The organism is Mycolicibacterium canariasense, assembly GCF_002101555.1.
In the GTDB taxonomy this organism is placed as follows: Bacteria; Actinomycetota; Actinomycetes; order Mycobacteriales; family Mycobacteriaceae; genus Mycobacterium; species Mycobacterium canariasense.
Window position 1 is genome coordinate 1 of sequence record NZ_LQOL01000097.1, and the last position, 49,500, is coordinate 49,500.

A 49,500-nucleotide genomic window follows, 5' to 3' on the forward strand; every position below is an offset into this window, starting at 1 on the left:
GGTAGGGCGGGGGGTACTGGGGTGGGTACTGCGCTCCCCCGGGCGGAGGCGGCGGGATGTTGCCCGGATCGACGCCGTAGGGCGGCTGTTGGGTCATGGATTCAGGATGCCAGAACTCGGCTGCGAAAGGGTCGAAGTGCGCGGGTGGGTGATCATTGCCCGCCTTCGAGCGACTTTTCAGCGACAACCGGAGCGGGTACCGATGGCCGGATTCACGCGTCGGCGGGCTTCACCGCCAGCACCGGCTTGCGGCATTCCAGCAGCAACTGCTGAGACACACTGCCCAGCAACAACTTTCCCACGGGATTGCGATGCCGGATGCCGATCACCAACAGCTCGGCCTCCGGGCGATCCATCGCGTCGAGCAGCTCGTCGACGGGATCCACCCCCACCGGCTGCGACACCTGGTAGCGCACACCGGAGGCATCGAGTTGCGCCTCCAGGCTGTGCAGCGCGCCGGATTGGGCGAACGCGGGATCGGCCAGCGCCTCCCCCTTGGTCGCGTTGATGACCAGCACATCCGTGTCGCGCAACCGCGCCTCGCGGATACCGTGCTGCAGCGCGGTATGGCCGAATTGGTCGGCGGTGTAACCGATGACGATCATGCGTTGGCCTTCTCTTCCAGGTCGTGATCCGCGGAACCGGCCGACTTGCGGCGGACCAGGCGCAGGATCAACGGCAGTGCGATCAACAGCACCATGCACACGTACACCACGATGGCCACCGGTTCGGTGAACAGGTTGCCCCAGTCACCACCGCCGAGCTGCAGGCTCTGGCGCAGCTGCCGTTCGATACGTGGGCCCAGGATGACCCCGATGATCAGCGGCAGCACCGGCAGCCCGAACCGACGCATCATCAGCCCGAGCAGACCGAACACCAGCAGCAGGGCCAGATCCAGTGGTTGCACGTTGACCGCCAACGCGCCGAGTGTGGCGAAGAACAGGATGCCGGCGTACAGGTAGGGCCGCGGCGTGCGCAGCAGCTTCGCCCACAGCGGGGCCAACGGCAGGTTCAGCACCAGCAGCAGGAAGTTGCCGATGAACAGGCTGGCGATCAGCGTCCAGATCAGCAGCGGTTCCTTTTCGAACAGCGTGGGGCCGGGCTGGATGCCGTAGGACACGAACGCCGTCAGCATCACCGCCGCGGTGGCGTTGGTGGGCAGCCCGAGCGACAGCATGGGTACCAAGGTGCCCGCGGCCGACGCGTTGTTCGCGGCCTCCGGTCCGGCGACACCTTCGATGGCGCCCTTGCCGAACTCCTCGGGATGCTTGGTCAGCTTCTTCTCGGTGATATAGGACAGGAACGTCGGCAGCTCCGCACCGCCGGCGGGCAGCGCACCGAACGGGAAACCGTAGGCGGTGCCGCGCAGCCACGGCTTCCAGGACCGCTTCCAGTCCGACCGGCTCATCCACGGCCGGCCCACCGGGATCACGTCGGCGGGCCGGCGGCGCAGATGCGCGGACACCCACAACGCCTCGCCGAGCGCGAAGATGGCCACCGCGACGACCACGATGTCGATACCGTCGGACAACAGCGGCAACCCGAAGGTGGCGCGCGGCTGCCCTGTCATGAAGTCGATGCCGATGACACCGATGGCGAGCCCGAGCAGCAGCGAGATGGCCCCGCGCAGTTTCGATTCCCCCAGCACCGCGGTCACCGCGACCAGGGCGAACAGCATGATCGCCAGGTACGACGGGGCACCGAGGGTCACTGCGAAGCGGGACACCGCCGGGGCGAACGCGGCCAGCAGGATGGTGCCGATGGTGCCCGCGACGAACGAACCGATGGCGGCGGTGGCCAGTGCCTGCGCCGCCCGCCCGGCCTTGGCCATCTTGTTGCCCTCGATCGCGGTGACCACCGACGACGACTCACCCGGGGTGTTGAGCAGGATGGAGGTCGTCGAGCCGCCGTACATACCGCCGTAGAAGATGCCGGCGAACATGATGAACGCCGCGCTGGGGCTGACGTTGTAGGTGATGGGCAGCAGCAGCGCCACCGTCATGGCCGGGCCGATACCGGGCAGCACACCCACCGCCGTACCCAGCAGCACGCCGATCACCGCGTACAGCAGATTCATCGGGGTGGCCGCCTCGGCGAACCCCTGCAGTAGCCAGCTGAAATTTTCCATCTACAGAATCCCGTCCAAAATGCCTGCGGGCAGCGGGATTCCGAGCCCGGAGTAGAACGCGTAGAAACTGCCGACCGACAGCACCGTGCCGATCACCACGTTGCGTACCCAATGCCGGCTGCCCAAAATCGTTGCCGCACCGGCGAACAGCAGGGCGCCGGTGATCGCCCAGCCCAGCGGTTGGACCGCGACGATGACGCCCACGAACAGCGCCACCAGCAGGCCGACGGTGCGCCAGTCGGCGGGGCTGTCCGGGTCGACGTCCTCGCCACCCTCCATCTGCCCGACCGACCCGCGCTCGATCGCGATCGCCAGCGCGACGGCCAACAGGATCAGTCCGATGCCGATGACGATCGGAAAGAACTTCGGCCCCACCGGATCCACCTTGGCGAAACCGGCGGTCAGTCGTAGCGCGTCGACGATCAGGAACCCGCCGACGGCCACCATCACGACGCAGATCAGATACTGCGAGCGGTCGACGGTCTTCACAGCAGACCCAGATCGGTCAGCGTCGTCGACACCCGGTGATCCTGGTCGGCGAGAAACTGTTCGAACGCCGGGCCGGTGAGGAACGCGTCACTCCAGCCATTGCGCACCAGCGCCTCCTTCCATTGGTCGGTGCCATGCAGATCGGTCAGTGCCCGCACCATCGCGTCGCGGGCGTCGTCGGAAATCCCGGGCGGGGCCAGCACGCCTCGCCAGTTGGTGAAGGTCAGGTCGATCCCGGCCTCGGTGAGAGTGGGGGCGTCGACACCCTCGACGCGTTCGGTGCCCGACACCGCGAGCACGCGGACCTGGCCGGCCTCGATCTGATCGACGTACTCGCCCAAACCCGAAGTGCCGACCGCGATCTTGCCGCCCAGCAGCGCCGTCAACAGGTCACCGCCGCCGTCGTAGGTGATGTAGTTGACCCGTTTCGGGTCGACACCGACCGCACGCGCGGTCTCCATCGGGAACAGGTGATCCGGTCCGCCGGGCGAGGATCCACCGCCGACGGTCATCCGGGCCGGGTCGGCCTTCCAGGCGGCCACGAAGTCGGCCATCGTCCGGTACGGCGAATTGGCCGGGACCAGGATGCCTTCCTGCTCCTCGACCATCTTGGCCAGTGCGGTGGCATCCGAGGCGCGCGCGGTGGAGCCGTTGGTGTAGGTCGCGCCGACCACACCGAGCCCCATCATCATCATGAGGTCGCCGTTGCCCTTCTCGTTCATCAGGCGGGCCATGGCCACCGTGCCGCCCGCGCCGATGACGTTGAAAACCTCCACCCGGCCGGTGATATCGGTGTCTTCCATGATCTTCACCGCGGTCCGCGCGGTGAGGTCGTAACCGCCGCCGGGGCTGTTGGGCACCATCATCCGCAGCCGGTGCAGCCCGGTGGTCTGCTCGCCGCGGGTCACCCCGCACGCCGTCAACAGCAGCGCCGCCACCAGCAGCACGGCCAGTCCCGCTCTGGAACGCACGGTCATCCCCCATCGTCGATGTGATGTTCGGCAATACTGGACCCACCAGGTGACGTGGGTCACGCATGAGTTCGCAAAGGAAGTTGTGGTCGTTAAGTTCACGAAACCGCCGTTCAAGGGCAGAAGCCTGGCCGGCCAATTCCTGCTGTTCCAGCTGCTGGTGGTGGCGGTGGTGCTGACCGCGGTGGCCGCGGTGTCGGTGGCGCAGTCCATCCGGGAGTTCCGCGACGTCCGGGGCCAGCGGATGATCGCGGTGGCCGAGAACGTGGCGTCCACCCCGATCGTCCGGGACCGCGTCGAAAAGCACTGGACCGACCCGTTCATCGGTCGGGTCCTGGCGCCCGACGTGGACCGTGCGGTGGCGCTGTCCGGGGCCGGTCTGGCCGAGATCCTCGACCCGGCCGGTGTGGTGCTGGTGTCCTCGGACCCCGGCCGGATCGGCGCCCACGTGGACCTGGGCGCCAGCCGCGCCGACGAGGGCCGGGCCTGGTTCGGCGACGGCGATATCGCCGGTGTGCGAAACCTGATCGGCCAGGTGCCCATCCTGGCGGCCAGCGGCGCGGTGCTGGGCATCGTGTCGGTCAGCGAGCGCTACCCCACCGTGTGGGAGCTGCTCGGCGGCGCCGGTGAACGTCTGCTGCTCTATCTGGGACTCGGCGCGGTGCTGGGGCTGGCCGCCTCGTGGCTGCTGTCCCGCCGGATCAAACGGCACACCCGCGGGCTGGAGGTCACCGAGATCGCGGGCCTGGCCGACCATCGGGAAGCATTGCTGCACAGCATCCGTGAAGGCGTGGTGGCGGTCAATCCGGACGGTGTGGTCACCGTGCTCAACGACAGCGCCCAGGAACTGCTCGGGCTGGACGCCGGCGCGGTGGGCCGGCGCGTCGACGAACTGGGACTGGAGCGCGCCGTCGTCGACTTCCTGATGTCCGGCGAGGAGGGCCACGACGTCATCATCGCCACCGGCAGCCATGTGCTGGCGCTGAACCGGCGGGCCGCCAGCAGCCAGGGCAGGCGTATCGGTACCGTCACCACCATGCGCGACAGCACCGAATTGGCGGCGCTGCAGGCCCAGTTGTCGTCGCACCGCAGCGTCACCGACACCCTCCGCGCGCAGACCCACGAGTTCGCCAATCAGCTGCACACCATCTCGGGGCTGGTGCAGCTCGGCGAGTACGACGCCGTACACGAACTCGTCGGCACCCTGACCCGCCGTCGCGCCGAGATCAACGATGCTGTCACGCAACGGGTTTCCGATCCGGCGGTGGCCGCGCTGCTGATCGCCAAGACGTCACTGGCCGCCGAGAACGGGGTCACCCTGGTGCTGGACCCGGACAGTCGGCTGCGGGCGCTGTCGCCGGCCCTGTCCACCGACGTGATCACGTTGCTGGGCAACCTGATCGACAACGCCGTGGACGCCTCGGTGGGCGCGCCGCGGGCCGAGGTGCACGTCACCGTGCGCGACGACGACGGCCTGACCATCGCCGTCACCGATTCCGGCCCAGGCGTGCCACCGCATCTGCGCGAATCGCTGTTCGCACGCGGGGTGACCTCCAAACCGGCCGGTGCGGGTGGCCCCGAGAAACAGCGCGGTATCGGGCTGGCACTGGTCCGGCTGGTCACCACCCAGCACGGCGGACACGTCGAGATCGAGGACGCGCCCGGCGGTGGCGCGTCGTTCGTGGTGCGGCTGGCCCATGCGTGACGTGCTGATCGTCGACGACGATTTCATGGTCGCCGAAATCCATCGTCGTTTCGTCGAACGGATCGACGGTTTCCGGCCCGTCGGGGTGGCGCGCACCGGCGCCGAGGCGCTGGATGCCGCCACGCAGCTGCGGCCCGATCTGATCCTGTTGGACGTGTACCTGCCCGACATGTCGGGCCTGGCGGTGCTGCACCGGCTGCGCGCTGAGGGCAACCGCGTCGGCGTCATCATGATCACCGCGGCCCGCGAGCTGGACACGGTGCGCGGCGCGCTGGACGGCGGCGCGGCCGACTACCTGATCAAGCCATTCGAATTCGAGCAGCTACGCGCCAAACTCGGGGCGTTCGCCGCCCGGGCCGACGCGCTGGCCGCCGACGGCGGGGCCGATCAATCGATGATCGACGCATTGTTCAGCGGCGCCGCCCCGGCCCCGACGACGGGGCTGCCCAAAGGCCTCGGCGCCGAGACCGGGCAGCTGGTGCTCGACGCCGTGCGCACCGCCGACGAGGTGTCCGCCGCCGAGTGCGCCGATCTGGTGGGCATCTCCCGGGTCAGCGCCCGCCGTTATCTGGAGCACTATCTGAGCACCGGCCTGCTGGAACTGCGCCTGCAATACGGCGCGGGCCGCCCCGAACGCCGTTACCGCATCGCACAGTGAGTCACGGGACCGGCCCCGAGGATGCGCCACCGGGGCCGCCGGCGAAATAATGGCCCGGTGGCGCCCAAGGTTCTCTTCCTCTGCAACGAACACCTGGCTTCGGAGGCCCTGCTCGGTGAGGCGTTCACCGAGCAGGGGTTCGACGTGCACACCTTCGAAGTGGTGCCCGCGGAGCGGGTCGACGACCCGGCCGGGGAGGTGACCTTCCCCGGCGCGGCTGACTATGACGTGATCGTGCCGCTGGGGGCCCGGTGGCCGGTGTACGACGAGGCGTTGCGCCGCACGTGGGTGGGCGCGGAGACCCGGCTGCTGCACGACGCCGCCGATGCCGGGGTGGGTGTGCTCGGGGTGTGCTTCGGTGGTCAGCTGATCGCGCAGGCCTTCGGCGGCTCGGTGTCGCGGGCGCCGGTGGCCGAGATCGGCTGGACCGATATCAGCACCGACCGGCCCGATCTGGTGCCGGGTGGCCCGTGGTTCGAATGGCATTTCGACCGGTGGACCCTGCCCCCAGGCGCGGTCGAGATCGCCAGGACCGCCCGCGCGTCACAGGCGTTCGTGTTGGGTCGGGCCCTGGCGTTGCAGTTCCACCCCGAGATCGATCACCGGCTGCTGGCCCTGTGGCTGGCCGGCGACCGCGACGGCGAGGTGATCGGCCACGGCCTCGACCATGACGAAATACTGGTCCGCACAGCCGAATTGAAGGACGACACCGCACGTCGGGTGCGCGGCCTGGTCGACGGGTTCCTCACCCAGGTGGCCCGTCAGCCATGCCCCAGTTCGTGAGCCAGCGCCGCCTCGATACCGGGGCGCCGGAACCGGTGCCCCAGCCCGAGCAGCGCGGCGGGGTGCACCCGCTGGTCGGCCTCGGCCAGTTCACGCACGCCCTGTTCGCCCAGTAGCAGCCGGGGGCCGAATGACGGCACCGGCAGCAGCGTGGGGCGGTGCAGCACCCGGCCCAGCGCGGCGGTGTATTCGGCGTTGGTCACCGGTTCGGGCGCCACGGCGTTCACCGGTCCCCTCAGCCGCTCGTCGTAGAGCGCGCGGTGGTAGACGTCGAGCAGGTCGTCCAGGCCGATCCACGACAACCACTGCGCGCCAGTGCCCAACCGGCCGCCGAGCCCCGCCGCGAACAGCGGCCGCAGCAGCCGCAGGGTGCCGCCGGCGCCCGATTGCACCACTCCGGTACGGACATTGACCACGCGCAGTCCGGCGGCCGCCGCCGGCTCGGTCGCGGCCTCCCAGTCGGCCACCACGTCGGCCAGGAAACCGGCGCCGCGGCCGCTGGTCTCGTCGAGCGGCTCGTCCCCACGGTCGTAGCCGTAGAAGCCGACCGCCGAGGCGGCGACGAACACCTTAGGGCCACCATCGCGGGTCCGGCTTGCCAGTTCGGCCAACGCGCGCGTCGGTTCGATCCGGCTGTCCCGGATGGCGTTTCGATGTTCGGCGGTGAACCGCCCCGCGATGGAGGCGCCCGCCAGATGAACCACCGCATCGACGCCGTCAAGCAGGCCGGGGTCCGGATCCGACGGATTCCATTGGCGCTCTTGAGGTCCGGTCGCACGGTGACGCACCAGCCGGATCACCCGGTGGCCACCGGTGGACAGGAACGCCGTCAGCGCCGACCCGACCAGGCCGCCGGCGCCGGTGACGGCGACGGTCAGCGAGCCCAGACCCGCGGCGGCGGCGTCACGGTGGGCCGCCAGGTCGTCGGCGAGTTGGGTGTGCCGGTAGACGAACATCGGCCGCAGCACCGCCGCGGGTACCACGGTGTCGACCCGGTCGGACACCGTGGTCGAACCCGGTCCGGCAGAGGCGAACTCGTGCGTATGCCGCCACTGCCCGACCACCCGGGCCGGCCAGGACCGCGGCCCGTCGGAGTCCAGTGCGTCGACGAAGCGGTGCGGCGGGTCGTACTCGGCCGGGTCGTGGCGCGCCACCCAGCGCAGTCCGCCCGGCAGGCCGAGCACCGCCCGCCCGTCGGCCAGCGACGACGTCTCGGACACCACCGTCATGGGTTGCCACGGCGGCACCAGCCGCCGCATGGCACCCGGGCGAGTATGCCAGTCGAAGACGACATCGAGCGGATGATCGACCACGCTGCGGTATTCGATGCCCATCGTGATTGCGCCCTTCGATGTCCGGGTATCTCGTCCTACGCTGGTGATGTCCCTATCGAAACTACCGCGATGAAGAGAGTTCTCCGCCGGACCGGATCGGTCAGGTTCGCCGACCGCAGCGATGCGGGCCGGGTCCTGGCCGGACACCTTGCGCCCTACCGGGGACGCGCCGATCTGCTGGTGCTGGGCCTGGCCCGCGGCGGGATTCCGGTGGGCTGGGAGGTGGCCGCCGCCCTGCACGCCCCGTTCGACGCGTTCCTGGTGCGCAAACTGGGTGTGCCGGACTGGCCCGAGCTCGCGATGGGCGCGCTGGCCACCGGCGGTGGGCTGGTGCTCAACAGTGATGTGATGCGCAGCCTCGACATCGGCGAGGCGCAACTGCAGGCGACGATCCGGGCCGAGACCGCCGAGCTGCATCGCCGGGAGCGTGTCTACCGCGGCGACCGGCCGCCTCCGGACCTGGCGGGCCGCACGGTGATCCTGGTGGACGACGGGGTCGCGACCGGTGCCAGCATGTTCGCCGCCGTGCGTGCGGTGCGGGCGGCCGGATGCGGGTCGGTGGTGGTGGCCGTGCCGGTGGGCTCGGAATCGACCCGCCGCGCGCTGCGGGCCGAGGCGGACGCGGTGGTCTGCGCCTGCACACCGTCGGATTTCAGCGCGGTCGGCCAGGTGTACGACGACTTCCGGCAGACCGGCGACGACGAGGTGCGCCGGCTGCTGGCGACCCCGACCTAGCTCTTGGGCTCGGCGTCCTTGTGCTCGGCGTCGGCATCGGCCTCGGCACCGGACTCGGTGGTTTCCGGCAGCTCGGTGGTCGGCTCCGCATCCGCGGCCTGCACGTCGGCGGCTTCGGCCGTGTCAGACGCCTCGGAGGGTTCGGCCGCATCGGGCGCCCCGGAAGCCTCGGCGATGTCCTCGTCGGGGTAATCCTGCACCGCGGTCTCGGGTTCTGCCGCCTCGTCCGCGGTCTCGTCGGGCTCTCCGGTGGCCGACTCGTCGGCGTTACGGTGCGACCGGTCGCGCAGCGCATCGACGATGAGCAGCAGCACACCGATCACGCTGGCACCGATACAGACCCAGGCGATGAGCTCGTTGCTGGTGACGACGGCGGCCACCAGTGAAGCCAGGCCGATGACGGCGAGGACGAGCGCAATGATCAGCATTGATCGAATTTAGCCGGTTGTGGACCTGGTCAGTTGTTTCCGCGGTTGAACTGGTTGAAGCCGCCGGAGTCGTTGGTCGCGCCGGTGTCCACCGGTGCGGCCGAACCGCGCTGGCCGAGCTCCTCGAGCTGTGATTCCAGGTAGGTCTTCAGGCGGGTGCGGTACTCGCGCTCGAAGGTGCGTAGCTGCTCGAGGCGACCTTCCAGGACCGTGCGCTGCTGGTTGATGGTGCCCATGATCTCGGAGTGCTTGCGCTCGGCATCGGCCTGCAGGGCGTCCGCCTTCTCCTGGGCCTGGCGCAGCTGCGCCTCGGACCGGGTCTGGGCGTCCGACAACAACGCATCGGCGCGCTGGCGGGCGTCGGCGACGGTGGTCTCCGCGGTGTGACGTGCCTCGCTGACCAGGGCGTCGGCCTGGGCGCGCGCATCGGAGAGCAGCTTCTCGGACTCCGCCTTGGCCGAGCTGGTGAGCCGGTCGGCGGTGTCCTGGGCCAGGCTGAGCACCTTGGCGGCCCGGACGTGGTGGTCTTCGGAGACGGGAGCGGCCGGCGCCTGGACGACGGGCTGCGGCGCCTCGTAGACCGGCTGCACAACAGGCTCCGGCTCGGGCTCGGGCTGGTATGCGGGGATGGACTGGGTGGGCTGAGCGCCGCCGGAGCGGGCGCCGGCCAACTCCTGGTCGAGCTCGGCCACGCGCTGACGCAGGTCGGCGTTCTCCTCGATGAGCCTGGTGAGCTCGTTCTCCACCAGGTCGAGGAACGCGTCGACCTCGTCCTCGTTGTAGCCGCGTTTACCGATAGGCGGCTTACTGAATGCGACGTTGTGAACGTCGGCTGGTGTGAGCGGCATCGTCTGCCCCCTTGAAGTCTGGACCGTCAACCGGTTTCAAAGTGTAGAGCGTCGGTACGAGTAACTGGCGTCCATCCTGTCACAGCAGACCCGGCGGTTGCAGAGGAGGTCGATAATTAAGAGCTAATTTCAATCTTCTCCGCTGGTAGCGGGCCTGGCCCGGGCTCGCGCAGCGGCGTCAGCCGGCCGAACCGGCCGCGGCCCCGAAGGCCAGCTGCATGCCGATGAATGCGACCAGCAACAGCACCATGATGGACAGGTCGAAGCGCACCGCGCCGATGGTCAGTTGCGGGATCAGTCGGCGCAGCAGCTTCACCGGCGGGTCCGTCACGGACAGGATCAGCTCGAGGATCACCACCGTCAGTCCCTTGGGGTGCCAGTCCCGGCTGAACGACCGGATGAACTCCACGACCACGCGCGCGATCAGCAGGAGCCAGAACACGAACAGCGCGAAACCCAGGATCTCGAAGAACAGCGCCAACTGAAGCCGACCTCACTACGGCGGAAACACGATTGCGAACCGGTGGGACCAGCGAGGTCCCTTGGAAATCAGCCTACCCGGCGTCGCCCGGGCGCCCGCTGCTACTGGTAGGAGTAGAAGCCGGCCTCGGCGATACGGCGCCGCTCCTCGGCCGTGACGTCGACATCGGCCGGCGAGAGCAGGAAGACCTTGGTGGCCACCTTGTCGAACGAGCCACGCAGGGCGAATGCCAGCCCGGCGGCGAAATCGACGAGACGCTTGGCGTCGGCATTGTCCATCGAGACCAGGTCCATGATCACCGGCGTGCCGTCGCGGAACCGCTCACCGATGGTGCGGGCCTCGCTGTAATCCTTGGGGCGCAGCGTGGTGATCTTGGCCAGCGGGCTGCCGGCCTCGAACAGCTCGGCCATCCGGCGCGGCTCCATCGCCAGCGCACCGCGGGTGGCGGCGGCGGCGAACCGCGGCGCGGGGCGGTCGAACTCACGCGGCGCGCGCAGCCGGCCTTCGAATCGCGGTGAGTCGTATCCGCCGCGGTATCCCCCCGGCGCCATGTCCATATCGCGCTCGTACTCGCGCGGGCCGCGATCATCGAAGCCGCGACCGTCGCGCGGCTCCCGGCCGTACCCCTCGTCCTCGAAGCGGTCCTCGACGGCCCGGCGGGCATAGCTGCGCGCCGGCCGCTCGTCGTCGTAGTAGTCATCCTCGTAGTCGTCCATCGGCGCCATACCGAAGTAGGCCTTGACCTTGTGCAGTGTGCTCATCGCCTGCCCCTTCTGCTGCTGATGTCTTTGTTATCTGTGATGAAGATGTGACTGGAGTGACTACTCAGGGTGACGTTAGCGGGCGTTGCCCCATGAGCGCGGTACCGACACGCACACACGTCGATCCGTGTCGCACAGCTATCTCCATATCGCCGGACATGCCAGCCGACAGGCCCAGCCGGTGAGCGAACGACCGCTGCACGCGGTCGCGCTCCGCGGCCAGTTGGGCAAAGGCGTCTTCGGCGTCCCAGCCCAACGGCGGAATCCCCATCAGCCCAGCGAATTCCAGAGCGTCGATGGCATGGGCGGCGGCGCACAGCTCAAGAATCTGGTCCGGCGCGCTGACCGGCACCCCGCCCCGGGCGGGATCACCGTCCAGGCTGATCTGCAGGTAGATCCGCAGCGGCTCGGTGCGCCGGCCCTCGGCCATCTCCTGTTCGGCGGCACCGCCGAGTGCGGCGATCAGCCGGGCACTGTCCACCGAATGGGCCGCATAAGCCCAGCGGGCCACCGCGCGCGCCTTGTTGCGCTGGATGCTGCCGACCATGTGCCAGCGGATCCGCTCGCCGGGGAACTGCGCGGCGACGGTGTCGACCTTCTTGGCCGCCTCCTGCTCGCGGGATTCGCCGAAGTCGGTGCAGCCCAGCCGGTGCAGGATGACCACGTCGGAGGCCGGGAAGAACTTGGTGACCGGGAGCAGTTCGATATCGCGGACATCGCGGCCGGCCGCCTCGGCGGCAGCGGCCAGCCGCGACCGGACCGCGGCCAGCGATCCGGCCAACTCCGCGTCGCGGTGCGTCTGGCCGGTCATTGCATCCACACCAATGACGCCAGCCGGCCGGTGGGCGCCCCGCGCCGATGGCTGAACAGCTGAGGGTCCTCGACGGTGCACCGCGGGTCGACGTCGATCGCGGTGACGCCCAAGGTGGTGAGTTGCCTGACGACTCCGGCCCGGATGTCCAAACCGGGAGTGCCCTTGGCGGTGGTGGTGCGGCTACCGGGCAGCGCGGCCTCGACCTCGTCGGCCATCGCGGCGGGCACCTCGTAGTTGCGGCCGCTGACCGCCGGGCCGAGCAGCACCGAGATATCGCCGACCGAGGCACCCAGGCCCACCATGGTGTCCACCGTGCGCGCGACGATGCCCAATTGCGCACCGACCCGGCCGGCATGCGCGGCACCGATGACGCCGGCGCGCGCGTCGGCCAGTAGCACCGGGACACAATCGGCGGACAGTACCGCCAGCGCCAGCCGCGGCGTGGTGGTCACCAGCGCGTCGGTGTCGTCGACCGTGGTCCCGGGATCGCCGTCGACCACCACGACGTGGTCGGAATGGACCTGATTCATCCAGACGACGGCGTCGGCGCTGATGGCATCGGCCAGCCGCGTGCGGTTGGCCGCCACCGCCGCCGGATCGTCGCCGACGTGATCGCCGAGATTGAAGGAGTCATACGGCGGCCGCGAGACACCGCCCCCGCGGGTGGTGGTGACCCGCCGAACCCGTACGGGCACGGCGTCTAGTGGCGCATGAAGGGCGGCACGTCGACGTCGTCATCAGAGATGCCGCCGTCATCCGGACCGCCGATTCGGACGGTGGCGCCGTTGGTGTGCCCGGCGGGCACACTGACCGCGTCGGCCGGTTCGAACACCGAGGACCGGACGTTGCCCGCCGCACCGGACGCAATGGTCTGCGCGCCACCGGTCACCGGCTTGCGGCTCGGGGTGACGCTGTCGAAGCCCGCGGCGATGACGGTGACGCGCACCTCGTCGCCCAGCGAGTCGTCGATGACGGTGCCGAAGATGATGTTGGCGTCGGCGTGGGCGGCCTCCTGCACCAGCGAGGCGGCCTCGTTGATCTCGAACAGGCCCAGGTCGCTGCCACCGGCCACCGACAGCAGCACGCCCTGCGCGCCCTCCATCGAGGCTTCCAGCAGCGGCGAGTTGATGGCGATCTCGGCGGCCTTGAGCGCGCGGCCGTCACCGCGGGCCGACCCGATGCCCATCAGCGCGGTGCCCGCGCCGCTCATCACGCCCTTGACGTCGGCGAAGTCGACGTTGATCAGGCCGGGGGTGGTGATCAGGTCGGTGATGCCCTGCACGCCGTTGAGCAGCACCTCGTCGGCACTGCGGAAGGCGTCCATCAGCGAGACGGCGGCGTCGCCCATCTGCAGCAGCCGGTCGTTGGGGATGACGATCAGGGTGTCGCAGCTTTCGCGCAGCGACTGGATTCCGGATTCGGCCTGGTTGGAGCGACGCTTGCCCTCGAAGGAGAACGGCCGGGTGACCACGCCGACGGTCAGCGCGCCGAGCTTGCGGGCGATGGATGCGACGACCGGCGCGCCGCCGGTGCCGGTACCGCCACCCTCACCGGCGGTGACGAACACCATGTCGGCGCCGCGCAGCAGTTCCTCGATATCGTCCTTGGCGTCCTCGGCGGCCTTGCGGCCCACCTCCGGGTCCGCACCGGCACCCAGACCACGGGTGGAGTCGCGGCCGACGTCGAGCTTGACGTCCGCATCGCTCATCAGCAGCGCCTGCGCGTCGGTGTTGATGGCGATGAACTCCACGCCTTTGAGGCCGTGCTCGATCATCCGGTTGACGGCATTGACGCCGCCGCCGCCGATGCCGACCACCTTGATGACGGCGAGGTAGTTATGCGGGGGGGTCATCGGTTGCCTTCCTCCCAGAATGTCCGTGGGTCCTGTGCGAAAAACCCTCAACCTCAACCATAGGTTTAAAGTTATGTCAAGTAGTTCCGCGCAAACAGAACGGTAGGGCGACGACGCCGTATCGCGCGTCAGGCGCGCCGGGGTGTCGCTCGGGTTTTATTTCACCGTCGGCAGGTCCGGGCTGGACACGTCGTACGTGCGGCCCGGCTGGGTGAGCAGCGCGGCGAGCTTGAGGGCCTTCTCCTGGGTGCGATCGTTGGTGCCCCACACCACCGTCCGGCCGTCGATCAGGGTCAGGGTGATCGACGCGACCGACGGTGCGGCGATCCGGCTGACCTGTCCGGCCACCTCCGGCGGCAGCGAGGTGAGCACCTGCAGCGCCGCCTTGGTGGCGGGATCCTTCGGGCCGGGGGTGTCGGTGTCCAGGTAGGCCAGTCCGGGCGGCGGCGGGCCGGTGAAGAAATCGACGCCGTCCTTGTCATAGAGGTGCGGCCCGTCCGGAAAGTCCTTGACCACCAGCGGTACCCGTTCCACCACGGTGATGCGCAGGGTCGACGGGTACTCACGCTGCACCCGCGCGCTGGCCACCCGGCGCAGCGTGGCCACCCGTTCGGCCACCGCATCGGTGTCCACCTGAAGCAGCGGGGTGCCCGTCGGAACAGCCGCCGCAGCGCTGACCTCATCTTCGGTCAGCACGCTCAGTCCGGTGATGACCGTCGCCCGCACCGACATGACGGGTGTGAAGTACAGCACCAGGCCCAACCCCACCACGACCACCGACAGCAACGCCGTCCACATCAGCAGCTTCAGACCCCGGATGACCCGGCGGGCCGGCGCCGGCCGTTGCGGCTCGGCCCGGCCGTCGACCTTGCGTTTGGCCTCCCGGCGCGCCTGTTCGATCGCCATGGCGCGGGCCTGCGCCGCCCGGCGCTCCTCCCGCTCCCGTCGGGCCCGCCGCCGCGGGCCCTCGAAATCCTGCGGCGAATCCTGCGCCGAGTCCGTTGCGGCCTCGGCCTTTTCGGTGGTCTGCGGATCATCCGGGGCGGCGCCCGGCTGACCGGCCGCGGGCTCGGCGGTATCGATCTCGTGTTCCGGCTCGGACATCACCACACCGGCCTGCGCTGCAACGCCTCGAGAATCTCGCGCCCCAGGAGCGTGACGTCACCGGCACCCATGGTGACCACCACATCACCGGGTGCGGCCACCTGCGCCACCCGGTCGGCGACCGCCGAGAAGTCCGGCACGTAGTGCACCGGCGAGCTGACATGCTCGACGATGCTGCGTCCACTGACCCCCGCGATCGGCTGCTCGCGTGCGGCGTACACGTCCAAGACGATCACCTCGTCGGCGGCGCTCAGCGCGGTACCGAACTCACGCGCGAAAGTCTGTGTCCGCGAATACAGGTGGGGCTGGAACACCACGATGGCACGGCCCTTCGATTCCCGGGCCAGGGTGCACACCGCCGACAGCGCGGCCGCCACCTTCGTCGGGTGGTGGGCGTAATCGTCGAAAACCCGGACCCCGGCCGCCGTCCCGACCAGTTCGAAGCGCCGCCGCACCCCCTCGAACCCGGCCAGGGCTTCGAGCACGACATCCGGTTGCGCGCCGGCTTCGATCGCCGCCAACAGCGCCGCCAGTGCGTTGAGCGCCATATGCCGTCCCGGCACGGCAAGGCGCATGGTGCGTGGGTTGGTCTCCCCCGCCAACTGCACGGTGGCCACCGCCGTGGTGCCGTGCTGTTCCCAGTCCAGCATTTCGCCGGCCAGCGCCGGCCGCTGCGCCCCGTCGACCCGGCTGCCGTAGCGCAACACCCGGATACCCAGCGCCGCAGTGCGTTCGGCGAAGGCCGCCGCACCCGGATCGTCGACGCAGACCACGACGGCGCCGCCCGGTTGCAGGCGCTCCATGAACGCGTCGAACACGTCGACATAGGCCTGTTCGCTGCCGAAGAAATCCAGGTGGTCGGCCTCGATGTTGGTCACCACCGCGATATCCGGCCGGTACTCGACCAGCGAGCCGTCGCTCTCGTCGGCCTCGGCGACGAAGAAGGGGCCGCTGCCGTGATGAGCGTTGGTGCCCGCCGCGCCCAGGTCACCCCCGACCGCGAACGACGGGTCGAATCCGCTGTGCTGCAACGCGACGATGAGCATCGACGTGGTGGTGGTCTTGCCGGCCGTCCCGGTGACCATCAGCGTCGTGTCCCCCGCCATCAGCTTGGCCAGCACCACCGGCCGCAGGATGACCGGGATCCCCCGACGGCGGGCCTCGACCAGTTCGGGATTGGTTTTCGGGATGGCCGCATGCGTGGTCACCACCGCGGTGGGCCCGCCCTCGAGCATGTCCAGCGCCGCCGCGTCGTGGCCGATCCGGATCTCGGCGCCCCGGGCGCGCAAGGCCGCGACACCCCTGGATTCTTTGGCATCCGACCCCGACACCTGGCCGCCGCGGTCCAGCAGGATTCTGGCGATCCCGGACATGCCGGCGCCCCCGATGCCGACCATGTGCACCCGGGCCAACTCGGGCGGAAGACCTTTCATCGCACGGCCTTCCGGCCGGCACGGCCCTGCCGGGCCACCTCCAGCGCCACCTCGGCCACGCTTCGGGCGGCATCGCGATGCCCGGCCAGCGCCGCGGCGGCCGTCATCCGGCCCAGCCGCTCGGCGTCGGTGAGCAGGGGGACGACCCGCTCGGCGATGAATCCGCCGGACAGGTCGGCGTCGTCGACGAGCAGGCCGCCACCGGCCGACACCACCGGCAGCACGTTGAGGCGCTGCTCGCCGTTGCCGATGGGCAGGGGGACGTAGACGGCCGGCAACCCGACCGCGGTGACCTCGGCCACCGTCATCGCACCGGACCGGCAGATCGCCAGGTCTGCGGCGGCATAGGCCAGGTCCATCCGGTCCAGGTACGGCACGGCGACGTACCGGCCGGCCCCGCTCAGCTCGGGCAGCTCGACGGTGTTCTTCGGGCCGTGTGCGTGCAGCACCGAAACACCCTTGCCGACAAGTTCTTTGGCCGCTGAGACGACGGCGCGGTTGATCGACTGGGCCCCCTGCGACCCTCCGAACACCAACAGCACCACCGCATCGTCGTCGAAGCCGAAGGCGGCGCGGGCCTGCGCCCGCAGCGCGGCGCGGTCCAGCGCGGTGATGCTGGCCCGCACCGGCACCCCGACCACCTCGACATGGCGCAGGCCGGGATCGGGTACCGCCGAGAGCACCCGTCGGGCCGAGTGGGCGCCGACCCGATTGGCCAGCCCGGCCCTGGCGTTGGCCTCGTGGATCACCACCGGCACCCGGTGCCGGCGCAGTCCGGGCCGAGCGGCCAGGTACGCCGGCAGCGCGACATAACCACCGAACCCGATGACGACATCGGCGGCCGTCTCGTCGAAGACCGCCCTGGTCTGCCGGATGGCGGTGCGCACCCGCCACGGCAACCGGACCAGGTCTCCCGACGGTTTACGCGGCAACGGCACCGGGGTGATCAACCGCAGGTCATAGCCGCGCTCGGGAACCAGCCGCGTCTCCAGTCCGCGCGCGGTGCCCAGCGCGGTGATCCGGACGTCCGGTTCCAGTTCGGTCAGGGCATCGGCGACGGCCATTGCGGGTTCCACGTGCCCCGCCGTCCCGCCTCCGGCGAGAACGACCGATATCCCCGAACTGCTCACCCGTAACGCTGACCTTCCAATGCGCGGGCCCGCCGGCCCTGCTGACGTTGTCCACCGGCGCCGGCACGGCCGGCCTTGGCCGACTGGCCGGAGCGCTGGCCGCCTCCATGATGCCCTGCGCGCCGTCCCGATCGATCGGCCGGATGGTCGGTTTTGCGTCCGGAGCCGATGGCCGCCCTGGCCGGCGCCTTGGGCGCGGCCTTCTGCGGTTTACGGGCCGGCTTGTCCGCCTTGGCGCGCATCCGGTCCCTGGCGATGTCGATGCGGGGCGGCACGTACGGTTCGGGCAGTGGCAGGCGCAGCAGCCGGTTGACCCGGTCGTCGCGGCCGGCCCGCAACGCGGCCACCGCCTCGGGTTCGTGCCGCGCCGCGTTGGTGATCACGCCGAGAATGAAAAGTGTTGTCGCCGTTGATGTCCCACCGGCCGAGATGAGCGGCAACTGCAGGCCGGTGACCGGCAGCAAGCCGATCACGTAGCCGACGTTGATGAATGCCTGCCCCAGCACCCACAGCGTCACGGTCGCGGTCAGCAGTCGCAGGAAGGGATCCGCCGACCGGCGGGCGATCCGCATTCCGGTGTAGGCGAACAGCCCGAACAGGCACAGCAACCCGGCGGCGCCGATGTAGCCGAGTTCCTCGCCGATGATGGCGAAGATGAAGTCGTTGTGCGCGTTCGGCAGATAGTTCCACTTGGCCGTGCCCTGCCCGAGACCGTCACCGAACACACCGCCGTTGGCCAGCGCATAGCGGGCCTGCCGGGACTGGTAGCCCGACCCCATCGCGTCGGCACCCGGGTTCAGCCAGGACTGCACCCGGTCGGACCGGTAACCGCGGGACATGGCGAGTACGGCGGCGGCGACCACGGCCGCGGCCAGTGAGCTGACGAAGACCCGCAGCGGCAGGCCGGCGTACCAGAGCAGACCGAGCAGGATGATCGCCAGTGACACCGTCTGCCCGAGGTCGGGCTGCAGCACGATGAGGGTGGCGGCCAGCAGCGCGGCGGGCACCAGCGGGACGAGCATCTCGCGCAGCGAGGCCTGCTCCATACGCCGCGCCGCCAGCAGATGCGCACCCCAGATGGCGAAGGCGATCTTGCACAGTTCCGAGGGCTGCATGGAGAAGCCGGCAACGACGAACCAGCCGCGCGAACCGTTGGAGTAAGTGCCGATGCCCGGCACCAGCACCAGCGCGATCAGCACGACGGTGAAGGCGAAGGCCGGCAGGGCCAGCCGGCGCATCAAGGCCACCCGCATCCGCAAGGCGATGTAGAAGGCCACCAGGCCGACGCAGGTCCACAGCACCTGCTTGCCGAAGATGGTCCACGGTGAACCACCCTCGTCGTAGGAGTGCACGCCGGAGGCGGACAGCACCATCGTCAGGCCGAGGGTGATGAGCAGCCCGGTGACGGCGATGATCAGGTGGAACGACGTCATCGGCCGGCCCAGCCACATCCCGAACCTGGTGCGTGGCTCACCCTTGACGGGCGTTGCTTTCGCGGTGTCGGCCGGCTCCGGGCTCGGGCTCTCGCCGGCTTTGCTGGAACGCCGCAGCCGTGACCGCACCGCGGTCAGCAAGCCGCCCTCCGGCAATTCACAACAGTCACAGGCGTCACACCCGCCCCACTAGTCCCCTGCACCCCAGGATCTTCCCCCGGGCCGCCCCGCCGGACGGGGACATCGGTGGCGTGTCGCGATAACGATCGGGCAGCAAACGCCCAACCGCCAATTGACCCGCGCGGCGCCTACGCGCCGACGGCAGCCCGAGCGCGGCGCCTACGCGCCGACGGCAGCCCGAGCGCGGCGCCTACGCGCCGACGGCGCTGAGCCATTCGCCGTAGAACAGCGCCACACCCAACCCGCACGAGATCGCGGTGAGCAGCCAGAATCGGATGATCACCGTGGTCTCCGCCCAGCCCACCAGCTCGAAATGGTGGTGGAACGGCGCCATCCGGAACACCCGGCGGCCCGTCGTGCGGAACGCCAGGATCTGCACGACCACCGAGGTGACCTCGGCCACGAACAACGCGCCCAGCACCACGGCCAGCATCTCGGTGCGGCTGGTCACCGACAGCCCCGCGATGATGCCGCCCAGCGCCAGCGAACCGGTGTCGCCCATGAAGATCTTCGCCGGAGCGGCGTTCCACCACAGGAACCCGACACACGCACCGGCGGTGGCGGCCGCCACCAGCGCCAGATCCAGCGGATCGCGCACGTTGTAGCAGCCGAGCCCGGGACTGGTCGCGCAGGCGTTGCGGTACTGCCAGAAGGTGATCAACACGTAGGCGGCACTGACCATCGCCATGGCGCCCGCCGCCAGCCCGTCCAGCCCGTCGGTGAAGTTCACCGCGTTCGACCAGGCGCTGACGATCACCACGACGAACACCACGAACACCAGCGGTGCCAGGGTCACGGTCGCGATCTCACGGACGTAGGACAACCCGGCGCTGCCCGGTGTCAGCCCGTCACCGTTGCGGAACTGCAGCACCAGCGCGCCGAACAGGATGGCCGCCCCCAGCTGGCCCACCGTCTTGGCGGTCTTGTTCAGGCCCAGGTTGCGGGCGCGGCGGATCTTGATCAGGTCGTCGATGAAGCCCACCACGCCCAGTGCGGTGGCCAGGCCCAGCACCAGCAGGCCGGACGCCGACGGCCCCTCGCCACCGAAGGCCAGTCCCACCAGGTGGGTGCCCAGATAACCGGCCCAGATGCCCGCGACGATGGCGACACCGCCCATCGACGGTGTGCCGCGCTTCTTGTGGTGGCTGGGCGGACCGTCCTCACGGATCTCGTGGCCGAACCCCTGCCGGGTGAACAACCGGATCAGCGCGGGGGTCAGCATGATCGACACCGCGAGGGCGATGGCGACCGCGATCAGGATCTGTTTCATGCTCGGGGCCTGGTACCCGTGTCGCTGCGCTGTCCCTCGCGAGCGGGAGGTATCCCCGGCCCATCGGCGGCCAGAGCGTCGGCGAGTGCGCCCAGCCCCGCGGAGTTGGAGGCCTTCACCAGCACCACGTCACCGTCTTCCAGCTCGGCGCGCAGCAACTCCAGCGCGGCGTCGGCGTCGGGGACCAGCACGGACTCACTGCCCCACGACCCCTCCATCACCGCCCCTTGATGCATGGCGCTCATCGATCTCCCGGTTCCGACGACTATCAGTCGAGAGACATCTAAGCGCACCGCCAACCGGCCGATGCGATCGTGTTCGGTTATCGCGTCCTCGCCCAGCTCGGCCATCTCGCCGAGCACCGCCCAGCTCCGGCGCCTGCCCTGCCCGCCGGAACCATTCCCCGAGTCGCTGCGCTCCTGCCCGCCGGAACGCGCCATCCAGGCCAGCGCCTTGAGCCCGGCCGCCATCGAGTCGGGGTTGGCGTTGTAGGCGTCGTTGATCACCGTGACGCCGTCGGCCCGGGTGCTCACCTGCATCCGCCGCGCCGACACCGGGGCGGCGCCGGCCAGCGCGTCGACCACCTGGGCCAGCGTGGCGCCGCATTCGATCGCCACCGCCGCCGCGGCCAGGGCGTTGGACACCTGGTGTTCGCCGTGCACGGCGAGCGCGACGTCGACTTCCTGGCCGACCTCGCCGGCACCGGCGTGCAGGGTGAACCGCGGCCTGGCCACCTCGTCCAGGGTCACCGGGCCGGCCCAGACGTCGGCGCCGGCGGCCCGCGACACCCGGACCACCCGTGCGGCGGTCACGTCGGCCATCGCCGCCACGGCGGGATCGTCGGCGTTCAGGACCACCACGCCCGAGGCCGGAACTGATTGCGGCAGTTCGGATTTCGTCGCCGCGATGACCTCGCGTGAGCCGAACTCGCCCAGGTGCGCGGTGCCCACGTTGAGCACCACCCCGATCGACGGCGGCGCGATGGCGGCCAGGGCGGCGATGTTGCCGGGATGACGCGCCGACATCTCCAGGATGAGGAAGTCGGTGTCGCTGGTGGCTCGCAGCACCGTCCACGGGTGCCCCAACTCGTTGTTGAACGATCCCGGCGGGGCGATCACCTGCCCCAGCGGCGCCAGCACCGCGGCGAGCAGATCCTTGGTCGAGGTCTTGCCCGACGACCCGGTCACCCCGATGATCCGCAGCTTGCCGGCGGTCAGCTCGGCGGCCACCGCGGCGGCCAGCCGGGCCAGCGCGGCCAGCACCGCCGCGCCCGACCCGTCGGTGTCGTGTTCCAGCGCCCCGGAGGCGGCGTCCGTGGCGTCCACGGTCTGCAGGGGCGGGGCCACGATGGCCGGCACCCCGACCGGCCGCGCGGCGAGCACCGCGACCGCCCCGGCGGCCACCGCCGCGGCCGCGAAATCGTGACCGTCGGTCCGCGCGCCCGGCAGCGCCAGGAACAGCCCGCCGTCGGCCACCGCCCGGGAATCGAACTCGACGGTCCCGGTGACCCGGGTGCGCTCGGCATCGGCGCGGCTGATGCCGGACAGTTCACCGCCGACGATGTCGGCGATCTGCGCCACGGTCAGCGCGATCATGCGTCCTGCCTCAGCTTCTCCAGCGCGGCCGCCAACTCCTCGCGGTCGTCGAACGGACGGGTGTGCCCCGCGCTCGTCTGTCCAGACTCATGCCCCTTGCCCGCGATCAGCACGATGTCGCCGGGGCGGGCCCAGCCCACCGCGTGCTCGATGGCGGCGCGCCGGTCACCGATCTCCACCACCTCGGCGGGCAGCCCGACCGTCCCGACCAGCACGGCGGACCGGATGGCGGCCGGATCCTCGTCGCGCGGATTGTCGTCGGTGACGACGACCAGGTCGGCCAGTTCGGCGGCCACCCGTCCCATCGGTTCGCGCTTGCCGGGGTCACGGTTGCCGCCGGCGCCGAACACTACCGCCAGCCGGCCCCCGGTTTGCGGCCGCAGCGTCTGCAGCACCGCTTCCAGCGCGCCCGGCTTGTGGGCGTAGTCCACCAGCGCCAGGAAATCCTGGCCGCGGTCGATGGCCTGCATCCGGCCCGGCACCGCGGCGGCGCGCAGGCCGGGGCCGCCCTGTTCCGGGGACACCCCGACGGCGTCCAGCAGCGCCAGCGCCAACAAGGCATTGGCCACGTTGTAGCGGCCGGGCAGCCCGATGCGCAGCCGGTGGTGCACGCCGGCGGGGTCGACGGCGACGAATTCCTGCGCGCCCTGGCCGACCGACTGCACCTCCTCGATGCGCCAATCGGCCTCGACACCGGTGGTGGCGACCCGCACCGGGTCCACCGAACGGGCCGCGATCTCCCGTCCCCACTCGTCGTCGACGCACACCACGGCGTGCGCGGCGTGGGTGGGTGAATTCGGCTCGAACAAGCGGGCCTTGGCGTTCAGGTAGTCGGCCATGGTCGGGTGGAAGTCCAGGTGGTCACGGGACAGGTTGGTGAAACCGCCCACCTCGAACGCCACGCCGTCCACCCGGCCCTGGGCCAGCGCATGGCTGGAGACCTCCATCACGACGGTGTCCACCCCCTGCTCGACCATGAGGGCGAACAGCGCCTGCAAGTCGGGCGCTTCCGGCGTGGTGAGGCTGCTCGGCTGATCCCGCCCGTCGATCCGGATACCGACGGTGCCGATGAGCCCGGCCACCCGGCCGGCGGCACGCAGCCCGGCCTCCACCAGGAATGTGGTGGTGGTCTTGCCGGAGGTGCCGGTGATCCCGACGACGCGCAGCTTGCGCGTCGGATCGCCGTACACGGCGGCGGCCACCTCGCCGAGCACGCCGCGCGGGTGCGGATGCACCAGCACGTCGGCGGCGTGACCGGCCGGCAGCAGGGCCAGTCCGGCCGGATCGGTGAGGATGGCCACCGCGCCGGCGGCGATCGCGTCGGCGGCATGCCGGGCGCCGTGCACCCGGGACCCGGGCAGGGCGGCGAACAGGTCACCCGGCACGACGTCCTGGCTGCTCAGGGTGACACCGGTGACCCGGGTTCCTGCGGCGTGCGCGCCGCCGGCGCCGATATGCGCGGCCAGCGTTGCGAGCAGTTCGCCGGTGGGATGCGAGGGACGCAGTTTCATGGCCTTGCCACAGTACCGGTCGGGTTCATCACCGGCGGTAGGCGTGAGCCGCGCTCAATCGGCCTGCAGGATCAGCGGCGGTCCGGGATCCGGCGACAGCGGCACGTTCTCCCGCTGCAGCAGCCACGCGGCGATGTGATGGAACAGCGGCGCCATCGTGTTACCGGGTTGGCCGTCGGCCGTGCGGTGCGGGTTGTCGGCCATGATGCCGACGACGTAGCGCGGATCGTCCGACGGCGCCATGCCGGCGAAGGTGATCCAGTAGTGGTCGTCGTAGTAGCAGCCGCACGCCGGGTTGATCTGCTGAGCGGTGCCGGTCTTACCGGCGATCTGATACCCCTCGACGGCCGCAGCCGAACCGGTGCCCTGCTGGATGCCGCGCGGGTCCTTCTGCACCACGGCACGCAACATGTTGCGCACGGTCTGCGCGGTCTGCGCGGAGACCACCCGGATCCCTTCCGGGCGCGGCTCGTCGGCGCGGCTGCCGTCGGCGGCGATCACGGACTTGATGATCCGCGGCGGGATGCGCACCCCGTCATTGGCGATCGCCTGGTACATGCCGGTCATCTGCAGCAGGGTCATCGAAAGGCCCTGGCCGATGGGCAAGTTCGCAAACGAGCTGCCCGACCACTGGTCGATGGGCGGGACCAGACCCGAGCTCTCCCCCGGCAGGCCGACGTTGGTGCGCTGGCCGAGACCGAACTTGCCGAGCATGTCGTAGAAGCGCTCGGGCCCGACCCGCTGCGCCAGCATCAGCGTGCCGACGTTGGAGGACTTTCCGAACACGCCGGTGGTGGTGTACGGCATGACGCCGTGCGCCCAGGCGTCGCGCACGGTGACCCCACCCATGTCGATCGATCCCGGAACCTGCAGCACCTCATCGGGATTGGTCAGCCCGAGCTCGATCGCAGTGGACGCGGTGATGATCTTGTTGACCGATCCCGGCTCGAACGGCGAGGACACCGACGGATTGCCCATCTGGCGGCTGCCCTGGCGCCCGAGGTCCTGGCTCGGGTCGAACGTGTTGTCGTTCGACATCGCCAGAACCTCACCGGTTTTCGCATCCAGGACGACAGCCGACACGTTGTTGGCGCCGGAGGCTTCCTTGGCCATCTGGACCTGCTGTTGGACGTAGAACTGGATGTCGTCGTCGAGCGTGAGCTGCACGGTCGAGCCGTTGACCGCATCGTGCTTGTTGCGCATGCTGCCCGGGATCATCACCCCGTCGGATCCGCGGTCGTAGGTGACCGACCCGTCGGTGCCGGCCAGCTTGGCGTCGTAGGAATCCTCCAGGCCGAGCAGACCGTGCCCGTCCCAATCGATACCGCCGACGATATTGGCCGCCAGCGAGCCGCCCGGGTACTGGCGGATGTCCTGCCGTTCGGTGCCCACCTCGCGGAACTTGGTGGTGATGGCGTCGGCGACGGCCGGGTCCACGGCGCGCGCCAGGTAGACGAACGAGTCCTTACCGGACAGCTTCCTCAACAACGTGGCCGCGTCGGGCTTGTTGTTGAGCCGGGTGGCCACCTCGGTGGCGATGGCGCGCAGCCGTTGGTCCGGGTCCGGCGCCTCGGGGTCGGTGGCCTTGGCCTCTTCCAGTTGCTTGCGTACCCGGACCGGCTGGAAGGTCAGGGCCCGGGCTTCGATGGTGAAGGCCAGCTTGTCGAAGTTGCGGTCGATGATGCTGCCGCGCACGGCCTTCTGCACGTCGGTGACCTTCAGCTGCCCGAGTGCCTCGGCGCGCAGGCCGGCGGCGTTGGAGATCTGCAGGTTGAACAGCTGGGCCGCGGCCACCACCAGTACCAGGAAGATGACGACATTGCCGATGCGGTGCCGGAAGACGAACGACGAACTGCGCGAACCGACGTCGTTACCGCCCGCGAGCGGCTGGCGGACCCGGCGCTCGGTGGCCGAGTGTTCCTGGCCGGCGGGCGTGCGCCGCTTGGCGGGCTGGGCGGCGGGCTTCTTCTTCCTGCCGATCATGCCGGGGCGCCCAACGGGACCACGGGGGCGGCTTGTTCGACGCCGCCGACCGGGCCCGGCTGCGCGGGAAGCGGTGCCGGCAGGTGCGGTGCACCGTCGATCGGCGCCGCCGGCGGCACCGCCTCCGGGGCGATGGGCGCCGCGGGCAGTACCGGAGCCGCGGGGGGCGCAGGAGCCAGCGCCTCCGGCGCGACGGGCAGTGCGGGCACCGTCGCCGGCGGAACGGCTGCCAGCGGGGCCGTGGGCGCCAGGGTCGCGGCGGGTGCGGGCACCCGGACCACCACCTCCCGCGGGTCCACCACCCGGGGTCCGGGCGGGGCGGGCACGGCGGACGGGTTCTGCGCCGCCGGGGCGGCCACCGGGTTGGCAGCTGCCGGCGCCGGATTGTCGTCGGGCAGCGGGGTGTTCAGCGGCGGCGGCGGAACCCCCTCGGCCGGTTTGGGCGTACCGACCACCATCCAGTTGCCGGTCGGATCCTGGACCAGGTGCGCGGTGTCCCGGGACGGGATCATGCCGAGGTTGCGCGCGGCCTCCGCCAGCGCCGGGGCGGCCTGGGCCTCCAGCACGTCGCGCTCGAGTGCTTCCTTCTGTTGCAGCAGCGCCTGGTTCAGCTCACGGGCATGCCCCAGCTGATACGACCGCTCGGCGGCGTCGGTGGACAGCCACAGCGTCATGCCGAGACCGACGCCCAGCGCGCCGATCACCAGCACCACGAACGGCACCCGCGCCACCATGGCGCGCGGGCTCAGCTCGATCGAGGCCAGTCGGGTGAGCAGCCGCTCGCGCAGGGGGGGCCGAATAACCCTGGGCGCCTTGGCCTTCCGCGCCTTGGCGCGGGCCTTGGCCTGCTTGGCGCTCTTGGCCATGGTCGGCGCGGGCGCGCTGCGTGGGATCGGGCTGGTCTGCGGTGCCGACCGCTGTGGCCGGTGCGTGCGCGGTTCGGCCGCCGGCCGGCGCGGGCTGCGGCGACGGGCGGCGGGCTCGGGCTGCCGTTTGCCGCCCTGGACCTTCTTCTCGGGGTTGCCACGCCGGCGCCCATCGGCGCCGGGCGCCGGTGCGGATCGCTTGACCTTCATGAGTCATCCTTTCCGGCAACCTTTTTCTCTGGCTTTTTCTCCAAAGCGCGCAGTCGCACCGATGCGCTGCGTGGGTTTCGTTCGATCTCGGCGGCGTCGGCCTGCTCGGCCCCGCGGGTCAGCGCGACGAATTCGGCCTCGTAGCCCGGCAGTTCGACCGGCAGCCCCGGTGGTGTCCGGGAGGTCGTCGCCGCGGCGAACAGCCGCTTGACGATGCGGTCCTCCAGCGACTGGTAGGCCATCACGGCGATCCGGCCGCCACCGGCCAACGCGTCCAAGGCGGCCGGTATCGCGGCACCGAGTGAGTCGAGTTCGGCGTTGACGGCGACCCGCAGAGCCTGGAACGTACGCTTGGCCGGGTGGCCGCCGGTGCGGCGGGTGGCCGCCGGGATGGCCTCGTAGAGCAGTTCGACGAGTTCCCCTGTGGTACGCAGGGGGGCCCGCTCCCGGCGCCGCACGATACGGCCCGCGATGCGGCCGGCGAATTTCTCCTCGCCGTACTCACGCAGGACGCGGGCCAATGCCTTCTCGTCATAGGTGTTGAGGATCTCGGCCGCGGTCAGGGCCGAGTCGGGATCCATCCGCATGTCCAGCGGGGCGTCCTGGGCGTAGGAGAAGCCGCGGTCGGCGCGGTCGAGTTGCATGGAGGACACGCCCAGGTCGAAAAGCACGGCGTCCACCGTGGTTTCGGCGCGGTCGGCCCAGTAACCGTCGTAGCGGGTGCGCACGAACGTCATCCGGTCGCCGAACGGGGCGAGCCGCGCGGTGGCGATCGCCAGCGCGTTCGGATCACGGTCCAGTCCCACCACCCGCAGGCCGGGGAATTCGGTGAGGAAGCGTTCGGAGTGTCCGCCCGCACCCAGCGTGGCATCCACCAGGACGGCGCCGGTGCCGTCGGCGTACCGGCGGGTGAGGGCCGGCGCCAGAAGTTCGACGCAGCGGTCGATCAGGACCGGGACGTGGCCGTACTCGGACAAGGCGACTCCCCCGTGGTGATGATGCCGCGCCCCTGCAGCGAGGTCTCTGACCGAAGTGGACCTGGCGTCGGGGAAGTACGCCAGGGCCGGTTCGGGCAGAGGCCACGCTGCACGGGCATCGTGATCAGAGAATGTCGCGAAGAGTGTCATCGCTGGCCGCGGAGAAAGTCTCTTCGTGGGCGTCCTGGTATTCCTGCCACGCTTGCGCGTCCCAGATCTCCAGGAAGCGAATCGAACCGGTCACCACGCACTCCCGGGAGAGGTTGGCGTAGCGCCGGTGTTCGGCGGACAGGGTGATCCGGCCCTGAGCGTCGGGGTGTTGTTCATCGGTGCCGGCTGCCAGGTTGCGGACGTAGGCGCGTTCCTGCGGGCTGCCCCGCCGGGCCTTTTCGTCCAACTCGACGATCATCGATTCGAAGGCGGCGCGTGGATAGACAGCCAGGCTGCGGTCCTGACTCTTGGTGACCATCAACCCTCCTGCCAGTGCGTCGCGGAATTTGGCGGGCAACGTCAGTCGCCCCTTGTCGTCGAGTTTGGGCGTGTAGGTGCCGAGAAACATCTCGCCACCTCCCGCTTACTCCGGAGCCCCGGCCGCTCCGTTGTCAGCCACTTTACCCCACAATCCCCCACCAAGCGCCATTTGCTACCACCAAATTGGTGGCGCGCCCCACCATTCCCCGCCGAACGGCCGCACGACGGGCACGACGGAACCGCTGAGCCGGCAGAAAGCGCCAGAAAGGCGCAGGTCAGCCCGAATCAGTGCAGATGACGGCGAGGTGGGGGAAAGTGGGGCGCCAGAACACGGCTCGCCCTACCCCGACCGACACGCACGACAAAAAAGGGGCAGTTCCTTGCGGAACTGCCCCTGAGCCGGACGGGTGTCACTCGTCGAAACGACGCCGGAAGCGGTCCTCCATCCGAGTGGTGAACGAGCCGCCGCCGCTCTTGCCGCGCTTGCCGCGGGCCGAGCCACCGGACGGAGCGGACTTGTCGACGGGGCCGGCCACCCGCGGTCCGGTGACCGCGAACACGACGCCGCCGAACATCACGACGAAGCCGATCACCGAGAGGACCGGGAAGCTGCCGATCATGGTGGCCTTGAACGCCACACCCGAAACCAGCAGGGCCAGGCCGATCACGAACAGCGCCGCGCCCTGCAGGCGACGACGGGTCGACGGAGCGCGCAACGTGCCACCCCGGACGCTGGAAGCGAACTTGGGGTCTTCGGCATACAGCGCACTCTCGATCTGGTCGAGCATGCGCTGCTCATGATCGGAGAGTGGCATCCGTCCCTCCTCAGGATCGATGCAGCGTCGTTGCAGCCGCGGCCGTGTCGTCGAAGTCTTACGTCCGCAAGTACGGACGCTTAATAACCATGATACGAGGTCGATCTGACCCGTACCACCTACTTGGCCCACGATTGTGCGACGTCCGCTGTATGACGTCTGCCACGAAACCCCTCCTGCCCGGCGCAGCGGGACCACATCCGATAATGAAGGGGTCCGAACGTACGCACATCCCGAAGGGCACCCGTTGGCGACGTATCTGGTGGATCTGTCGCCTGCCGCGATGCAGCGGCGGCTGAACGAGGCGCTCTCGGTGTACGTCGACGCCATGCGCTATCCCCGCGGCACCGAGGGCCAGCGCGCCTCGATGTGGCTGGAGCACAGCCGCCGTCCCGGGTGGAAGGGTGTCGCGGTGATCGACACCGCCGACCCAGGTGGAACTGTCGGCGCCGCCGACGGTGACCTCGTCGGCATCGCCTACGGCTACTGCGGTGCACCCGACCAGTGGTGGCAGCAACAGGTGGTGCAGGGACTGCGCCGCATCGGCACCGACCAGGCCCACGTCGCCGCCCTGATGTCGAGCTATTTCGAGCTCACCGAGCTGCACATCCACCCCCGCGCCCAGGGCCGCGGGCTCGGCGAAGCCCTGGTCCGGCGGCTGCTGTCGGGCCGGGCCGAAACCCACGTGCTGCTGTCCACGCCCGAGATCAACGGCGAGGCCAACCGGGCGTGGCGGCTCTACCGTCGCCTCGGGTTCACCGATGTCATCCGTGACTACCACTTCGCCGGGGATCCCCGTGCGTTCGCGATCCTGGGCCGGTCACTGCCGCTCGACGGTCCCGATCTGGCACGATGACCGGGTGCCGCGCCGCCTCCGAGCCCTGGTCCTGCTGCTGCTGATCCTCACGCCGCTGGCCGTCGGCTGCGTGCGGGTGCGCACCTCGATCACGGTCTCCCCCGACGACCGGGTGTCCGGGCAGATCGTGGCCGCGGCCAAGGCCCGCAATGCCGACGACAAGGGTCCGCAGCTACTCAACACGCTTCCGTTCAGCAACAAGGTGGCCATCTCGGAGTACGACCGCGGCGATTACGTCGGCTCGCAGGCCGTGTTCTCCGATCTCACCTTCTCCGAGGTGCCCCAGCTGGCCAATATGAACCGCGATGCCGCCGGGGTCGACATCTCCCTGCGGCGCGCCGGGGAGCTGGTGATCTTGGAGGGCCGGGTCGACCTGACGACGCTGAACGACCCCGACGCCGACGTCTCGATGAGCGTGTCGTTCCCCGGTGAGGTCACCTCGACCAACGGCGACCAGGTCTCCAGCGACGTCGTCGAGTGGAAGCTCAAGCCGGGCGTGGTGACCACCATGAACGCCCAGGCCCGCTACACCGACCCGAGCGCCCGGTCCTTCACGGGCGCGGCCATCTGGCTCACCATCGGATCGTTCATCGTGGCCGGCGTCATCGGCGCGGTCGCCTGGATGGCCCGCGACCAGTCACCCAAGGTGGGCGATGCGACCTGACCGGCTACCTACGCTTTAGGCTGGTGGCCGTCGGGGCCGAATTCGGGGCAGGAGAAAGGGGCGCCCGCTGACCGTGGATACAGCGGCACCATCAGCAGTGCAACTGGTCGACGCCGTGCTGGGCCAGTTACGCACCTATCTGTCGCAGCGGCGGCAGGACTGCGCCTACATCGGCCCGGAATACGCCGAACTGACCGCGGCACTCGAAGAATTCGTCCTGCGCGGCGGCAAACGGATCAGACCGTTGTTCGCCTACTGGGGCTGGCGCGCGGTGGCGGGCGAGGACCGCAACCCCGACGTCGACGACGCCAAGGCGCTGCGACTGTTCTCGGCGCTGGAACTGCTGCACGCCTGCGCGCTGGTGCACGACGACGTCATCGACGCGTCGGCGACCAGGCGCGGCCTGCCGACCGTGCACCGGCATTTCACCGAACTGCACCGGGGCAAGAACTGGCACGGCTCCAGCGAACAGTTCGGGCTGTCCGCCGCCATCCTGCTCGGCGACCTGTCGCTGGTGTGGGCCGACGATATCGTCGCCACCGCCGACCTGTCCGTGCAGGCGCACGCCCGGGTGCAGAAGGTGTGGTCGGACATCCGCACCGAAGTGCTCGGCGGGCAGTTCCTGGACATCGTGGCCGAATCCAGCGGGGCCGACTCGGTGGCCTCGGCGATGACCGTCAACACCTACAAGACCGCCTCGTACACGGTGTCGCGGCCACTGCAGCTGGGCGCCGCCGCCGCCGCCGACCGCCCGGACGTGCAGGCCATCTTCCATCAGGTGGGCACCGATCTGGGGGTGGCCTTCCAGCTGCGCGACGACGTGCTCGGGGTGTTCGGCGATCCCGCGGTCACCGGCAAGCCGTCCGGGGACGACCTGCGGTCCGGCAAGCGGACCGTCCTGCTGGCCGAGGCCGTCGAGTTGGCCGAGAAAACCGATCCGGTGGCCGCCAAACTGCTGCGTACCTCGATCGGCACGGAGCTGTCCGACGCGCAGGTGCGCGAACTGTGCCTGGTCATCGAGGCGGTCGGCGCGCTCGCCGCGGTCGAGGACCGCATCGACACCCTCAACCGCCGGGCGCTCGACGCGCTGGGCGCCGCACCGATCGACCCGCACGCCAAGATCGGCCTGGCCGAACTCGCCGGCCTGGCCTCCAACCGGTCCGCCTAGGAGCATGACCACCCCGACGGCGATCCCGGCGCACGGCGGCCCGGCCGGCGTACTGCGCCGGCACCTGGCCCGACTGGTGGCGTTCGCGGCCTCGCCCGAGGCCGGCCCGGCGCGGCTGGGTTTTCTGGGCGCGGTGATGATCACCGCGGGCGGTCTGGGCGCCGGCAGTACCCGGCTGCACGACCCGCTGCTGGAATCGCTGCATCTGTCCTGGCTGCGGTTCGGCCACGGCTTGGTGCTGTCGTCGGTGCTGCTGTGGGGTGGCGTCGCGCTGATGCTCATCGCCTGGCTGGGCCTGGGCCGGCGGGTGATCGACCGGGCGGCCGGGGTGTCGGAGTACACGATGCTGGCCACCACGGCGTTCTGGCTGACGCCGCTGCTGTTGAGCGTGCCGGTGTTCAGCCGCGACACCTATTCGTATCTGGCCCAGGGTGCCCTGCTGCGCGACGGTTTCGACCCGTACATCGTCGGCCCCGTCGACAATCCGAACTCGTTGCTGGACAACGTGTCCCCCATCTGGACCACCACCACCGCACCGTACGGGCCGGCCTTCATCCTGGTGGCGAAGTTCGTCACGATGATCGTCGGCAACCACGTGGTCGAGGGCACCATGCTGCTGCGGCTGTGCATGCTGCCGGGCCTGGCCCTGCTGATCTGGGCGGCGCCCCGGGTGGCGCGCCATGTCGGCGCCAACGGCGCGGTGGCGCTGTGGATCTGCGTGCTCAATCCGCTGGTGATCATCCACCTGATGGGCGGGGTGCACAACGAGATGCTGATGGTGGGCCTGATGATGGCCGCCATCGCGTTGACATTCGGCGGCCGCCCGGTGTGGGGCGTGAGCCTGATCGCGATCGCCGTGGCGGTGAAGGCCACCGCGGGAATCGCGTTGCCGTTCATGGTGTGGGTCTGGACCCGGCAACTGCGCGAGCGGCATCATCACGGTCCGGTGAAGGCGTTCGCCATGGCGACGGCCGCCTCGGCGGCGATCTTCGTGGCCGTGTTCGCGGTGCTGTCCTGGCTGGCCGGGGTCGGGCTGGGCTGGCTGACGGCACTGGCCGGGTCGGTGAAGATCATCAACTGGCTGACCATCCCGACCGCGATCGCCAACGTCATCAACACCGTTGGCGGGCTGTTCACCACGGTGAACTTCTACGCCGTGCTGGACATCACCCGGATCATCGGCGTCGCGGTGATCGCCATCAGCCTGCCGCTGCTGTGGTGGCGCTTCCGGCACGACGACCGAGAGGCGCTCACCGGTATCACCCTGGCGATGCTCGTCGTGGTGCTGTTCGTGCCCGCCGCGCTGCCCTGGTACTACACCTGGCCGCTGGCGGTGGTGTCGGCGCTGGCCCAGTCGCGGGCCGCGATCGCCCTGATCGCCGGCTTCTCGACGTGGATCATGGTGATCTTCAAACCCGATGGCTCACACGGCATGTATTCGTGGATCCACGTGGGCCTGGCCACCGCGTGCGCGGTGGCCGCCTGGTACCTGCTGGCGAAGACTCCCGACGACAAGCCACCACGGCCGAGCCCTCAGTAAGCCACGACGGCCGAGCCGTCAATAAGCCATCGCCTGGGCCCGCCGGATGACCTCGCGGGCCTGATGTGAGTGCAGGGCGTCCACCGGCCGGGCGTTGGTCTGCCGCTCGGTGCTGCCGTCCCGGCTGATCGTCAGCGACGGATCCGGAGTGAACAACCACCGCACGATCTCGGTCTGGTGGTAACCGCCGTCCTGCAACACCACCAACAGCCCGGGCAGCGGTTTGACGACATGCCCGGTGTCGTCGAAGAAGATCTTGGGCACCACCACCGCCCCGTTGCGCCGGACACCCACCAGGTGCCCGTCGCGCAGCTGCTGCTGCACCTTGGTCACCGGGATGCGGAGGAGGGCCGACACCGCGGCCAGGTCATACACGGATTCTTCGGGGTCCAAGACGTCGTCGGCCGCCGGAATACTGCTCACCGCACAGAGTCTAAGGCTGCGAGTACCTCTCGTACCATGTGTTCGGTGGACACCTACCAGCGCGCGGACCCGCTCGTCGGCACCCTGCTGGACCGCCGCTACCGGGTGGACGCGCCGATTGCCTCCGGTGGCATGTCCACGGTGTACCGCGGACTCGACATCCGGCTGGACCGGCCCGTCGCGCTGAAGGTGATGGATTCCCGCTACGCCGGGGACCAGCAGTTCCTGACCCGGTTCGAGCGCGAGGCCAAGGCGGTGGCCCGGCTGAAGCATCCGGCCCTGGTCGCCGTGTACGACCAGGGCGGCGGCGGGTTGGGAGAGCCGGCACCGTTTCTGGTGATGGAACTGATCGAGGGCGGCACGCTGCGTGAGCTGCTCAACGAGCGTGGTCCCATGCCGCCGCACGCGGTGGCCGCCGTGCTCGCCCCGCTGTGCAGCGGGCTGGCGGTGGCGCACGCCGCCGGGCTGGTGCACCGCGACATCAAGCCGGAGAACGTCCTGATCTCCGACGACGGCGAGGTCAAGATCGCCGATTTCGGTCTGGTGCGTGCCGTCGCCGAAGCCGGAATCACCTCGACCAGCGTCATTCTGGGCACCGCGGCGTACCTGTCCCCCGAGCAGGTCGGTACCGGGGACGCCACCCCGCGCAGCGACGTCTACGCCGTCGGCGTGCTGGCCTACGAACTGCTCACCGGGCGCACGCCGTTCACCGGCGACACCGCGCTGTCGGTGGCCTACCAGCGGATGGATCACGATGTGCCGCCCCCCAGCGCCGGGATCGCCGGGGTGCCGCGGCAATTCGACGATCTGGTGGCCTGCGCCACCGACCGTGACCCGGCGGCACGGTTTGCCGACGCCGGTGAACTGGCCGACGCGCTGGGCGACGCCATCGATGAGCTCGGGCTGCCGCCGTTCCGGGTGCCGGCGCCCCGGCAGTCGGCGCAGCACCGGGCGGCCACCCTGTTCACCAGCCGGGTGCGCACCGAGCGGGTGCCCAATCCCACCCGCGAGTACGGGGCCGACTTCGTCGAGGACCTCGACGGTGCACTGGCCGAGCCGGAGACGGAGCCCGAATACTCGCCGGTGCCAGAGCAATTCGCCGGCATCGACTTCGACGAGTTCGACTGGGCCCGGCAGCGGGCCAGGCGCACCCTGCTGTGCTGGGTGCTGGTGCTGCTCACCCTGACCGGGTTGATCGCGGCCGGCGCGTGGACGCTGGGCAACAACCTGCCCGGGTTGTTGCACTAGCCCCCCGCGGATCAGGCGCGGAACATCCGAGCGGCGCTAGCCGCGCAGCATCTCAGCGACCAGGAACGCCAACTCCAGCGACTGCTGGGTGTTCAGCCGCGGATCGCAGGCCGTCTCGTACCGGCCGGCCAGATCGTCGTCGGAGATGTCCTGCGCGCCGCCGAGGCATTCGGTGACGTTCTCACCGGTGATCTCCACGTGGATGCCGCCCGGGTGGGTGCCCAGTGCGTGGTGCACCTCGAAGAAGCCCTGCACCTCGTCGACGATGCGGTCGAAGTGCCGGGTCTTGTACCCGGTGGAGGATTCGTGGGTGTTGCCGTGCATCGGGTCGCACTGCCAGATCACGTGATGCCCGGAGGCCTGCACCTTCTCGATGATCGGCGGCAGCGCGTCGCGGACCTTCTGATTGCCCATCCGGCTGACCAGGGTGAGCCGGCCCGCCTCGTTGCGCGGGTCCAGCTTCTCGACGTACTCGACGGCCAGCTCGGGCGAGGTGGTGGGGCCGATCTTGATACCGATCGGGTTGGCGATGGTCTCCACGAACGCGATGTGCGCGCCGTCCAGCTGCCGGGTGCGTTCCCCGATCCACACGTAGTGCGCGGACAGGTCGTACAGCCGCGGCTCGTCGAACTCGGTGGACAACCGCAGCAGGGCCCGCTCGTAGTCGAGCACCAGGGCCTCGTGGCTGGCGAAGATCTCGGCGGTCTGCAGGTTGCGGTCGTCGACACCGCAGGCGCTCATGAAGCGCAGTCCGCGGTCGATCTCGCCGGCCAGCGCTTCGTACCGGGCCCCGGCCGGCGAGGTGCGGACGAACTCACGGTTCCAGTCGTGCACCTTCTGCAGCGACGCCATGCCCGACGAGGTCAGCGCGCGCACCAGGTTCATCGCGGCGCTGGCATTCGCGTACGCCCGTACCAGTCGGGACGGGTCGTGATCGCGCACCGCGGCGTCCGGGGCGAAGCCGTTGATCATGTCGCCGCGATAGGACTTCAGCCCCAGCGCGTCGATGTCGGAGGACCGCGGCTTGGCGTACTGGCCGGCGATCCGGGCGACCTTCACCACCGGCAGGCTGGCCCCATAGGTCAGCACCACCGCCATCTGCAGCAGGGTGCGGATGTTGGCGCGGATGTGCGGTTCGGTGTTGTCGACGAACGTCTCCGCGCAGTCACCGCCCTGCAGCAGGAAGGCCTCACCGCGGGCGACGGCCGCCAGCTGCACCTTGAGGCTCTCGATCTCGCTCGGGACGGTGATCGGCGGCACGCTCTCCAGCACCGTCCGCATCGCCTTGGCCTGGCCGGCGTCCCAGCTGGGCTGCTGCAGCGCGGGCTTGGCCAGGGCGGCGTCGAGCCGGTGGCGCAGGTCCTCGGGCAGCGGCGGCAGATCCGGTAGCTGGTCGATGGGTACGTCGACGGTCCAGTTCACCGCTCTATGGTAACCGCGCCGCCGGGCCGATTTGACCGGCCATACCCGCAGCTCAGCACAGATTCCCCGAGTCGCTGCGCTCTCCCCCAAGCCGGAGGTGCCCCCAACCCTAGGCCCGTACCGCCCAGTCCCCGTCCCGATCGTCTGCGGCCATCAGCCGGTAGCGGCGCAGGTTGTGCCGTGCGTCGACCAGGGCGTCGTGCGAATCGGTGGGCCGCGGTGGCATCCGCGGGTTACCGCGGTCCTCCCAGAGTTGGCGCAGCTCCCTGGTGAAGCGCGGCATGGCCGGCGGCAGGTCGGTCATCGGGCCCCAGAGCTGGCACAGCACGACGTGGTCGTAGGCGCCCACCCAGGCCCACAGCTCGATGGGCTCGTCACCGTCGATATCGAAGAAGTCCTCCAGCTCCGAGCGGATCTGTCTGCGCGAACGCCACAGCTTCGACGACGGCGACGGGAGCTTGGGCAGCACGTTCTTGCGGACCCAGCTACCGGCCCGGTCCGGGTCGAATTCGGTTGAGATCGCGTAATACTCGCGACCGTCCTCGGCCACCACCCCGATCGAGATGAGTTCGATGGTGCGGCCGTTGTCGATGAATTCGGTGTCGTAGAAATAGCGCAACTCAGTGGCCCCCCTTGCTTGCCCCCGGCGCGGCGGGCGCCGGCGCGGCATGGATCTCGCGATCCAGTTCCTCGTTGACCAACGCGTCGTCCGGGAAGTGCGGTTCACCGGCGACCACGTGCTGCACCCACAGCTTGGCCTGTACCACCGGCCGGCGCAGCCGGCGCTCGCGCTCCAGCGCCTTGTGCATCTTGCGCGGCCGGGTGGTGTAGCGCCACCGCGCCCACGGCGCGTGCGGGCGGGACAACCGGATCGCGCCGAGGAACAGCAGCGGCGTGATGAACATGCCGACCAGACCGGTCCACACCTTGCCCTTGAGCAGCACCACCACGGCCAGCGCCAGCGTCAGCACGGCGACGGCGATCACCACGGTCCGCGCCTGCCAGGTGTCGTCGGCGCGCCAGATGCCGATGTCGAAGAAGGACAGCGGGTTGAACCCCAGCACCAGCAGTCCGGCCACCGCGATCGCCACGAACACCGCGTCCACCGAGGTGCGGCCGTCCTCGGCCCAGTACACGTCCTGCAGGTGCAGGATCAACGCGAACTCGTCGAGCACCAGTGCCGCGCCGATCCCGAAGAACACCGCGGCCACCGTGAATTCCGGCACACCACCGTTTACCGCCAGGGTCACCATGGACACTCCGGAAACCATCACCAGGATCACCCCGATGACCGCGTGGTGCAGGTGGACGCCGCCGCCGACGGAGAGATTGCGCGGTTGCCACCACTTGCGCGGCGCGTCGCCGGCGGGGTGGCTGCGGATGTACCGGACGATGAGGCGGGTCAGGAAGAACGTGAGGATGAATGCGATCAGGCAGCACAGCAGCGGTAGGCGATCGCCGGTGATGAAGTCGAACTGGACGCGCAGATGCACGGTCGAGAACATACGCCGACCAGCAACCGGAACACGTCACCAGGCGTCCTGCGCCGGCCGGCGTGCCGGACTCCCCGGATAGGCTGGTCGGCGAAATGAGCACTCAGGCGGGTTTACCGACGACCGTGGCATGGCGGTTGTTCCAGCTGCTGACCCTGGCTGGCCTGGCCTGGGCCGGCTGGCGGTTGCTCGGTCACGCGCCGTACCGCATCGATATCGACGTCTACCGGATGGGTGGGCGGGCATGGTTGGACGGCACCCCGCTGTACGCCGACAGCACCAAGTTCCAGACACAGGCCGGCCTGGACCTGCCCTTCACCTACCCGCCGCTGGCCGCGATCGCGTTCGCCCCGTTCGCCTGGCTCACCCTGCCCGCCGCCAGCGCCGCGATCACCGTGACCACGCTGGTGCTGCTGATCGTGTCGGTGACGATCGTTCTGACCCGGCTGCAGGTCGCGGCCGGCTGGCAGCAGCGCGCCTGGCTGGCCGGGGCGCTGGTCGCGCCCGCCGTCGTGTTCCTGGAGCCGATCCGGTCCAACTTCGCGTTCGGCCAGATCAACGTGGTGTTGATGACGCTGGTGATCGCCGATTGCGTGCCGAGGCGGACGCCGTGGCCGCGCGGCCTGCTGCTCGGTCTGGCGATCGCCGTCAAGCTCACCCCGGCGGTGTTCCTGGTGTACTTCGTGCTGCGCCGCGATGTGCGCGCGGTGGTGGTGACGGTGATATCGGCGGTCACCGCGACCCTGGTGGGCTTCGCGCTGGCGTGGCGGGATTCGTGCGAGTACTGGACCGAGACGCTGCGCGACACCAACCGCATCGGCACGGCAACGCTGAACACCAACCAGAACATCTCCGGCACCCTGGCCCGGCTGGGCCTGGGTGAGGAGCAGCGCTTCCTGCCCTGGGCGGTGGCCTGCTGCCTGGTGCTGGTGTTGACCGGCTGGGCGGTGCACCGGCTGCTGCAGCGCGGCGACGACGCGGCCGACGGTGGCGCGCCGGTGCTCGCGCTGATCTGCGTGGCCATGTTCGGGCTGGCGGTGTCGCCGGTCTCGTGGTCGCACCACTGGGTGTGGATGTTGCCGACGGTGATCGTCACCGCCGTGGTCGGCTACCGCCGGCGCCGGCTTTCGCTGTTGCTGGTCAGCGCGGCGGGTCTGGCGCTGATGGTGTGGACGCCGATCACGCTGCTGCCCGAGCACCACGAGACCGCGGCCTCGCTGTGGCGCAAGCTGGCCGGCGGTTCTTATCTGTGGTGGGCGCTGGCCGTCATCGCCGTGGCCGGCGCAACGGCACCGGCGGCCGGCGAAGTCGGCCGTAGGGCCGGCAAGGTTGTGGACGCGCCCGCGGCGGCCGCGAGCTGACCCGGCGCTAACCCGCCTTGGCCACCGGAGTGGGGGTCTTGCCCTCTTTGACGTCGGCGGCGTACAGGTCGACGTACTCCTGACCGGACAGCCGCATCAGTTCGTACATCACCTCGTCGATCACGGCGCGTTCGATGAACCGGTTACCCGCCAGCCCTTCGAACCGACTGAAGTCCATCGGCTTGCCGAAGCGCACCTCCACCCGGCCGAAATGCCACATCTTGCTGCCCGGCGGGTTGACGACGTTGGTTCCGATCATCGCGACGGGAATGACCGGGATGCCGCTTTCCAGTGCGATCCGGGCCAAACCGGTCTTGCCCTTGTAGAGCCGGCCGTCCGGCGAGCGGGTGCCCTCCGGGTACATCCCGAGCAGCTTGCCTTGCGCGAGGATCCGCTGGGCGGTCTGCAGGGCGGCCTGGGCCGAGTCGGCGTCGGTGCGGTCGATGGGCACCTGGCCGGTGGACGAGTAGAAGAACTTGGTGAGCTTGCCCTTGATCCCGGTACCGGTGAAGTACTCGGCCTTGGCCAGGAAGGTGATCCGGCGCCGCACCACCAGGGGCAGGTAGAAGCTGTCGGCGACGGCCAGGTGATTGCTGGCCAGGATGACCGGGCCGGAGTCCGGAACGTATTCCAGCCCTTGAACTTTCGGCCGACCGAGCAAACGCAGCAGCGGGCCCATCAAGATGTATTTGTAGAACCAGAAAAACACGTTGCCTCCCGCGCCGCACGCCCTGAGGGCGTTCCGCGACAACTTTACCCACGCATTGTTACGACGACCACATGGCCGCCTTACCGGGGCGAGCGTAGCGACGGGAAATCAAGCCCGGGGCGAGCGTAGCGACGGGAAATCAAGCCCGGGGCGAGCGTAGCGACGGGAAATCAGCCCAGCGCGCCGATCAGTCCTCGACGTCGACCCGGATGGGTTCGTAGCGGCCGGGCGCCTTGGGTGGCTGCTCACCGTCGGCGGGTGGCGGCGGGGTGGAATCAGCCGGCGGGGTAGGCGGCCCCCCAGACCCCGGGTCGCCGACCATCGCGCGCACGATGGCCAGCAGCGCGACGCTGTGCTCGGCGATGACCGACAGCAGCGGATGCTGTTCGCCGGCCACCAGGGCGGCCAGCGCGCACACCGGGCACCAGACCTGCTGACACCGGCCCTCACCGGCGCCGGCGGCTGCGGCCCGGGCGGCGACCAACCGCACCGCGGGGTCGAGCCGGTCCAGGATGGCCTGTGCCAACTGCCGCAGTTCGGGGCTCACGTCCGCATGCCGCCGGGCAGCGTCGGGATCTGGGCCTTGCCCTGTCACTCCGGCCATACCTTTCGATCGGGGCGGAATCGCACCGTGAGTTCGGTACCCCGCAGCTGCGCGTCCGTCACGATGCAGCGCCGCAGTATCGACGCCAACCGGACTCGGCGGCGCATCCCGCCGGAGCCGATGATCAAATCGTCGTCGACCCGGCCCAGTGTCAACGAGCCGGGGTCCACCTGCGGCAACTGTATCCGCAACCGGTAGACGGCTTCGAGCCCCGTTCCCGATTCGCGGTCCACCACCGGTTTGAGCGGGCCGGGCGGGGGTGACCCGTCGCGGCGGCGGGACTGGGCGAGCAGTTCGGCCAGCGCCTTGGGCCCGATGGGTTCGCCGGCCAGGTGCGGCACGAGTACCAGCTGCACATCGCCGATCGCGGCGTCCAGCTGGTCGAGCACGGTGCGCTGTTCGGCGATCCGCTCGGTGTACCAGTCGAACGCCGGGTGGTCCGGCAGATTGGTGTACTCGTACGAATCGTCTTGGACGAGCACCTGGTTGACCAATAATTCGGCCACCCGCACCCCCATCAGCGTCAGCGAGCCGATGGTGCGGATCGCCTCGGCGGCCACCACCCGCTCCGGGGTGAGCACCAGGTGGGCGCTGACCCGCTCGGCGTCGGCGAGCAGCGCCGACAGCGCTTCGGTACCGTCGGCGATCCGTTCCACCAGCGCGACCAGCGCCGCCGACGCGGCATCGCCGCCGCGCAGCGACAGCCGACGGTGCCGGGGCCAGATCCGCTCCAGGTACAGCCCGAACGTCGCAGGCAGGGTGAGCATGCGCAACGCGTCGGCGGTGGATGCACAGTCGACCACCACGTGATCCCAGTGGCCGGAGTCGGCCAGCTCCCCCACCTCGTGCAGGCCGAGCACCTCCTGAATGCCGGGCATGGCCGAAAGTTCCTCCGGGGCAACGTCACCCAGATCCGACTCCGGGAAACGCTCGGCCAGCGGCCCGGCCACGTCGCGCCAGCGGTCCTCCAGCACGGCCAGTGTGTCCAGCGCCAGCGCGTCCAGGAAGCCGGTGTCGACATCGGCCAGCACCCGGGTCGGCGCCCTGGTGCCGGTCGGCGCGACCGGCACCCCGAGCACATCCCCGGTGGAATGCGCCTGGTCGGTCGACACGATCAGCACCCGCTGACCGCTGCGCGCCTCGCGCACCGCGGTGGCGGTCGCCAACGTCGACTTGCCTACCCCGCCCTTACCGACGAACAAGCTGATGCGGGCGGGTGCGGACACTTGCTCGCCATTCAGCTCACACCCACCTCGACTCGCTTCTTGAGGTCCTTGAGCGCGGTGTCGGTGAGTCGGCGTTCTGCCTTGCGCTTGAGCAGGCCGATCATCGGGATGAGCAGGTCGACGGACAGTTCGTAGGTGACGTCCGTTCCAGAACCCTTGGGCGACAATCGATATGCGCCCTCCAGACTGCGCAGCAGCGAACTCGACACCAGGGTCCAGGTCACCGATTTACGGTCGGCCGGCCACTGGTAGGCAAACACCATGGTGTCCTTGAGCACGGCCGCGTCCAGCACCAGCCGCGCCGTCTTGGGATTGCCTGCGGCGTCGGCTTCGAGCACCTCGGCTTCGGTGTACTCGGCCACCCATTCCGGATACGAGCCGATGTCGGCGATCACGTCCATCACCGTCGAGGGATCGGCATCGATATAGATCGTCTGCGCCGTCTTCTCCGCCACGCCCAGAAATGTACCCGCACCGCCGAACGCCCTGCTCGCTATCAGGACAGCCGCGACACCCCGACCGGCCGGCGCTGCTCCAGGCGGGTCTTGACCTCGAAGGCCATCCGCTTGCCCGCCACCCGTCGGGTGTGGTTCAGCTTGGCCAGGTTCAGCCGGGCCAGGTCGTGCGCGCTGGCGCCGGCCGGCTCGGCATGCAGGAAATAGTGCAGGATGACCCCGTCCATCATGGCCTCCAGCCACACCTCCATGGTTCCGGTCAGCGCGCCGGCGACGGTCCAGCGCACCCCGGCCGGGCCGCGGTCCTCGACGACGTCCAGGCGCAGATCCGGCCACCACCGCCGCCAGCTCGCCGGGTCGCTCACCGCGCGACCGACTTCGGCAGGATCCGCGCATACGAAGGTCTCGTCCGAGATCTGCACGCTGTTCATGGCTGTCAGCATCACACACGTGGTACCGCCGGTCCGAGGCGGGCGACTAGGCTGACCGGCGGATGCCGCAAGACATCCGTCACCAGCATTGACGAGGGGCCAGAATCGTGCGTGAGTACAGCGTTGCCGCAACGTTCCAGATCGGTGAGTCCGACACCGCCGTCGACGCCGTATACGCGCACGAGCGCCAGGATCCCGGCCACGTCATCTTCCAGCGCCAGGTCGACGGCCGCTGGACCGATGTCACCTGCGCCCAGGCCGCCGAGCAGATCCGTTCCACGGCTCTGGGTTTGATCGCCGAGGGCGTCCAGCCCGGCGATCGGGTGGCCATCCTTTCGGCGACCCGCTACGAGTGGCCCATCATCGACTTCGCCATCCTGTCGACCGGCGCGGTGACCGTGCCGATCTACGAGACCAGCTCGGCCGAGCAGATCCGGCACGTGCTGGCCGATTCGTCGGCCGTGCTGGTGATCGCCGAAACCGATGCGCACGCCGACCGGGTGGAACAGCTGCGCGAGCAGGTGCCCCACGTGCGCAAGGTGCTGCGCATCGACGGAACCGGTCCGGCGGCGCTGGCGGCGCTGGCCGAGGCGGGCAAGGGTGTGGACGCCGCCGAGCTGGATGCCCGGCGCGCGGGTATCCGGTCCGCGGACCCGGCCACCCTCATCTACACGTCGGGCACCACCGGGCTGCCCAAGGGCTGCCAGCTGACGCACGCCAACCTGCTCTCGGAGATCCACGGCGCCAAGGCCAGCTTCCCCGATCTGTTGGTCAAGGGTGAGCGGCTGCTGGTCTTCCTGCCCCTGGCCCACGTGCTGGCCCGGGCGCTGACCGTCGCCGCCTTCACCAACAAGGTGACGCTCGGCTTCACCAGTGACATCAAGAATCTGGTCCCGACCTTCGGGGTGTTCAAGCCGACGCTGGTGGTGTCGGTGCCGCGGGTGTTCGAGAAGGTGTACAACACCGCCGAGCAGAACGCCCGCGACGGCGGCAAGGGCAAGATCTTCGAGCTGGCCGCCGATACCGCGATCGAATACAGCAAGGCCCTCGACGGCCCCGGCGGGCCGGGCCTGGTGCTCAAGGTCAAGCACGCGGTGTTCGACCGGTTGGTCTACGGCAAGCTGCGTGCCGCGCTCGGCGGTGCCTGCCACGCCGCGATTTCCGGCGGCGCCCCGCTGGGCGCCCGCCTCGGCCACTTCTACCGCGGCGTCGGCCTGACCATCTACGAGGGCTACGGCCTCACCGAGACCAGCGCGGCCATCACCGCCAACCAGGTCGGCGCCCTCAAGGTCGGTTCGGTCGGAAAGTTGTTGCCGGGCAACAGCATGCGCCTCGGTGACGACAACGAATTGCTGGTCAAGGGCGGCGTGGTGTTCGGTGGCTACTGGCGCAACGAGGAGGCGACCAAGGAAGCCTTCACCGACGGCTGGTTCCACACCGGCGATCTCGGCGCCATCGACGACGACGGGTTCCTGACCATCATCGGGCGCAAAAAGGAGATCATCGTCACCGCCGGCGGCAAGAACGTCGCCCCGGCCGTGCTGGAGGACCGCCTGCGGGCGCATCCGCTGATCAGCCAGGCGATGTGCGTCGGCGACCAGCAGCCCTTTATCGCCGCCCTGATCACCATCGACCCGGAGGCTTTCCCCGGCTGGAAGCAGCGCAACAGCAAGGACGCCAACGCCACGGTGGCCGACCTGGCCACCGACCCGGATCTGCTCGCCGAGGTCGAACTGGCGGTCAAGGACGCCAATCAGGTGGTGTCGAAGGCCGAGGCGATCCGCAAGTTCCGGATCCTGCCGGTCGATTTCACCGAGGACACCGGTGAGCTGACCCCGACGCTGAAGGTGAAGCGCAAGGTGGTGGCGCAGAAGTTCGCCGCCGATATCGACGCGCTGTACGCCTAGTCCCGCTCGGCGCCGCCGAGCAGCCGGTGCAGCCGCGCCCCCTGCGCGCTCCACTGCCAGTTCTGCACGGTCCACTGCCGGCCGGCCGCGCCCATCGCCGCGGCCGCGTCCGGGTCGGCCAACACACCGCTGACCGCGGCAGCGATCGCGTCGACGTCGGTGCCGTCGACGACGACGCCGGTCTCCCCGTCACGCACGGTTTCGGGCGCGCCGCCGGAGCGGCCGGCCACCACCGGCACACCGCACGCCGACGCCTCCAGGAACACGATGCCCAGCCCCTCGACGTCCAGGCCGGCGCCCCTGGTGCGGCACGGCATGGCGAAGACGTCGCCCATCGCGTGGTAGGCGGGCAGCTCGTCACCCGGCACGCCGCCGGTGAACACCACGTGCTCGGCCACCCCGGCCTGGTGGGCCAGCTTGTGCAACGTGTCGCGGTAGGGTCCGCCGCCGACCACCACGAGGGCGGTGCCCGGCACCGCGTCGCGGATGGCGGGCAGCGCGCGGATCAACATGTCCTGGCCCTTACGCGGTACCAGCCGCGACAGGCACACCACCACCGGCCGCTCCCCCAGCCCGTGCCGGGTTCGCAGCGCGGCGCGCGCGGCCGGGTCGGGGGTGAATCGGTCCACGTCGACCCCGGGCGACAGCCGTTCCAGGCGGGCCCGCGGCCCGAACGCCGAGGCGAACCGGCCGCGGGTGTAGCTGCTGACGTAGGTGACGATGTCGGTCTCGTTGCCGATGCGCCGCAAGGCGTTTCGGGCCAGCGGCAGCATCGACCAGCCCACCTCGTGGCCGTGCGTGCTGGCCATCACCCGCGATGCGCCCGCGGCCCTGGCCAGCGGGGCCAGCAGTGCCAGCGGGGCCGCCGCGCCGAACCAGACGGTTTCGGCGCCGTGTTCGGCGATCAGCGCACGCATCCGGGTGGCCACGCCGGGCTCGGGCAGCATCAGGGTGGTCGGATGGCGCACCACCCGGTAGCCGGCGGCCGCGGCATTCTCGTCGTAGGCCGCGCACTCCTTCCATTTCGGCGCGTAGACGGTCAGCTCATGGCCACCGGTTGCCAGCAGCTGACCGACGAAGGCCTCCAGGTAGGACTGGATACCGCCGCGGCGCGGCGGAAAGTCGTTGGTTACCAGCAGCACCCGGGTCATCGCGCCAAGGTTATCCGCCCATCCAGTCCCGCCAGCCGGCCAGTACCTGGTCCAGGTCGGCGCCCAGGGTGTCCCGGACCGCGTCCGCCACATCGGGGTGTCCGGGCTCGCTGGCGCGCACATACAGTCGTTTGAGCGTCGCGGGCCCGTAGCGGGCGGCGATGTAGCGGCTGAACCACCAGGCCCGGTCGTAGGCGGCCGAGCGCTGCTCCCCCACACTGTCCAGGTCGGCGTCGGTGGGCAGCCGCGCCAGCGCCGCCGCGGCGGCGGGACCGGGCAGCGGTGCCGGCGGTCTGCCCACGAAGTCGGCCACCCCCTCGGCCAGCCAGCGCGGCGCATCGGCGGCGGTCTGCGCCCGCGCCGCGTAGTGAAACAGTTCGTGGCGCACCACGATTCGTAGTGAACCCGGGCTCATGGCGGCCGCCCCCGGCGCGAACACGATGCCGTCGGCGGTGGTGGCGGCCGCGATATCGGGACCGTCGAAACCCAGCACGCGGAACTGCTCGTCGGTCTCGGTGGCGACCACGACGATATCCCGGGGCCAGTCCGGTCCCCAGAACGCGGTGACGGCGGCCGTGGCCTCGCCGAGCTCGGCGGCGATCCGGTCCAGCAGCGGTTGGGTGCGCGCCCCGCCGAGGCCGCGCAGGTGTGCGGTGCGGCCGTCCGGCAGGGACAGCGAGCGTGTCTGCGCCGATTCGGCCGGGGCGGACGTCGACGACGCCGCGGGTGTCGGCGCGACACCGGGTTGCTGGCAGCCGGCCAGCAGTGCCGTCGCGATCAGGGTCAGCGCGACCCGCGCGAGATCAGTAACGGCGGACGTTGTAGATGGGCGCGTTGTTGACGGGCGCGATCCGCACCGGCACACCGAAGGTGGACGCGTGCACCATCATGCCGTCACCGATGTAGATGCCGACGTGCGAGGCGTCGGAGTAGTACGAGATGACGTCGCCGGGCTGCATCTGATCGGTCGACACCGGCTGGCCGCCGGCGGCCTGTGCGTAGCTGGAGTGCGGCAGGGAGATCCCGGCCTGCTGGAACGCCCACTTGACCAGACCGGAGCAGTCGAAGGCGCCGGGTCCTTCGGCGCCCCACGAGTAGGGCGAGCCGATCCGGGTGAGTGCGGCCTGCACGGCGGCCATGCCTTCACTGGTCCCGCCGGGTGCCGGGACGGCGCCGTCGGGCGGCGGCGCGATGTCACCGGGCGGAATGGCCTCCGGCGGCGCGGCCAGCACGGCCGGATCCTGCCCGGGCAACGCCGCCGGCGGCGGCACGTCGGCCGGCGCGGGCGCGGCGGGCGCCGGTGGGATGGCCGCCAGCGCCTCGCGCTGGGCCGGGGTCAGCACCTGGTACTGCGACTTGACGACGGCGATCTGCACCTGCAGCTTGCTTTGCTTGGACTGCAGATCGGCGCGCACCGCGGCGGCCTGCTCGGCGGCCGTCTTGGCGTCGGCGGCCGACTGGGCCGAGGCCGTCTCGGCCTGAGCGGCGCGCAGGCTGGTGGTCCGGAAGTTCTGCATCTGCGCCGACATCTCGGTGGCCATCACCCGTTGCACGGCGAGCTGATCGATCAGCCCCTGCGGCGAGGGGGCGGTGAGCATGGCGTCGAGACCGTCGGTGCGACCGCCCATGTATTGCGCGGCGGCGACCTTGTTGACCGAGCTCTGGAACGTTGCCAGCTGCGCCTTGGCGGCGTCGGCGTCGGCGAGGTCGGCGGCGTGCTTGGCCTCGGCGGCACGCTGCGCTGCCAGCTTGTTGTCCAGATCCAACTCGGCGGCATGCATGGCTTCGGTGGTGACTTCGGCTTGCCGCGACAGCTCGTTGAGCTTTGCCAGTGCGTCATCGGCGGGGTCGGCGTGCACACTGCCGGCCAGCGCGCTCCCGAGGAGCACCATGCTCGCTATCGCACCGGCCAGGGGTCGCTTGACGCCACGCTTCGGTCGGTCTGTGCGATCAGGCCTCAAGGTTTCGCGTCCTTAAACTGCATACGAGCCGGCTCGAACTCAATTAGGTCTCAGATAGGTTACGAAACGGCATCGGGCTTGTCCAACAGGAGACGCAAATTTAACAGCCGATCCGGTTTAATTTTTGCCTCCGCGGGAGTGTGCGTGTCATCACGCCACACCTGTTGTACCACCTCGGTTCTCCGCACGCCGGATCGGGACCAACCGCAGCCGCGGGGCCATTCCGGCGTCGGCCAACACCTCCAGGGCCCGGCGCTCATCGTCCAGCAAAGTCTCCGGTACCCCGAGGAGCACGCTGACCACGCAGTCCTGGCATCCCGGTCCGCGCACCGCGCAGTCATCGCAATCGATCACCACCGTGCCGGTGTCCACCTCCGGTTGCCGAGAATCATCGGCCGGTCGTTGTCCAGGTTTCACGTCAGGTCCTCTCTCATCTGTCAGTGCCCGCACCGTAACGAGGGCCACCGACAGATCCCGGCGCTGTCGGTGACGCGGGTTACCGTCACCGACGTGTCGCAGCTGAGCTTTGCCGATGTCGAGCCGCTCGCCGACATCGCGCTGGCCGACACCACCTTCGTCGTCGTCGACCTGGAGACCACCGGTGGCCGGGCCGCCGGGGACGGCCATGACGCCATCACCGAGATCGGCGCGGTCAAGGTGCGCGGCGGCGTCGTGCTCGGCGAGCTCGCCACCCTGGTCGACCCGGGCCGGGCCATCCCGCCGCAGATCGTCGCGCTCACCGGCATCACCTCGGCGATGGTGCACGACGCGCCGCGGATCGACAGCGTGCTGCCGGCCTTCCTGGAGTTCGCCCGCGGCGCGGTGCTGGTCGCCCACAACGCCGGGTTCGACATCGGGTTCCTGCGCGCCGCCGCCGAGCGGCTCGGGCTGACCTGGCCACGGCCACCGGTGTTGTGCACGGTGCGGCTGGCCCGCCGGGTGCTCACCCGCGACGAGGCGCCCAGCGTCCGGCTTGCCGCGCTGGCGCAGCTGTTCGGTGCCGCCACCACGCCCACCCACCGCGCGCTCGACGATGCGCGCGCCACCGTGGATGTGCTGCACGGCCTCATCGAACGGGTCGGCAACCAGGGCGTGCGCACCTACCCGGAGCTGCGGTCCTACCTGCCCGACAAGACCGCACCGCAGCGCCGCAAGCGGCACCTCGCCGCCGGCATCCCCGGCCGGCCCGGGGTGTACCTGTTCCGCGGGCCCGGCGACGAGGTGCTCTACGTCGGCACCGCGGTGGATCTGCACCGCCGGGTCAGCCAGTACTTCACCGGCGCCGATCCCCGCACCCGGATGAAAGAGATGGTGGCCCTGGCCACCCGGGTCGACCACGTCGAGTGCGCGCACGAGCTGGAGGCCGGGGTGCGCGAGCTGCGCCTGCTGGCCGCGCACGCCCCGCCGTACAACCGGCGCTCCCGGTTCCCGCGCCGGCATTGGTGGATCGTGCTAACCGAGGAGGCGTTCCCGCGGTTCTCGGTGGTGCGGGCCCCGCGCAGCGCGCGGGCGCTGGGCCCGTTCGGCGCGCGGGCCGACGCCGTCGCCGCCGCGCAGATCCTGGCCCGCGGAACGGGCGTACGCACCTGCACGGCCCGGCTGTCACGCACCGCGCGGCACGCGTGCGATCACCACGAACTGGCGCCGTGCCCGGCGCCACCCGGGGCCGACGCCGCCGGGTACGCCGCGGCCCCGCAGGCCGCCGCCGCGCTCATCGCCGGCACGGACAGTTCGGCGTTGCGCACCGTGCTGGACCAGATCGAGGCGCTGGCCGCCGCGCACCGCTACGAGAGCGCCGCCCGGCTGCGCGACCACGCCGCCGACACGGTGGAGGTGGTGTGCCGCGGCCAGCGGTTGCAGGCGCTGGCCGCCGTCGACGAATTGGTCGCGGCCCGCCCGGACGGGCGGGGCGGGGC

General features: G+C 70.1%; 49 protein-coding genes. 12 read left to right on the forward strand and 37 right to left on the reverse strand.

The genetic code is table 11. The features are described from left to right. Positions 1–212: 212 nt before the first annotated feature. From AWB94_RS31065 to AWB94_RS31080, 4 genes are read right to left on the reverse strand one after another with little or no spacing between them, the layout of a single operon-like run. On the reverse strand, positions 213–605 hold the full coding sequence (locus tag AWB94_RS31065; RefSeq protein WP_062654677.1) for a universal stress protein: 393 nt from the start codon (positions 603–605) through the stop codon (positions 213–215). Continuing rightward, the gene (locus tag AWB94_RS31070) at positions 602–2,128 is read right to left on the reverse strand and encodes a tripartite tricarboxylate transporter permease (RefSeq protein WP_062654676.1); all 1,527 of its coding nucleotides are present in this window, start codon (positions 2,126–2,128) and stop codon (positions 602–604) included. The genes AWB94_RS31065 and AWB94_RS31070 overlap by 4 nt, the downstream gene beginning before the upstream one ends. Further along, positions 2,129–2,575, reverse strand: a complete 447-nt coding sequence (locus AWB94_RS31075) for a tripartite tricarboxylate transporter TctB family protein (protein WP_084394931.1) — start codon at positions 2,573–2,575, stop codon at positions 2,129–2,131. A gap of 38 nt (positions 2,576–2,613) precedes the next feature. Then, entirely contained in the window at positions 2,614–3,594 is a 981-nt protein-coding gene (locus AWB94_RS31080) for a Bug family tripartite tricarboxylate transporter substrate binding protein (protein ID WP_062654674.1), read from the reverse strand. 79 nt (positions 3,595–3,673) lie between these two features. On the opposite strand from AWB94_RS31080, the gene AWB94_RS31085 reads away from it, so the two are divergent. Genes AWB94_RS31085 through AWB94_RS31095 form a run of 3 tightly spaced genes read left to right on the forward strand, consistent with a single transcriptional unit; the run spans position 3,674 to position 6,734 of the window. Then, the gene (locus AWB94_RS31085) at positions 3,674–5,293 is read left to right on the forward strand and encodes a sensor histidine kinase (RefSeq protein WP_062654712.1); all 1,620 of its coding nucleotides are present in this window, start codon (positions 3,674–3,676) and stop codon (positions 5,291–5,293) included. After that, on the forward strand, positions 5,286–5,951 hold the full coding sequence (locus tag AWB94_RS31090) for a response regulator (RefSeq protein ID WP_062654673.1): 666 nt from the start codon (positions 5,286–5,288) through the stop codon (positions 5,949–5,951). Before AWB94_RS31085 ends, AWB94_RS31090 begins: the two co-directional genes overlap by 8 nt. A gap of 57 nt (positions 5,952–6,008) precedes the next feature. Then, positions 6,009–6,734 (forward strand): type 1 glutamine amidotransferase, encoded by a 726-nt coding sequence (locus AWB94_RS31095; protein WP_109761948.1) that lies wholly within the window; start codon positions 6,009–6,011, stop codon positions 6,732–6,734. On the opposite strand, the gene AWB94_RS31100 is transcribed toward AWB94_RS31095, so the two are convergent. Then, positions 6,713–8,068, reverse strand: a complete 1,356-nt coding sequence (locus tag AWB94_RS31100) for a TIGR01777 family oxidoreductase (protein WP_062654671.1) — start codon at positions 8,066–8,068, stop codon at positions 6,713–6,715. The two genes, AWB94_RS31095 and AWB94_RS31100, sit on opposite strands and share 22 nt — an antisense overlap. A gap of 69 nt (positions 8,069–8,137) precedes the next feature. On the opposite strand from AWB94_RS31100, the gene AWB94_RS31105 reads away from it, so the two are divergent. Then, positions 8,138–8,803 carry a phosphoribosyltransferase gene (locus AWB94_RS31105; protein ID WP_062654670.1) on the forward strand — a complete coding sequence of 222 codons (666 nt, stop codon included), beginning with the start codon at positions 8,138–8,140 and terminating at the stop codon, positions 8,801–8,803. Here AWB94_RS31105 and AWB94_RS31110 read toward each other — a convergent pair. The 19 genes from AWB94_RS31110 to AWB94_RS31200 all read right to left on the reverse strand — a co-directional run bounded on the left by AWB94_RS31110 (position 8,800) and on the right by AWB94_RS31200 (position 28,965). After that, positions 8,800–9,231 carry an ICP22 family protein gene (locus AWB94_RS31110; RefSeq protein WP_062654669.1) on the reverse strand — a complete coding sequence of 144 codons (432 nt, stop codon included), beginning with the start codon at positions 9,229–9,231 and terminating at the stop codon, positions 8,800–8,802. The two genes, AWB94_RS31105 and AWB94_RS31110, sit on opposite strands and share 4 nt — an antisense overlap. A 29-nt stretch (positions 9,232–9,260) precedes the next feature. Beyond that, a complete protein-coding gene (wag31, locus tag AWB94_RS31115) occupies positions 9,261–10,079 on the reverse strand; it encodes a DivIVA-like cell division protein Wag31 (protein WP_062654668.1) in 819 nt (272 codons plus the stop codon). Between the two features lie 178 nt (positions 10,080–10,257). Further along, complete coding sequence (locus AWB94_RS31120) at positions 10,258–10,560, reverse strand: YggT family protein (RefSeq protein WP_024451967.1); 303 nt, start codon at positions 10,558–10,560, stop codon at positions 10,258–10,260. A gap of 101 nt (positions 10,561–10,661) precedes the next feature. Next, on the reverse strand, positions 10,662–11,321 hold the full coding sequence (locus AWB94_RS31125; RefSeq protein WP_062654667.1) for a cell division protein SepF: 660 nt from the start codon (positions 11,319–11,321) through the stop codon (positions 10,662–10,664). A 64-nt stretch (positions 11,322–11,385) separates the two neighbouring features. Continuing rightward, positions 11,386–12,132 carry a YggS family pyridoxal phosphate-dependent enzyme gene (locus AWB94_RS31130; protein WP_062654666.1) on the reverse strand — a complete coding sequence of 249 codons (747 nt, stop codon included), beginning with the start codon at positions 12,130–12,132 and terminating at the stop codon, positions 11,386–11,388. Beyond that, positions 12,129–12,830, reverse strand: coding sequence for a peptidoglycan editing factor PgeF (gene pgeF / locus AWB94_RS31135; RefSeq protein WP_062654665.1), 702 nt, complete (start codon positions 12,828–12,830; stop codon positions 12,129–12,131). The genes AWB94_RS31130 and pgeF overlap by 4 nt, the downstream gene beginning before the upstream one ends. A 5-nt stretch (positions 12,831–12,835) precedes the next feature. Then, a complete protein-coding gene (gene ftsZ / locus AWB94_RS31140) occupies positions 12,836–13,987 on the reverse strand; it encodes a cell division protein FtsZ (RefSeq protein ID WP_062654664.1) in 1,152 nt (383 codons plus the stop codon). A gap of 156 nt (positions 13,988–14,143) precedes the next feature. Beyond that, positions 14,144–15,091, reverse strand: a complete 948-nt coding sequence (locus AWB94_RS31145) for a cell division protein FtsQ/DivIB (RefSeq protein WP_062654711.1) — start codon at positions 15,089–15,091, stop codon at positions 14,144–14,146. Continuing rightward, positions 15,091–16,524: a UDP-N-acetylmuramate--L-alanine ligase gene (gene murC, locus AWB94_RS31150; RefSeq protein ID WP_062654663.1), complete on the reverse strand. Its 1,434-nt coding sequence runs from the start codon at positions 16,522–16,524 to the stop codon at positions 15,091–15,093. The genes AWB94_RS31145 and murC overlap by 1 nt, the downstream gene beginning before the upstream one ends. Then, complete coding sequence (murG, locus tag AWB94_RS31155) at positions 16,521–17,675, reverse strand: undecaprenyldiphospho-muramoylpentapeptide beta-N-acetylglucosaminyltransferase (RefSeq protein WP_062654662.1); 1,155 nt, start codon at positions 17,673–17,675, stop codon at positions 16,521–16,523. Before murG ends, murC begins: the two co-directional genes overlap by 4 nt. Then, on the reverse strand, positions 17,651–19,225 hold the full coding sequence (ftsW, locus tag AWB94_RS31160; RefSeq protein WP_062654710.1) for a putative lipid II flippase FtsW: 1,575 nt from the start codon (positions 19,223–19,225) through the stop codon (positions 17,651–17,653). Before ftsW ends, murG begins: the two co-directional genes overlap by 25 nt. A gap of 232 nt (positions 19,226–19,457) precedes the next feature. Next, positions 19,458–20,537, reverse strand: a complete 1,080-nt coding sequence (gene mraY / locus AWB94_RS31165) for a phospho-N-acetylmuramoyl-pentapeptide-transferase (RefSeq protein ID WP_062654661.1) — start codon at positions 20,535–20,537, stop codon at positions 19,458–19,460. After that, positions 20,534–22,132 carry a UDP-N-acetylmuramoyl-tripeptide--D-alanyl-D-alanine ligase gene (locus AWB94_RS31170; RefSeq protein ID WP_062654660.1) on the reverse strand — a complete coding sequence of 533 codons (1,599 nt, stop codon included), beginning with the start codon at positions 22,130–22,132 and terminating at the stop codon, positions 20,534–20,536. Before AWB94_RS31170 ends, mraY begins: the two co-directional genes overlap by 4 nt. Further along, positions 22,129–23,643 (reverse strand): UDP-N-acetylmuramoyl-L-alanyl-D-glutamate--2,6-diaminopimelate ligase, encoded by a 1,515-nt coding sequence (locus AWB94_RS31175; RefSeq protein ID WP_062654659.1) that lies wholly within the window; start codon positions 23,641–23,643, stop codon positions 22,129–22,131. The genes AWB94_RS31170 and AWB94_RS31175 overlap by 4 nt, the downstream gene beginning before the upstream one ends. A 54-nt stretch (positions 23,644–23,697) precedes the next feature. Further along, a complete protein-coding gene (locus tag AWB94_RS31180; RefSeq protein WP_062654658.1) occupies positions 23,698–25,626 on the reverse strand; it encodes a peptidoglycan D,D-transpeptidase FtsI family protein in 1,929 nt (642 codons plus the stop codon). Then, positions 25,623–26,702: a cell division protein FtsL gene (gene ftsL / locus AWB94_RS31185; protein WP_062654657.1), complete on the reverse strand. Its 1,080-nt coding sequence runs from the start codon at positions 26,700–26,702 to the stop codon at positions 25,623–25,625. The genes AWB94_RS31180 and ftsL overlap by 4 nt, the downstream gene beginning before the upstream one ends. Continuing rightward, on the reverse strand, positions 26,699–27,829 hold the full coding sequence (gene rsmH / locus AWB94_RS31190) for a 16S rRNA (cytosine(1402)-N(4))-methyltransferase RsmH (protein ID WP_084394913.1): 1,131 nt from the start codon (positions 27,827–27,829) through the stop codon (positions 26,699–26,701). The genes ftsL and rsmH overlap by 4 nt, the downstream gene beginning before the upstream one ends. Beyond that, positions 27,804–28,238, reverse strand: a complete 435-nt coding sequence (locus tag AWB94_RS31195; RefSeq protein WP_062654655.1) for a division/cell wall cluster transcriptional repressor MraZ — start codon at positions 28,236–28,238, stop codon at positions 27,804–27,806. Before AWB94_RS31195 ends, rsmH begins: the two co-directional genes overlap by 26 nt. Positions 28,239–28,560: 322 nt before the next feature. Next, on the reverse strand, positions 28,561–28,965 hold the full coding sequence (locus AWB94_RS31200) for an SCO2097 family morphological protein (protein ID WP_062654654.1): 405 nt from the start codon (positions 28,963–28,965) through the stop codon (positions 28,561–28,563). A 247-nt stretch (positions 28,966–29,212) separates the two neighbouring features. Here AWB94_RS31200 and AWB94_RS31205 point away from each other — a divergent pair, with 247 nt between their 5' ends. The 4 genes from AWB94_RS31205 to AWB94_RS31220 all read left to right on the forward strand — a co-directional run bounded on the left by AWB94_RS31205 (position 29,213) and on the right by AWB94_RS31220 (position 33,193). Further along, positions 29,213–29,821: a GNAT family N-acetyltransferase gene (locus AWB94_RS31205; RefSeq protein ID WP_062654653.1), complete on the forward strand. Its 609-nt coding sequence runs from the start codon at positions 29,213–29,215 to the stop codon at positions 29,819–29,821. A 4-nt stretch (positions 29,822–29,825) separates the two neighbouring features. After that, the gene (locus AWB94_RS31210) at positions 29,826–30,485 is read left to right on the forward strand and encodes an LppM family (lipo)protein (RefSeq protein ID WP_165605257.1); all 660 of its coding nucleotides are present in this window, start codon (positions 29,826–29,828) and stop codon (positions 30,483–30,485) included. A gap of 73 nt (positions 30,486–30,558) precedes the next feature. After that, the gene (idsA2, locus tag AWB94_RS31215) at positions 30,559–31,653 is read left to right on the forward strand and encodes a bifunctional (2E,6E)-farnesyl/geranyl diphosphate synthase (protein ID WP_062654652.1); all 1,095 of its coding nucleotides are present in this window, start codon (positions 30,559–30,561) and stop codon (positions 31,651–31,653) included. A 4-nt stretch (positions 31,654–31,657) separates the two neighbouring features. Beyond that, positions 31,658–33,193, forward strand: a complete 1,536-nt coding sequence (locus AWB94_RS31220; protein WP_062654651.1) for an alpha-(1->6)-mannopyranosyltransferase A — start codon at positions 31,658–31,660, stop codon at positions 33,191–33,193. A gap of 18 nt (positions 33,194–33,211) precedes the next feature. Here the strand turns inward: AWB94_RS31220 and AWB94_RS31225 are convergent, their stop codons facing one another. Then, complete coding sequence (locus AWB94_RS31225; RefSeq protein WP_062654650.1) at positions 33,212–33,616, reverse strand: Rv2175c family DNA-binding protein; 405 nt, start codon at positions 33,614–33,616, stop codon at positions 33,212–33,214. Positions 33,617–33,652: 36 nt separating this feature from the next. Between AWB94_RS31225 and AWB94_RS31230 the strand changes: the two genes are divergently transcribed. Beyond that, complete coding sequence (locus AWB94_RS31230; RefSeq protein ID WP_062654649.1) at positions 33,653–34,864, forward strand: protein kinase domain-containing protein; 1,212 nt, start codon at positions 33,653–33,655, stop codon at positions 34,862–34,864. A 36-nt stretch (positions 34,865–34,900) separates the two neighbouring features. On the opposite strand, the gene AWB94_RS31235 is transcribed toward AWB94_RS31230, so the two are convergent. From AWB94_RS31235 to AWB94_RS31245, 3 genes are all read right to left on the reverse strand, one after another. After that, positions 34,901–36,286, reverse strand: a complete 1,386-nt coding sequence (locus AWB94_RS31235) for a class II 3-deoxy-7-phosphoheptulonate synthase (protein ID WP_062654648.1) — start codon at positions 36,284–36,286, stop codon at positions 34,901–34,903. A 109-nt stretch (positions 36,287–36,395) separates the two neighbouring features. Beyond that, positions 36,396–36,905, reverse strand: coding sequence for a polyadenylate-specific 3'-exoribonuclease AS (locus tag AWB94_RS31240; protein ID WP_062654647.1), 510 nt, complete (start codon positions 36,903–36,905; stop codon positions 36,396–36,398). Position 36,906: 1 nt separating this feature from the next. After that, complete coding sequence (locus tag AWB94_RS31245) at positions 36,907–37,779, reverse strand: hypothetical protein (RefSeq protein ID WP_409365949.1); 873 nt, start codon at positions 37,777–37,779, stop codon at positions 36,907–36,909. A gap of 95 nt (positions 37,780–37,874) precedes the next feature. On the opposite strand from AWB94_RS31245, the gene AWB94_RS31250 reads away from it, so the two are divergent. After that, a complete protein-coding gene (locus tag AWB94_RS31250) occupies positions 37,875–39,140 on the forward strand; it encodes a glycosyltransferase 87 family protein (protein ID WP_062654645.1) in 1,266 nt (421 codons plus the stop codon). Positions 39,141–39,147: 7 nt separating this feature from the next. On the opposite strand, the gene AWB94_RS31255 is transcribed toward AWB94_RS31250, so the two are convergent. The 5 genes from AWB94_RS31255 to AWB94_RS31275 form a co-directional block, all read right to left on the reverse strand. Further along, a complete protein-coding gene (locus AWB94_RS31255) occupies positions 39,148–39,819 on the reverse strand; it encodes a lysophospholipid acyltransferase family protein (RefSeq protein ID WP_276054886.1) in 672 nt (223 codons plus the stop codon). 217 nt (positions 39,820–40,036) lie between these two features. After that, positions 40,037–40,453, reverse strand: coding sequence for a hypothetical protein (locus AWB94_RS31260; RefSeq protein ID WP_062654643.1), 417 nt, complete (start codon positions 40,451–40,453; stop codon positions 40,037–40,039). Continuing rightward, the gene (locus AWB94_RS31265) at positions 40,441–41,679 is read right to left on the reverse strand and encodes an ArsA family ATPase (RefSeq protein WP_062654642.1); all 1,239 of its coding nucleotides are present in this window, start codon (positions 41,677–41,679) and stop codon (positions 40,441–40,443) included. Before AWB94_RS31265 ends, AWB94_RS31260 begins: the two co-directional genes overlap by 13 nt. Positions 41,680–41,690: 11 nt before the next feature. After that, complete coding sequence (locus AWB94_RS31270) at positions 41,691–42,134, reverse strand: SRPBCC family protein (protein ID WP_062654641.1); 444 nt, start codon at positions 42,132–42,134, stop codon at positions 41,691–41,693. 41 nt (positions 42,135–42,175) lie between these two features. Beyond that, a complete protein-coding gene (locus AWB94_RS31275) occupies positions 42,176–42,565 on the reverse strand; it encodes a polyketide cyclase / dehydrase and lipid transport (RefSeq protein WP_062654708.1) in 390 nt (129 codons plus the stop codon). A 107-nt stretch (positions 42,566–42,672) separates the two neighbouring features. On the opposite strand from AWB94_RS31275, the gene AWB94_RS31280 reads away from it, so the two are divergent. Further along, complete coding sequence (locus tag AWB94_RS31280) at positions 42,673–44,472, forward strand: AMP-dependent synthetase/ligase (protein ID WP_062654640.1); 1,800 nt, start codon at positions 42,673–42,675, stop codon at positions 44,470–44,472. On the opposite strand, the gene AWB94_RS31285 is transcribed toward AWB94_RS31280, so the two are convergent. The 4 genes from AWB94_RS31285 to AWB94_RS31300 form a co-directional block, all read right to left on the reverse strand. Next, entirely contained in the window at positions 44,469–45,623 is a 1,155-nt protein-coding gene (locus tag AWB94_RS31285) for a glycosyltransferase family 4 protein (RefSeq protein WP_062654639.1), read from the reverse strand. The two genes, AWB94_RS31280 and AWB94_RS31285, sit on opposite strands and share 4 nt — an antisense overlap. A 10-nt stretch (positions 45,624–45,633) precedes the next feature. After that, positions 45,634–46,488 carry a YajG family lipoprotein gene (locus tag AWB94_RS31290; RefSeq protein WP_062654638.1) on the reverse strand — a complete coding sequence of 285 codons (855 nt, stop codon included), beginning with the start codon at positions 46,486–46,488 and terminating at the stop codon, positions 45,634–45,636. Further along, complete coding sequence (ripC, locus tag AWB94_RS31295; protein WP_062654637.1) at positions 46,427–47,584, reverse strand: peptidoglycan hydrolase RipC; 1,158 nt, start codon at positions 47,582–47,584, stop codon at positions 46,427–46,429. Before ripC ends, AWB94_RS31290 begins: the two co-directional genes overlap by 62 nt. 150 nt (positions 47,585–47,734) lie before the next feature. Beyond that, on the reverse strand, positions 47,735–48,001 hold the full coding sequence (locus tag AWB94_RS31300) for a hypothetical protein (RefSeq protein WP_062654636.1): 267 nt from the start codon (positions 47,999–48,001) through the stop codon (positions 47,735–47,737). Between the two features lie 93 nt (positions 48,002–48,094). Here AWB94_RS31300 and AWB94_RS31305 point away from each other — a divergent pair. Continuing rightward, positions 48,095–49,500: DEDD exonuclease domain-containing protein (locus AWB94_RS31305; protein WP_085122585.1), on the forward strand; the 1,406-nt coding region annotated here is incomplete at its 3' end.

Excerpts from the sequence above, each read along its gene's own strand:
- AWB94_RS31065 (WP_062654677.1), bottom strand. The coding sequence starts at position 605 with ATGATCGTCATCGGTTACACCGCCGACCAATTCGGCCATACCGCGCTG.
- AWB94_RS31070 (WP_062654676.1), bottom strand. The coding sequence starts at position 2,128 with ATGGAAAATTTCAGCTGGCTACTGCAGGGGTTCGCCGAGGCGGCCACC.
- AWB94_RS31075 (WP_084394931.1), bottom strand. The coding sequence starts at position 2,575 with ATGGTGGCCGTCGGCGGGTTCCTGATCGTCGACGCGCTACGACTGACC.
- AWB94_RS31080 (WP_062654674.1), bottom strand. The coding sequence starts at position 3,594 with ATGACCGTGCGTTCCAGAGCGGGACTGGCCGTGCTGCTGGTGGCGGCG.
- AWB94_RS31090 (WP_062654673.1), top strand. The coding sequence starts at position 5,286 with ATGCGTGACGTGCTGATCGTCGACGACGATTTCATGGTCGCCGAAATC.
- AWB94_RS31100 (WP_062654671.1), bottom strand. The coding sequence starts at position 8,068 with ATGGGCATCGAATACCGCAGCGTGGTCGATCATCCGCTCGATGTCGTC.
- AWB94_RS31105 (WP_062654670.1), top strand. The coding sequence starts at position 8,138 with ATGAAGAGAGTTCTCCGCCGGACCGGATCGGTCAGGTTCGCCGACCGC.
- AWB94_RS31110 (WP_062654669.1), bottom strand. The coding sequence starts at position 9,231 with ATGCTGATCATTGCGCTCGTCCTCGCCGTCATCGGCCTGGCTTCACTG.
- wag31 (WP_062654668.1), bottom strand. The coding sequence starts at position 10,079 with ATGCCGCTCACACCAGCCGACGTTCACAACGTCGCATTCAGTAAGCCG.
- AWB94_RS31125 (WP_062654667.1), bottom strand. The coding sequence starts at position 11,321 with ATGAGCACACTGCACAAGGTCAAGGCCTACTTCGGTATGGCGCCGATG.
- AWB94_RS31130 (WP_062654666.1), bottom strand. The coding sequence starts at position 12,132 with ATGACCGGCCAGACGCACCGCGACGCGGAGTTGGCCGGATCGCTGGCC.
- ftsZ (WP_062654664.1), bottom strand. The coding sequence starts at position 13,987 with ATGACCCCCCCGCATAACTACCTCGCCGTCATCAAGGTGGTCGGCATC.
- AWB94_RS31145 (WP_062654711.1), bottom strand. The coding sequence starts at position 15,091 with ATGTCCGAGCCGGAACACGAGATCGATACCGCCGAGCCCGCGGCCGGT.
- murC (WP_062654663.1), bottom strand. The coding sequence starts at position 16,524 with ATGAAAGGTCTTCCGCCCGAGTTGGCCCGGGTGCACATGGTCGGCATC.
- mraY (WP_062654661.1), bottom strand. The coding sequence starts at position 20,537 with ATGAAACAGATCCTGATCGCGGTCGCCATCGCCCTCGCGGTGTCGATC.
- AWB94_RS31170 (WP_062654660.1), bottom strand. The coding sequence starts at position 22,132 with ATGATCGCGCTGACCGTGGCGCAGATCGCCGACATCGTCGGCGGTGAA.
- AWB94_RS31175 (WP_062654659.1), bottom strand. The coding sequence starts at position 23,643 with ATGAAACTGCGTCCCTCGCATCCCACCGGCGAACTGCTCGCAACGCTG.
- AWB94_RS31180 (WP_062654658.1), bottom strand. The coding sequence starts at position 25,626 with ATGATCGGCAGGAAGAAGAAGCCCGCCGCCCAGCCCGCCAAGCGGCGC.
- ftsL (WP_062654657.1), bottom strand. The coding sequence starts at position 26,702 with ATGAAGGTCAAGCGATCCGCACCGGCGCCCGGCGCCGATGGGCGCCGG.
- rsmH (WP_084394913.1), bottom strand. The coding sequence starts at position 27,829 with ATGACACTCTTCGCGACATTCTCTGATCACGATGCCCGTGCAGCGTGG.
- AWB94_RS31195 (WP_062654655.1), bottom strand. The coding sequence starts at position 28,238 with ATGTTTCTCGGCACCTACACGCCCAAACTCGACGACAAGGGGCGACTG.
- AWB94_RS31200 (WP_062654654.1), bottom strand. The coding sequence starts at position 28,965 with ATGCCACTCTCCGATCATGAGCAGCGCATGCTCGACCAGATCGAGAGT.
- AWB94_RS31220 (WP_062654651.1), top strand. The coding sequence starts at position 31,658 with ATGACCACCCCGACGGCGATCCCGGCGCACGGCGGCCCGGCCGGCGTA.
- AWB94_RS31230 (WP_062654649.1), top strand. The coding sequence starts at position 33,653 with ATGTGTTCGGTGGACACCTACCAGCGCGCGGACCCGCTCGTCGGCACC.
- AWB94_RS31250 (WP_062654645.1), top strand. The coding sequence starts at position 37,875 with ATGAGCACTCAGGCGGGTTTACCGACGACCGTGGCATGGCGGTTGTTC.
- AWB94_RS31255 (WP_276054886.1), bottom strand. The coding sequence starts at position 39,819 with ATGGGCCCGCTGCTGCGTTTGCTCGGTCGGCCGAAAGTTCAAGGGCTG.
- AWB94_RS31260 (WP_062654643.1), bottom strand. The coding sequence starts at position 40,453 with ATGGCCGGAGTGACAGGGCAAGGCCCAGATCCCGACGCTGCCCGGCGG.
- AWB94_RS31275 (WP_062654708.1), bottom strand. The coding sequence starts at position 42,565 with ATGAACAGCGTGCAGATCTCGGACGAGACCTTCGTATGCGCGGATCCT.
- AWB94_RS31285 (WP_062654639.1), bottom strand. The coding sequence starts at position 45,623 with ATGACCCGGGTGCTGCTGGTAACCAACGACTTTCCGCCGCGCCGCGGC.